At 45.0% G+C, this 46402-nt stretch carries 41 protein-coding genes and 1 pseudogene; 18 read left to right on the plus strand and 24 right to left on the minus strand.

All coding sequences use genetic code 11. From position 1 onward, the window contains the following. Window positions 1-29 precede the first annotated feature (29 nt). From QZ331_RS09335 to QZ331_RS09355, 5 genes are all read right to left on the minus strand, one after another. Window positions 30-809, minus strand: coding sequence for a hypothetical protein (locus QZ331_RS09335; RefSeq protein WP_294629638.1), 780 nt, complete (start codon window positions 807-809; stop codon window positions 30-32). After that, complete coding sequence (locus QZ331_RS09340; protein ID WP_294629639.1) at window positions 810-1097, minus strand: hypothetical protein; 288 nt, start codon at window positions 1095-1097, stop codon at window positions 810-812. It lies immediately after the preceding gene. Between the two features lie 275 nt (window positions 1098-1372). Further along, the gene (locus tag QZ331_RS09345; RefSeq protein ID WP_294629640.1) at window positions 1373-1642 is read right to left on the minus strand and encodes a DUF5043 domain-containing protein; all 270 of its coding nucleotides are present in this window, start codon (window positions 1640-1642) and stop codon (window positions 1373-1375) included. Window positions 1643-1644: 2 nt separating this feature from the next. Further along, the gene (locus tag QZ331_RS09350; protein WP_294629641.1) at window positions 1645-2229 is read right to left on the minus strand and encodes a hypothetical protein; all 585 of its coding nucleotides are present in this window, start codon (window positions 2227-2229) and stop codon (window positions 1645-1647) included. Between the two features lie 352 nt (window positions 2230-2581). After that, window positions 2582-3064: a hypothetical protein gene (locus QZ331_RS09355; protein ID WP_294629642.1), complete on the minus strand. Its 483-nt coding sequence runs from the start codon at window positions 3062-3064 to the stop codon at window positions 2582-2584. Window positions 3065-3458: 394 nt separating this feature from the next. Here QZ331_RS09355 and QZ331_RS09360 point away from each other — a divergent pair, with 394 nt between their 5' ends. Then, entirely contained in the window at window positions 3459-4592 is a 1134-nt protein-coding gene (locus QZ331_RS09360; protein WP_294629643.1) for an O-antigen ligase family protein, read from the plus strand. A gap of 24 nt (window positions 4593-4616) precedes the next feature. Then, the gene (locus QZ331_RS09365) at window positions 4617-5042 is read left to right on the plus strand and encodes a hypothetical protein (RefSeq protein ID WP_294629644.1); all 426 of its coding nucleotides are present in this window, start codon (window positions 4617-4619) and stop codon (window positions 5040-5042) included. Between the two features lie 10 nt (window positions 5043-5052). On the opposite strand, the gene QZ331_RS09370 is transcribed toward QZ331_RS09365, so the two are convergent. The 3 genes from QZ331_RS09370 to QZ331_RS09380 form a co-directional block, all read right to left on the minus strand. Continuing rightward, complete coding sequence (locus QZ331_RS09370; protein WP_294629645.1) at window positions 5053-5229, minus strand: hypothetical protein; 177 nt, start codon at window positions 5227-5229, stop codon at window positions 5053-5055. Continuing rightward, window positions 5226-7517: an NADP-dependent malic enzyme gene (locus QZ331_RS09375; protein WP_294629646.1), complete on the minus strand. Its 2292-nt coding sequence runs from the start codon at window positions 7515-7517 to the stop codon at window positions 5226-5228. The genes QZ331_RS09370 and QZ331_RS09375 overlap by 4 nt, the downstream gene beginning before the upstream one ends. Window positions 7518-7939: 422 nt before the next feature. After that, the gene (locus tag QZ331_RS09380) at window positions 7940-9220 is read right to left on the minus strand and encodes an O-acetylhomoserine aminocarboxypropyltransferase/cysteine synthase (protein WP_294629647.1); all 1281 of its coding nucleotides are present in this window, start codon (window positions 9218-9220) and stop codon (window positions 7940-7942) included. A 131-nt stretch (window positions 9221-9351) separates the two neighbouring features. Between QZ331_RS09380 and QZ331_RS09385 the strand changes: the two genes are divergently transcribed. Beyond that, window positions 9352-10392: an N-acetylmuramoyl-L-alanine amidase gene (locus QZ331_RS09385; protein WP_294629648.1), complete on the plus strand. Its 1041-nt coding sequence runs from the start codon at window positions 9352-9354 to the stop codon at window positions 10390-10392. A gap of 142 nt (window positions 10393-10534) precedes the next feature. Here the strand turns inward: QZ331_RS09385 and QZ331_RS09390 are convergent, their stop codons facing one another. The 3 genes from QZ331_RS09390 to QZ331_RS09400 form a co-directional block, all read right to left on the minus strand. Next, entirely contained in the window at window positions 10535-12151 is a 1617-nt protein-coding gene (locus QZ331_RS09390) for a RagB/SusD family nutrient uptake outer membrane protein (RefSeq protein WP_294629649.1), read from the minus strand. A 21-nt stretch (window positions 12152-12172) separates the two neighbouring features. Next, the gene (locus tag QZ331_RS09395) at window positions 12173-15217 is read right to left on the minus strand and encodes a TonB-dependent receptor (protein WP_365976142.1); all 3045 of its coding nucleotides are present in this window, start codon (window positions 15215-15217) and stop codon (window positions 12173-12175) included. 78 nt (window positions 15218-15295) lie between these two features. Then, the gene (locus tag QZ331_RS09400) at window positions 15296-16072 is read right to left on the minus strand and encodes a glycoside hydrolase family 16 protein (protein WP_294629651.1); all 777 of its coding nucleotides are present in this window, start codon (window positions 16070-16072) and stop codon (window positions 15296-15298) included. A 240-nt stretch (window positions 16073-16312) separates the two neighbouring features. Here QZ331_RS09400 and QZ331_RS09405 point away from each other — a divergent pair, with 240 nt between their 5' ends. Further along, a complete protein-coding gene (locus QZ331_RS09405; protein WP_294629652.1) occupies window positions 16313-19141 on the plus strand; it encodes a two-component regulator propeller domain-containing protein in 2829 nt (942 codons plus the stop codon). Window positions 19142-19508: 367 nt separating this feature from the next. Beyond that, a complete protein-coding gene (locus QZ331_RS09410) occupies window positions 19509-20543 on the plus strand; it encodes a YeiH family protein (protein WP_294629653.1) in 1035 nt (344 codons plus the stop codon). 358 nt (window positions 20544-20901) lie between these two features. Here QZ331_RS09410 and QZ331_RS09415 read toward each other — a convergent pair whose 3' ends face one another. Next, window positions 20902-21681 carry an SDR family NAD(P)-dependent oxidoreductase gene (locus QZ331_RS09415; RefSeq protein WP_294629654.1) on the minus strand — a complete coding sequence of 260 codons (780 nt, stop codon included), beginning with the start codon at window positions 21679-21681 and terminating at the stop codon, window positions 20902-20904. 804 nt (window positions 21682-22485) lie between these two features. Between QZ331_RS09415 and QZ331_RS09420 the strand changes: the two genes are divergently transcribed. The 7 genes and pseudogenes from QZ331_RS09420 (at window position 22486) to QZ331_RS09450 (ending at window position 30544) form a co-directional block, all read left to right on the plus strand. Continuing rightward, window positions 22486-23337, plus strand: a complete 852-nt coding sequence (locus QZ331_RS09420; protein WP_294629655.1) for an urea transporter — start codon at window positions 22486-22488, stop codon at window positions 23335-23337. Window positions 23338-23347: 10 nt separating this feature from the next. Beyond that, window positions 23348-23983 (plus strand): annotated as a pseudogene (locus tag QZ331_RS09425) (TIGR02757 family protein); the annotation flags it as partial. A 588-nt stretch (window positions 23984-24571) separates the two neighbouring features. Next, window positions 24572-24784: a helix-turn-helix transcriptional regulator gene (locus QZ331_RS09430; RefSeq protein ID WP_294629657.1), complete on the plus strand. Its 213-nt coding sequence runs from the start codon at window positions 24572-24574 to the stop codon at window positions 24782-24784. Window positions 24785-24786: 2 nt separating this feature from the next. Further along, window positions 24787-27207, plus strand: coding sequence for an N-6 DNA methylase (locus tag QZ331_RS09435; protein WP_294629658.1), 2421 nt, complete (start codon window positions 24787-24789; stop codon window positions 27205-27207). Window positions 27208-27221: 14 nt separating this feature from the next. Further along, a complete protein-coding gene (locus QZ331_RS09440) occupies window positions 27222-28379 on the plus strand; it encodes a DUF262 domain-containing protein (protein WP_294629659.1) in 1158 nt (385 codons plus the stop codon). Next, window positions 28379-28984 carry a hypothetical protein gene (locus tag QZ331_RS09445; protein ID WP_294629660.1) on the plus strand — a complete coding sequence of 202 codons (606 nt, stop codon included), beginning with the start codon at window positions 28379-28381 and terminating at the stop codon, window positions 28982-28984. The genes QZ331_RS09440 and QZ331_RS09445 overlap by 1 nt, the downstream gene beginning before the upstream one ends. 42 nt (window positions 28985-29026) lie before the next feature. After that, on the plus strand, window positions 29027-30544 hold the full coding sequence (locus QZ331_RS09450; RefSeq protein WP_294629661.1) for an ATP-binding protein: 1518 nt from the start codon (window positions 29027-29029) through the stop codon (window positions 30542-30544). Window positions 30545-30781: 237 nt separating this feature from the next. Here the strand turns inward: QZ331_RS09450 and QZ331_RS09455 are convergent, their stop codons facing one another. Genes QZ331_RS09455 through QZ331_RS09475 form a run of 5 tightly spaced genes read right to left on the minus strand, consistent with a single transcriptional unit; the run spans window position 30782 to window position 36085 of the window. Continuing rightward, window positions 30782-32098 carry a sigma-54 dependent transcriptional regulator gene (locus tag QZ331_RS09455; RefSeq protein ID WP_294629662.1) on the minus strand — a complete coding sequence of 439 codons (1317 nt, stop codon included), beginning with the start codon at window positions 32096-32098 and terminating at the stop codon, window positions 30782-30784. After that, window positions 32091-34400, minus strand: coding sequence for an ATP-binding protein (locus QZ331_RS09460; RefSeq protein ID WP_294629663.1), 2310 nt, complete (start codon window positions 34398-34400; stop codon window positions 32091-32093). The genes QZ331_RS09455 and QZ331_RS09460 overlap by 8 nt, the downstream gene beginning before the upstream one ends. A 43-nt stretch (window positions 34401-34443) precedes the next feature. Further along, complete coding sequence (locus QZ331_RS09465; protein WP_104368565.1) at window positions 34444-34830, minus strand: VOC family protein; 387 nt, start codon at window positions 34828-34830, stop codon at window positions 34444-34446. Between the two features lie 2 nt (window positions 34831-34832). Next, window positions 34833-35504 (minus strand): DUF1349 domain-containing protein, encoded by a 672-nt coding sequence (locus QZ331_RS09470; RefSeq protein WP_294629664.1) that lies wholly within the window; start codon window positions 35502-35504, stop codon window positions 34833-34835. A 23-nt stretch (window positions 35505-35527) separates the two neighbouring features. Next, on the minus strand, window positions 35528-36085 hold the full coding sequence (locus QZ331_RS09475; protein WP_294629665.1) for a sugar O-acetyltransferase: 558 nt from the start codon (window positions 36083-36085) through the stop codon (window positions 35528-35530). Between the two features lie 86 nt (window positions 36086-36171). Between QZ331_RS09475 and QZ331_RS09480 the strand changes: the two genes are divergently transcribed. Then, window positions 36172-36375 carry a hypothetical protein gene (locus tag QZ331_RS09480; RefSeq protein WP_294629666.1) on the plus strand — a complete coding sequence of 68 codons (204 nt, stop codon included), beginning with the start codon at window positions 36172-36174 and terminating at the stop codon, window positions 36373-36375. Beyond that, on the plus strand, window positions 36363-36929 hold the full coding sequence (locus QZ331_RS09485; RefSeq protein ID WP_294629667.1) for a LuxR C-terminal-related transcriptional regulator: 567 nt from the start codon (window positions 36363-36365) through the stop codon (window positions 36927-36929). The genes QZ331_RS09480 and QZ331_RS09485 overlap by 13 nt, the downstream gene beginning before the upstream one ends. A gap of 184 nt (window positions 36930-37113) precedes the next feature. Here the strand turns inward: QZ331_RS09485 and mobA are convergent, their stop codons facing one another. After that, a complete protein-coding gene (gene mobA, locus QZ331_RS09490; protein WP_294629668.1) occupies window positions 37114-37536 on the minus strand; it encodes a conjugal transfer protein MobA in 423 nt (140 codons plus the stop codon). A 796-nt stretch (window positions 37537-38332) separates the two neighbouring features. Between mobA and QZ331_RS09495 the strand changes: the two genes are divergently transcribed. Both QZ331_RS09495 and QZ331_RS09500 read left to right on the plus strand, forming a co-directional pair. After that, window positions 38333-38644, plus strand: a complete 312-nt coding sequence (locus tag QZ331_RS09495; RefSeq protein ID WP_294629669.1) for a helix-turn-helix domain-containing protein — start codon at window positions 38333-38335, stop codon at window positions 38642-38644. 47 nt (window positions 38645-38691) lie between these two features. Beyond that, window positions 38692-38997: a helix-turn-helix domain-containing protein gene (locus QZ331_RS09500; protein WP_294629671.1), complete on the plus strand. Its 306-nt coding sequence runs from the start codon at window positions 38692-38694 to the stop codon at window positions 38995-38997. Window positions 38998-39147: 150 nt separating this feature from the next. Here QZ331_RS09500 and QZ331_RS09505 read toward each other — a convergent pair whose 3' ends face one another. From QZ331_RS09505 to QZ331_RS09515, 3 genes are read right to left on the minus strand one after another with little or no spacing between them, the layout of a single operon-like run. Continuing rightward, the gene (locus tag QZ331_RS09505; protein WP_294629673.1) at window positions 39148-39372 is read right to left on the minus strand and encodes a hypothetical protein; all 225 of its coding nucleotides are present in this window, start codon (window positions 39370-39372) and stop codon (window positions 39148-39150) included. Continuing rightward, window positions 39341-39715, minus strand: coding sequence for a hypothetical protein (locus QZ331_RS09510; protein ID WP_294629675.1), 375 nt, complete (start codon window positions 39713-39715; stop codon window positions 39341-39343). The genes QZ331_RS09505 and QZ331_RS09510 overlap by 32 nt, the downstream gene beginning before the upstream one ends. A 2-nt stretch (window positions 39716-39717) precedes the next feature. Then, on the minus strand, window positions 39718-40953 hold the full coding sequence (locus tag QZ331_RS09515; protein WP_294629677.1) for a site-specific integrase: 1236 nt from the start codon (window positions 40951-40953) through the stop codon (window positions 39718-39720). 557 nt (window positions 40954-41510) lie between these two features. Here QZ331_RS09515 and QZ331_RS09520 point away from each other — a divergent pair. Continuing rightward, window positions 41511-42947, plus strand: coding sequence for a phage integrase SAM-like domain-containing protein (locus tag QZ331_RS09520; protein ID WP_294629678.1), 1437 nt, complete (start codon window positions 41511-41513; stop codon window positions 42945-42947). Between the two features lie 520 nt (window positions 42948-43467). Here the strand turns inward: QZ331_RS09520 and QZ331_RS09525 are convergent. Both QZ331_RS09525 and QZ331_RS09530 read right to left on the minus strand, forming a co-directional pair. After that, window positions 43468-44004, minus strand: coding sequence for a hypothetical protein (locus QZ331_RS09525; protein ID WP_167761870.1), 537 nt, complete (start codon window positions 44002-44004; stop codon window positions 43468-43470). Then, a complete protein-coding gene (locus tag QZ331_RS09530) occupies window positions 43997-44716 on the minus strand; it encodes a DUF3800 domain-containing protein (RefSeq protein WP_294629680.1) in 720 nt (239 codons plus the stop codon). The genes QZ331_RS09525 and QZ331_RS09530 overlap by 8 nt, the downstream gene beginning before the upstream one ends. Before the next feature lie 229 nt (window positions 44717-44945). On the opposite strand from QZ331_RS09530, the gene QZ331_RS09535 reads away from it, so the two are divergent. Beyond that, on the plus strand, window positions 44946-45701 hold the full coding sequence (locus tag QZ331_RS09535) for a helix-turn-helix transcriptional regulator (RefSeq protein WP_294629683.1): 756 nt from the start codon (window positions 44946-44948) through the stop codon (window positions 45699-45701). Here the strand turns inward: QZ331_RS09535 and QZ331_RS09540 are convergent. Beyond that, a complete protein-coding gene (locus QZ331_RS09540; protein ID WP_294629684.1) occupies window positions 45693-46226 on the minus strand; it encodes a hypothetical protein in 534 nt (177 codons plus the stop codon). The two genes, QZ331_RS09535 and QZ331_RS09540, sit on opposite strands and share 9 nt — an antisense overlap. Between the last annotated feature and the right edge of the window lie 176 nt (window positions 46227-46402).

Below are 46402 nucleotides of genomic sequence, written 5' to 3' on the forward strand. Positions count from 1 at the left end.
ACCGTCCGATTGGACAGATAAAATATTCACTAATTTAATTCAACCAACAGGTTTTCTTTTCTATGTTCCAGCGGGTATTTGCGGTATAAGGTAAGTTCGGTAGTCTGACTTCCTTTGTCGATTCTTTGTTTGTCGCCGTTGCTTTTGAGGACAAACGGGGCGGCGACGGGCACGGGCAGTCCGTTTTCGTAGTAGACGGGGAGATATAAGCAGTTGGTTCCCAGTCGGGCGAAGGTGCACGTACCTTTGTGGATGTCGGCTTGTGCCACGGGTTTCCATTGCTGTTCGTTGAATACACATAAGTAGCCGTAGCGGACGTTGCCGGGAAAATCCTTCTCCGTGACGGTGGCGGTGTTGACGTATTCGTCGGTGACGTCTTTCAGGAAAGCGTCGCGGAAAAACGGAGGGATGAATTCTCCTTGTTTGGGGGTGATGTCTTTTTGTCGGGAATAAGTTTGCCGATACACTTTGGGGATTTCTCTTTTGAACTCTTCGATGGCTTCCCTGCTGTGGAAACGGGCGTCGATGGGTTGTGCCCAGGCGTGGTTGCCGTCGCAGTTTCCCCAGGCCGGCAGCATATCGAGGGCGGCGGGAATGCCTGCCATCCGATAGAGGAGCAGGTATTCGCAGAAAGTGTCGAATGCGATATCTTTCAGCCAGGGGCAGGTGTCGCTTTGCCGGAAGACGGATTCGATATAGGCAATCAGTTGCTTGGCGGTCAATGTTTCTATGTCCTCCGTCAACGGGGTGTTTTCGCTGAAGAGGTCGACGTGCTGCAAATGTATCTGTTCGGCTATTTTCCATTCCATTCAATCGGCTCGAGTGGAATTTTGTTGCAGTGAGTCGAAGTGCGCGGCTACTTTTGGGTTGGCTAAGGCGGTGTGTCCGGGCATATTTTCTATCAGAAATCGGGCCGCTTTGTATTTGAGCGAGTCTTCGGGCAAACGGCTGAAGTGGGTTAGCACTTCTTCCAGTTCGGTGTGGTTCTTGCCGGCTTGCTCCAGTGAGGTTTCCAATGGTGAGGGGCGGCAGGAGTGGAGAAATGAAAAGCCGACAAGGATGCTTAACACCGGTAGGGTGGGGCGGATGTTTCTCATACGGTATTATATTGAACGGTTATTTCCCAAATAAAAGAAAAAATCGTGATAATTCCAAATGTTTATCGGGAAAAAAACGGGTGTTGCGCTTGCTTATATCGGGACTCTGTTGCGTTGCTGAATGTTTGTTGTCCGTAGCCTAATCGGATTCTCTTTTCTTTCTGCTGTTTTTTCGTTCCACTATAGTGGAACGAACGGAACACTGTAGTTATCCTTGCGTTCCACTATAGTGTTCCGCAAGGGAAACTGTAGTGGAACGCAATCAGCATCCCTGATTAATTATCTCTCGACAGGCAATGGTTCCACATCCGTATCAGAAAATTCATTTTGAATGGCGGTTCTTCTCCTGTGTCTTTAAATACCCATTTGGTATGAGTCAGTTTATTTTCTTTATTGTATAGTAGAACTAATTTGGAAGGAGGTACATCGCACTGATAAGCATATCCGTTTTCCTGGAATACTTTGGTGGTATCATAATAATAGGTTTGCGCAGAAAGATATGATGCACAAAATAAAATGTTAAAAAGAGTCATAATTGTTTTCATATTCAACAGTCTTTTGTTAGTATTCTTAAATTTGAAAAATTGATTAAACCAGTTCTGGTCTCATCATATTTATAATTATGATAACCAGGGGTTATTTCAAAAATTGAAACAGTAATTAGAAAGTGAGAATTAAATGCATTTATGTCTGCATTAGAATGTAGGTGACCTTTTTCATTAATGTATTGTTTTAAATTTTTTATAGTTGCCATTCGTTGGTCGTTTGAATAATATTTTTCCCATTTGTTATTTTTATATTCTGGAAGTTTTTGTAAATACAAATATTGCGCATAATGAGCTTCAATTTCTTGATTTATTAACGAATTTAAAAATGTCGATTTATTTTCTTGATAGGCTTGATAAGTATGCCACATTTCATGAAAAAGTTCATTGCTTTCTGCTGTTAATCTTAATTCAACGGCAGAAGTTCCGTTAAATGTAAATGAAGCATAATTTTTATTCGTAAATTGTATAATAATAGTTTTTCCTTTAAGCGCATTTTTTAATCCATTATAAAGAGCTTTTTCCATGCAGTCTGCTGTAATTTTATCCAGCATTCTTTCAATAACTCCCCAGTTTTTGTCTGTCATATTAGAATTGCGAAATATAGCTTTTGCCTTAGGTGCTATCGGTTGAGGAAGCTCGCCTCCTTGATTTCCTCCTCCACCGCAAACCCACGGTCCTGGACAGTGTTGGCTTACACATAGGTCGCATCTATGATTATCTTCTACACATACGCATGGGTATTGACCACAACTGCTGCACCGACGTCCGTCGCAGTATGGGCAATTGGGAAACGAAGTGTCGTATTGCTTGTAACAATACGGGCAGGTAGTGTAAACGGGAATCCATCCTATACCACCTCCACCGGTGCTTCCGCCTCCTCCGTCGCCCGGTGTTACCGTAAAGTCGCAGTTATTGGGACATCTTCCCAACTTCACATCATAATATTCTCCGCATAGTAAACAATATGCTTTGTTGCCCGGACAGTCGAAACCCTTCGAATTCTTTATTTCCTACGAATCGATACATTTTCTCCTGCTTCTGACGGGTTCCGTATTTAGAGAGGTCGGCAAGTGTCGTGATTACATAATAATGTATTTCACCGTTTTCTTTGTCCTGCGTGAACATCAGCAGGTTGTTTGCTAAAAACACTTGCTTTTTGTTTCCCGACTGTACGTAGGCTGCAAAGTGCATCCCTTTTCCTTGCAGGGGCACTTCGGCATATATTTTTTTCTGTCCTTCCCATAGTCTTGCCGCGTCCCATCGGGGTACGATGTCGATAGCTCCTTTGGCAGCATTTGTGCTTGCTGCGCAACAGCAGCTTTGAGACGCTTCGTTACCAACCCGCGTATGAGGGTGGTACGCTAAATTAGAGTGTACTTGCTTGAGAGTGGTGGCATTCTCCTCAAAGCATTGTTTCATTGCTTTCACTGTTTTGTTTTCGAGCTTTGCCGAAACGGGCGAATAGTCCGCATTGAGTAGCGGTTCGTCTATACACCTTATATATAATAAGGTGACTGCAACTGTCAAAATGCAGCAAATGTACCAACGGATATTTCTCATAGGTATTATATTGAAGGGTTATTTCCCAAATAAAAGAAAAAACTATGAAAAAACAAATATTTTTCAGGAAAAACGGCGATTTGACTTCAGATTTTAATTTTTCTTTTAAAAATGGTCGGATTTTCTTACATTTGTGAATAGTAATGCAAAAAAGAACGTTCAAAATGAGAATAGCGGCGAATGTGATACTTGCTTTGTATCTTCTGTTTCTTCCTTTGCTGGCGATGCTTCTTCCTGATTACGAGGTGATAGCGTGGTCGGTCTTTCTGTTGGTGGGAAGCCTGTGCGCGTTCTTGTCGGGGTGGGGTGGAAGGTCGGTGCGGTCACGGTTACAGACCTTTTCGTTCTTCTGGCACTCCTTTGGGCGTGTGCTTCGGTTGTTTTTCTGCGGCATGGCAAGGTGGATGCGCTTTATCCGTATGGCTGGGTAGCCATGTTGTTGCTGTATGGAGTCTGTAGCAGGATGAACCGTGCGGGAATTTTGGGGCTGTATATGGCTTTGGTGCTCTCCGGAACGGTGCAGGCAGTGTGGGCGTTGCTTCAAAAGAATGGTTTCTATACGGATGTTGCCGCAGAGTTTGTGGTTACGGGAAGTTTTGGCAATCCCGGACCGTTGGGCGGATACTTGGCAGTGGCTTTTGCTGCCGCTTTGGGCTGTCTGCGCGAGGTAAACAACCGGGCAAGCAAAGCATGGCTGCTTACGGTGCTTTTGCCGATAAGCGCGGCGCTTGTGGTTACAGATTCGAGGGCGGCGTGGCTGTCGGCGTTGGCGGCTGCCGTCTTTGCGGCATGGAGTGTGCTGCCGGATGCGTTGCGTTGTCGGAAATGGTATGTGTGGTTTGCTGTTTCGGCAGTCGTTGCCGGAATACTTTTCGGGTGCTATCATTATAAAAAGACGTCGGCCGATGTACGTTTGCTGGTATGGATGGCAGGCGTGGAGATGGTAGCCGATGCACCGTGGTGCGGACATGGAGTGGGCAGCTTTCCGATGCAGTATATGGATTACCAGGGAGAGTGGCTGGCGCAGCATCCCGGTTCGCGTTTTCACGCATTGGCCGACAACAATATGCAGGCATTCTGTGAACCTTTGTCTCTGCTGTGCGAGCAGGGCGTTGTGGGAGGGGTACTTGCGGCAGTACTTGTGACGATGGCTTTGTCAGGTACTCGTTTCAGACATTACTCTCCGGTATTGCTTGCTCTCGGCATCTTTTCCTGTTTCTCCTATCCTACCGATGTGTTTGCATTGAAAATGCTTTTCCCGATGCTGATAGGCACGCTCTCTTGCCGGCGTGTACTTTTCACTTTTACGCCGGACAGGAGGTTGTCGGCAGTCGTTTGTTGTTTGCTTCTGCTATGTTCCGGAGGGGCGGGCAGGGCGGTTGTGTAACGCTATCAGACTGCTTTCCGGCACTTGACGGAGGGTGTGGAGGTGGGAGAGGGGTGCCCGCTTCCCTATCATCAGAGGTATATGTCGCGTTATGCGAAGTACCTGCTCGAACGGGGCGAGGAAGAGAAGTTTTGCCGGATAGTAGGTTCCGGCAGTTTTCCGTTTGTCACTTCCGTTGTGTATTGCGACTTGGGGATGGCCTATCAAGGTTGCGGCGATAAGCGAAAGGCGGAAGAGGTTCTGCTGCGTGCCTACAGGATGGTTCCGCCGAAGATATTGCCCCGTTTCTGCCTGTTCAGGCTTTATCGCGGATGGGGGCGCGACGCTGAGGCCGAAAGAATGGCCGAAGAGATTCTCTCCTTGAATGTGAAACGGAAAGGCACTGTCTATCTGGAAGCCCGAACGGCGGCTTCCATGTTTCTGAAAGAAAGGCGGGAAGCTCGTCCGTAGGGGGAGATGGTTATCTGTTCTTCCTGAGCGACTTGTAGACTGGAATAAACACTAATGCTGCCGAAAGGATAAGCATTACGATTGTCATTCCGTCTATCCGTTCGGCTGTTGTAAGCACCAAATAGCAAAGCGCCAGCCAAAGCAGGCTGACGCAGACTATTTGCGATGGGGATAACGGTCTTTTCATTTGCTCTCTTTTTTCTTCTTGTCTACGATGGCGTCAATCACGGCTACGGCGGTGATGTTCACGATGTCGCGTACAGAACTTTCAAAGTCGGTGAAATGAATCGGCTTGTTCAGTCCCATCTGGATGGGGCCGATAAATTCCGTGTCGGGGTCCATTGCCTGCAACAGTTTGTATCCTGCGTTGGCAGAGCTCAGGTTCGGGAAAATCAGTGTATTCACATCTTTTCCTTTCAGACGGGTGAACGGATACTTGGCGTCGCGCAGCTCGCGGTTCATGGCGAAGTTCACTTGCATTTCGCCGTCAATGGCCAGTTCGGGATACTCCTCCTGCATATGGGCCACTGCTTCGTGCACTTTGACGGGGCTTCCCGTGGTGTCGGCGCCGAAGTTCGAGTAAGACAACATGGCCATTGCCGGAGTGTGGTTGAAGAAACGCACAGTCTTGTCAGACAGTTTGGCGATGTCAATCAGTGTTTCGGTGTCCGGATGACGGTTAATCAGCGTGTCTGCCAAGAAGTAAGTACCTTTCTTGGAGTTCAGAATGTGCATGGTTCCGAAGTGCTTGTATCCCGGTTGGATGCCGATTACCTCTTTGGCCACTTTGATGGTGTTGCTGTATCTTGTATAAAGTCCGGTGATAAAGGCGTCGGCGTCTCCCGTCTCCACCATCATCATGCCGAAGTAGTTGCGTTCGAACATCTTGTCGTTGGCCTCTTCGTAAGTGAAGCCTTCGCGTGCACGTTTTTCGGCAAGGATGCGGGCGTAGCGTTCGCGGCGTTCCGATTCGTCGGGGTGGCGGAGGTTGACGATTTCAATGCCTTCGAGGCTGAGATCGAGCTCTTCTGCCAGTTTGCCGATGGCTTCGTCGTTTCCTAACAGGATGGGGTGGCAGATACCTTCGGCTTTAGCCTCAACGGCGGCTTTCAGCATATTGGGGTGGATGCCTTCGGCAAATACGACGCGTTGCGGGTTGCGGCGTGCGGTGTCGTAGAGCTGGCGCGTCAGCTTGGATTCATATCCCATGAGTTCGCGCAGGTGCACACAGTAAGCGTCCCAGTCGGTGATTACCGTGCGGGCCACTCCGCTTTCGATAGCGGCTTTTGCCACGGCACACGAAACTTCGGTGATAAGGCGCGGGTCTACCGGTTTCGGGATGAAGTATTCCGGGCCGAACGACAGGTTGTTCACATGATAGGCGGCGTTCACAACATCGGGCACAGGCTGTTTTGCCAAGTTGGCGATGGCGTGTACGGCGGCGATTTTCATTTCTTCGTTGATGGCTTTGGCGTGAGTGTCCAGTGCACCGCGGAAGATGTAGGGGAAGCCGATGACGTTGTTAATCTGGTTCGGGTAGTCCGAGCGTCCGGTTGCCATCAGCACGTCGGGACGTGCTGCCATAGCATTCTCGTAGGAGATTTCCGGTGTCGGGTTTGCCAGTGCGAATACGATAGGCATCGGAGCCATGTTGCGCACCATGTCTTGAGTCAGCACGTTGCCTTTCGACAGTCCGAGGAATACGTCTGCACCTTTGATGGCTTCCTCCAATGTGTGTACGTCCGTACGGTCGGTGGCGAAATATCTTTTCTGTTCGTTCAGGTCGGTACGTGTTTTGCTGATGACGCCTTTGCTGTCCAGCATGACGATGTTTTCGAGGCGTGCCCCCAACGATACATATAACTTGGTGCAGGATACGGCGGATGCGCCTGCACCGTTGACAACGATTTTCACTTCTTCGATTTTCTTTCCCGCCACTTGGAGGGCGTTCACCAGTCCGGCGCTGGAGATGATGGCCGTTCCGTGCTGGTCGTCGTGCATCACCGGGATGTCCAGTTCCTCTTTCAGCCGGCGTTCGATTTCAAAGCATTCGGGCGCTTTGATGTCTTCGAGGTTGATACCGCCGAAGGTAGGCGCGATGGCTTTCACGGCAGCGATGAATTTCTCCGGGTCTTTCTCGTTCACTTCGATGTCGAACACGTCGATGCCTGCATAGATTTTGAAGAGCAGTCCCTTGCCTTCCATGACGGGCTTGCCGCTCAATGCGCCTATGTCGCCCAATCCGAGCACGGCAGTACCGTTGGAGATAACGGCAACGAGGTTGCCTTTGGCAGTGTATTTGTATGCATCCTGCGGGTTCTTTTCTATTTCGAGACAAGGCTCTGCCACACCAGGAGAGTAGGCAAGTGCCAGGTCTGTTTGTGTACTGTATGGTTTGGTAGGAACTACCTCAATCTTACCGGGTTTGCCCTGCGAGTGGTAGAGCAAGGCGGCTTCTTTGGTTATTTTAGCCATGATATTTTCAGTTTTGTTTATTAGTAAGTTGTCAAATGACTGCAAATGTAGTAATAAAAGTTTGAAAGTGTAGCGATTTGTGTGGTGTTTCTGTTGATTTTATAGCAAAATGATTAAATGAAGCAGGATGATATAATGAACATAGAACCTTCGGAAGAGAATTTCGGATACGTTGGAACAGGGAGAGTAAGTAGAAGAAAGAGGAGAAACATCTGTAAGAGTTGTCTCGATTGAGTACTTGAGTTGGGAAAGTAATGTACAGGAAACCTGCGGAAGATGTATAACATTGGTGTGAATGATGTACGATGCTAAAACCACAGATTACTCGAATTAGCACGGATTATTTAAGCTGATTATTAAGTGTTCAAATAAGAATCTGTGAAAATCCGGGTAATCTGTGGTGAAAATCGGTTATTGTGTCCTTATGCGTTCAAGGCCTGTTCGATATCTGCGATAATGTCATCTGCATTTTCGATACCTACCGATAGACGGATCAGGTCGGGACGTACGCCGGCTTCCATAAGCTGTTCGTCCGACAACTGGCGGTGCGTATGGCTTGCCGGATGAAGCACACAACTGCGCGCATCGGCTACGTGGGTGACGATAGCTACAAACTCCAGCGAATCCATGAACTTGATGGATACGTCGCGTCCACCTTTCAGACCGAAGGAGATAACCCCGCAGGAGCCGTTCGGCATATATTTCTGTACCAAAGCGTAGTATTTGTTGTCGGGCAGTCCGCAGTAGTTCACCCAGGCCACCTTCTCGTTCTTCGACAGATATTCGGCTACTTTCTGTGCGTTGCCGCAGTGCTGGGGCATACGCAGGTGAAGCGTTTCAAGTCCTAAGTTCAGCAGGAAGGCGTTTTGCGGACTTTGGGTGCTGCCGAGGTCGCGCATGAGCTGGGCAGTGGCTTTAGTGATATAAGCACCTTTGCCGAATGCTTTCGTATAGGTGAGTCCGTGGTACGACTCGTCCGGTGTGCAGAGTCCGGGGAATTTGTCGGCGTGAGCCTCCCAGTCGAAGTTGCCACTGTCTACGATGCAGCCGCCTACGCTGGTGGCGTGTCCGTCCATATATTTGGTGGTGGAGTGTACGATGATGTCTGCTCCCCATTCAAACGGGCGGCAGTTTATCGGGGTCGGGAAGGTGTTGTCCACAATCAGGGGAACGCCGTGGCTGTGGGCGATGCGGGCAAACTTTTCGATGTCCAACACTTCGAGCGTAGGGTTGGAGATGGTTTCACCGAACAGGGCTTTCGTGTTGGGACGGAAGGCTGCGGAGATTTCCTCTTCGCTGCCGTCGGGATTGACGAAGGTAACGTCGACGCCGAGCTTCTTCATGGTCACGGCAAACAGGTTGAAAGTACCGCCATAGATGGAGGAAGAGCAAACGAAATGGTCGCCTGCCTGGCAGATGTTGAAGATAGCATAGAAATTGGCTGCCTGCCCGCTGGATGTCAGCATGGCGGCTATACCGCCTTCGAGGGCAGCTATCTTGGCGGCAACGGCGTCGTTCGTCGGGTTTTGCAGACGGGTATAGAAGTAACCGCTGTCTTCCAAATCGAAAAGACGCGCCATCTGTTCGCTGGTTTCGTATTTGAAGGTAGTACTTTGATAGATGGGCACCACGCGGGGTTCGCCTTTCTTCGGCGTCCAGCCTGCTTGCACGCACAGGGTTTCGGGCTTGAATTGTTTTGCCATAATGATATCGGTTTTTATGTTTTATTGCCAAAAATAGTTTTAACGAAGCAAAAGTAAGGAAAATAATTGTATTTTTGTAACTGCTAAAGAGTGAAATGAGATTTTAGAATAAGGAGATAGTTAGTGCAGATATGAAAAGTAGACTCTGTATTCTTTTGTTTTTAGTTTTTCTTTTTTCGGGCGCGGCTCTTCGGGCGCAGCAGAAGGCCACCCCGAAGACAGGCGAGGGGATATCCTCTTTCCTGTTGAGGCACAACCGCTCTCCGAAGAAGTACTATGATGATTTTGTCGAACTTAATAAGAAGAATTTAGGAAAGAACAACGTACTGAAGGTAGGCGTGACTTATGTGATTCCGCCGGTGAAAAAGCTGTCGGGAACTTCCGCAGTGAAAGGTTCCGGAAAGCCCCCCGCCAAAGCACCGAAAGTAGGGACTGTACTTAAAGAACCTCTGTTCGGGAAGGCGCTGGCTGATGTCAAAGTAACCTCCAACCGCCTAGCAGGCGCCTGTTTCTACGTGGTCAGTGGGCACGGAGGTCCTGACCCCGGCGCTATCGGGCGGGCAGGGAAGCATGAACTTCACGAAGACGAATATGCGTATGATATTGCTTTGCGGCTGGCGCGCAACTTGATGCAGGAGGGTGCAAAGGTATATATGATTATCCAGGACGGCAGAGACGGTATTCGCGATGCTTCCTACCTGTCGAACAGCAAGCGGGAGACTTGTATGGGCAACCCCATTCCGTTGAATCAGATACAGCGCCTTCATCAACGGTGTACGAAGATAAACGCCCTTTATCAGAAAGACCGCAAGCAGTACTCCTACTGCCGGGCAATCTTTATCCACATCGACAGCCGTGGGAAGGGCAAGCAGACGGATGTCTTTTTCTATCATTCGGGCAAGAAGGCGGAAAGCAGGCGCTTGGCGAATAACATGAAGAATACTTTTGAATCGAAATATGGAAAACACCAGCCCAACCGGGGATTCAACGGGACAGTGAGCGGACGCAACCTGTATGTGCTTTCGCATACAACCCCTACTTCCGTGTTTGTGGAGCTGGGCAATATACAAAATACCTTCGACCAGCGCCGTCTGGTGATAAATTCCAATCGTCAGGCGTTGGCAAATTGGCTGTTGGAGGGATTCTTGAAAGATTATAAGGAGAAAAAATAGAGAAAGTTTTTTTCGTATGCATCCTCTGTCCGCCGCAGGGCTTCCGTTAGGAACGGGAGGATAGAAGAATAAAGAACGAGCAAGCCTTTGCTTTATCCGGCGATGGGCTTGCTCGTTGCTTATATGTTATAATCGGGGGTGCTTACTTCCATTCGCTGTGCTGTTCCAACATCGGGTTGGTGTCTATTTCGCTTTGCGGGATGGGCCAGACCAAATCTTGTGCACCACGCAGATTGCCTCGAGTGACAGCACCGAATCCGTAGAACGACTTGTCTCTCTGCATACGTTTCTGAGCGTTTTCAAAATCGTTCCAACGGTAAAGGTCGGCAAAACGCAAATCTTCGAAGGCAAGTTCCACCCGGCGTTCGTGGCGTACGACGGCACGCAGTTCTTCCTGGTTCAGATTGCTTCCTTCCGCTTCTTCCACGGCAGGCATACTCACGCGGGCACGCACTTCGTTGATGTATCGGGTTATTTCTGTTTGTGAGTAACCGCCTTTTTCAATCATGGCTTCCGCAAGCGACAATAACACCTCCGCATAACGGATGACGTAGAAGTCGAGACTGCCGTCATATTCGTTTGCCGTATTTTCCGGTGTGTACCATTTGCGAATACAGCAAGTGGAGCTGGCGGGCAGGCTTGTGTACAACTTGCCGTTCCATTCCATTCCCGGGAGCATCAATGTTCCCTTCATGCGAGGGTCGCGGTTTTCGTAACGTCCCATATCGGGGTTATCTTTGGTGTGTGCTCCCTGTTCGAGATTGCCTTTAAATAAGGGCGACTTGTCAATGGGCAGTCCGTCCGTGCAATAGAAATCGTCGCACAAGTTCATGGAAGCCTCAATGGCATTCATTGGCCCCGACCAGCAGATTCCGAAGGTATTGCCTTCGTTCAGTCCCGGACCTTTGTAGTGTACGCTCAGTAACACTTCTTCGGCTGTCTCGTTGGCTTCTTTGAACAAGTCTGCAAAGTTGGCGGCAGGGTCACTTCCGTCGCCCGATTTGAAAAGTTGCACTTTGCCGATTACATTCTGGTAGGCGGTTATCGCCTCATCCCATTGTTGGTTGAACAGGGCTATTCGTCCCATGATGGCATAAGCCGCTTCTTGTGTGAGACGTCCTGTCTGTGCCTTTCCTATGGCCGGAATCTTCGGAACCCATGTCTTCAAATCTTCCAACAGGGAAGAGATAATTTGGCTACGTTCCGTCTTGGGCGCTTCGGCTTCTGCTAAAGTAAGCGGCTTGGTGAGGTAAGGTACGTCACGGAATACGGAAGTCAGGTTACAATACATCAGCGCACGCAGGGCGATGGCTTCTGCTTTGTATACTTCTGTCTTTTCCTGTTCCATCGGGATGCGGTCTACGTTTTCGATGAGCATATTGCATCGCTTGATAACCTCGTAGTTGGCTTTCCAGTACATGGAGAAGCATTCGTCGGTGGTAGCCGAAGTACATTCCGAGATACTGCTTCCCAGCATCCAGTTGCCCCAGGAGTGGTCGCCGTTGTCGGTACAGGTTTCACGGCTTAGGAACCCGAAGTTCCAGGCATCAAGGTGGTCGTCATATAAGTTCCGGCTTTGCATAGCGTCGTAGCAGGCGGTGAGTGCCATCAATGCGTCCGCTTCGGTCTGCCAATAGGTGGTTGACGACGGCTGGTTCGGGGAATCTGTCTGTAGGAAACTATCCGAACAGGCACCGGTAGAGAGAAGCAGTCCGGATAATAATAAAATTCTGCATATGTTTTTTGTATTCTTAATCATAATATGTGTCCTCCTTGTAAGTTAGAATTGAATGTTTAATCCGAATGAATAAGTGCGCATATTGGGATGTACGTCGTTTCTTGTATCGCCCGATGACTTTTCCGGATCCCAGTTTTTCAACGGTGTAAACGTCAAGAGGTTGCTTCCGGCAAAGTAAACGCGGATGCTGCTGAGGCCGGCTTTGGCAAGTCCAGGCTGGCGGAAGGTATAACCGAATTCGAGGTTCTTCAAGCGCAGGTAATCCGATTTTTCGAGCCAGAAGGAAGAATAAGAATCGTTCATCGCACTGCCCAATGCAGGCATCGGAGCGTTGATGTTGTCGGCGGAATAACGGTTCACCCAACGGTCGGTAAGGTTACCGCGAATATCGGTAGAAGTTTCCCAATTGTAACGGTAGATACCTCCTATTCCTTGCCAGAAAGTGGACAGGTCGAAGTTTTTCCACGATGCGCCTAAGTTGAAGCTATAAGAATATTTCGGGAACGGGTTACCTATGATGTCGCGGTCTTCGGGAGTGATGTTGCCGTCGTCGTTGAGGTCGGCATACATGATGTCGCCTAATTTGGGAACCACGCCGTTCTGCTTGATGACTTCACCCTTCGAGTTGGTGCGTTGCAGGTCGGCTTCGGTGCGGTAGATACCTATTGCCTTGTATCCGAAATAAGCATTGATGGGATTGTCTAAGCGGTTGATGGTATTATTGTTGTTGATGGTCTCTTCCAAGCCGCCCATTTCAAGAATTGTGTTTTTTACGTGCGACAGATTGAAGCCGGCGTTCCAGGCCCAGTCGCCTTTGCTGTCCGAGTAGTTCACGGTCCATTCCCAACCACGGTTGCGTACTGCACCCACATTCTGGTAAGGAGCCAAGAGCGAACCTAAGAAGATACCCGGCATGGAGAGTTTCATCAGAATGTCGGAAGTCTTTTTGTCGAACCATTCAAAAGTGGTCTGTATCCTGTTGTTGAAGAATCCGAGGTCAATGGCGACGTTGACCGAACGGGTCGTTTCCCATTTGATGTTTTCATTCGGGACGGAGGTCTGCACCATACCCGCCTGTTTGTCTGCCGTTTGGTCGAAGAAGTAATTGCCGCTTGCTCCCAATGTAGCAGCGTAGGCGTAGTTACCGATTTCCTGGTTACCCAGTTTACCCCACGACAAGCGTACCTTTCCGAGCGAGAAGTTTCTGAAGTCGCTCATAAAACCTTCGTTCGAGAATACCCATCCTCCGGATACCGAAGGGAAAGTGGCGTAACGGTTGGCTTTGGGCATACGCGAAGAACCGTCGTGACGGATGTTGAATTCAAATAGATAGCGGTCGTCATAACTATAGTTGACACGGCCGAAGAAAGACTGGAGCTTATACTCTTCTGAATTTCCTCCGGCACCCGGATTGATGGTACCTCCATCAAGCTCGTAAATGTTTTCGGTGGGGAAGCCCTGCTTGGAAGCTGTTGTCTTGTAGAAGCGTGAGCCGATAACCGAGTGTCCTAACAATACGCCGATAGTATGTTTGTCGAACTGTTTGTTGTAGGTCAGCAAATTTTCGTTTGTCCAGGTTGCGTTGCGATACCATTCGTCTTTTTCCTGATTGATTTCGCCTGCCGCCTTGACAATGTTTCCTTCCGCATCGTAGCGCGCCGGGGATTTGGGGCTGTAATTTTTGGTCGCATTCAGGTCGAATACGTAAGCCAGGCTGGTCTGGAACTTCAGTCCGTCCCATATGTCGATGCCGGCGAAGGCCTTTCCGTTAAATCGCCAATATTCGTTGCTGCGGTGTCCCAAAGACATCAGTTCTACGGGGTTCTTTACCATTTCAGCACTCATTGACGAACCGTCTACATAGCCGTAATGTCCATTGGAATACATCATCGGTACGGTAGGTCGGGTAAACCAGGATACGAAACGCATGATACCGCCTTCGCCGGAGGGTGCGACGGCAGGAGCCGTTATGTTGTTTTTATTTCCGGACAGGTTCAACCCGAATGTGAAGCGTTTGTAACGGGTGTCTAGGTTTGAACGGAACGAGAAACGCTCTACGCCTGTTTTTACCATGATACCGTCTTGGTTGGAGTAAGCCACCGAGGTCATGAAATGTGTGTTTTCGCTACCTCCCGATACCGACAAGTGATGCTGGTGCATATTGGCGTTGCGCAATACGGCGTCCAGCCAGTTGGTGTTTGCATAGTGGTCGGGGTCGGAACCGTCTTGCAGTTTTTGCAAAGCCTCCGGCGAGAAAGTGCCGGGAGTTACTTCGTTTTTCATCAAAGCCCAGTTGTAACCGTCTACATAGTCGGGGACGATGCCCGGAGTCTGCAAAGTGTAGCTGCCTGAGTAGGAGACCTTCACTTTGCTGGAAGACTGTCCGCGTTTGGTGGTAATTAGGATAACACCGTTGGCGGCACGTACACCGTAGATAGCCGCAGAGGCTGCGTCTTTCAGTACGGAGATATTGTCAATATCGGCCGAAGGAATTTCGGATATCTGTGAAAGGCTACCCTCCACGCCGTCAATCAGTACCATTGGATTGTTGTTGCCGAAAGTACCGATACCACGGATTCTTATTTCCGGATTGTCATTGCCGGCCTGTGCACCGTTTTGAGTCAGCACCAATCCCGGCAGGCGGCCTTGCAGTAAAGTAGCTGTGTTGGCAACCGGAACGTCCTGAATATCTTTGGCGGATATGGAAGCTACAGACCCCGTCAGGTTCACTTTTTTCTGAGTGGCATAGCCTACTACAACCACTTCATCGAGTTTCTTGGAGTCTTCCTCAAGGGTGACCTTAAAATCGTTTTTGTTTCCTATGGGGAGAACTACATCCTTATATCCTAAAAAACTGACCACTAACGATTGTGAGGACGTTGCCCTCAACTGAAAAGCACCGTCCATATCGGTGATGGTTCCTTGCGTTGTACCTTGAATCACTACACTGGCACCTATGATAGGTTCGCCTGCTGCGTCGTACACTTTACCTGTCACTGTGCGTTCTTGTGCATATGCCGTAAAAGATAACAGCATGAGGACGCCCGCTAAAAATGTGCGGAATAAATTTTGTTTTTGTCCATTCATAATTTTAAATTTAACTGAGTTAATAGGTTCTTTATTACTTACTGTTGATGTTCCCATAACTAAAAAATATTAGTGCGGTTATTTCCATTGATAGTGGCGTACCCAGTCCACTTCCATCTCTACGGGCAATTCGGTTGCATCTACCTCGCCTACCCACGCTCCTCCCAATTGCATATCAATGAGCAGGTATTGGGGGATGTTGAAGGGAAATTGTCCCTCTTGTTCGGTTTCGATGCGGGGATAGACGAAATTGCGTTTCCCGTTGACGTGGAATACTAGGCTGTCCGGCCAGAAGTCCACTCCATAAACGTTGAAGTCTTCGGGATTGATGGATATGGTACTTCCGTGCTTGGGGTTGTTTTCTATTCCCAATGTATAGGTATAGTGGGAGTGGACAGTTTGATAGGCGATGCTATCGTGGTTGAGGCGCTCCATGATGTCTACCTCGCCGCCCATAGGCCAAGAATACTTGTCGGTTTCGTAAGGCAATGTCCATATGGCGGGCCAAGCTCCTTTTGCCCCGTGCAGGCGGGCACGTACTTCAATGCGTCCTCCGTGGAAAGCGTGTTTGCCTTTTGTCCACAATCCTCCGGTTAGGAATCTGGCGGTATCCGCCTTTGTGTCGTCATTGACTATGCCTTTTAAGATAAGAAGCCCGTCACGCATTTCATAGCAACGGTCATCGGACGATTGAGTGTTTTGCCAGTCCGGTTTGCCGCGGGGGATGCGGCTCCAAATGGTGGTGTCAGGTTCCTTGCCGTCGAAGTCGTCTTCCCACACTAATTCCCACTTGGGAGTATGAGTACAAGCCAGTATACTGCATACCGAGAAAAATAAAAGTATAACCTTCTTCATACGCTTTAATGTTGATTTACATAAATTGGTTTAAAAAAATAACGCTGCAAACGTATTTTATTTTCTTGTCACAAGGGTCAAAAATCGTATAAATCGAGTCAAATCTTGTCTAATAAGGCTTATTGACAACATTTTCTTAAAAAAAATCACCTGTTTTTTGAAGAAGTCTTGCTGAAAAAAACGAAGTTCGGATGTCAGTGGAAAAGAAAAAAAAGTATATTTGCAGAAAATGAAAATACAATGTGTCGCGCCTTAATCATACTATTACTGCTATTGGCAGAGCTGAATCTGTTTGCTATCGGGCATACTGTCAACTATTCGTTCACCCAGCTTTCCATCGAACAAGGACTTTCTCAAGCCACCGCCCAGTCGGTATTGCTTGACCATAAAGGAACTTTGTGGATAGGTACCAAAAGCGGATTGAACAGTTATACACAGGAAGGGATAAAAACTTATCTGCACCATTCGGGCGATTCGCTTTCTTTGCCCGGCAACTGTATCTATCACCTGGCAGAAGACTCTTTGGGAAATTTCTGGATAGCGACTTCCAAAGGGCTGGCGCTTTACGACGATGAACACGACCGCTTCCGTACTGTCAACTCCTGTATCTTTTATTCCTCGGTCGAAGTGGGAGGGGGAATGTGGTTTGGCGGCGAGAATGCAATTTATTGTTACGACTATGCAAGCAAGGAACTCAAGCTGGTGGATGTCGGAAAGAAAGGAGACAAAAATGTTAATCCGGTAGATTATAGGGTACAGAAATTGATTTATCTGGAAAAGGACAGGATTCTCATAGGTACCCGAAAGAAAGGCATCTATCTGTATGACTGTCGTACACGTCAATTTCTTCCTTTCATCTCAAGCAATCAAAACCTGCTGACGTCGCTCTACGTAACGGCCGACCGGCATATTTATGCTTCTTTCTATGGAGACGGCTTTCATTGCTACGACCATAACGGAAAAATGCTGAGGCACTATACCAAAGAAAACTCCGGACTAAAAAACAATTACGTACTTGATATTATCGAACACAACGGCAAACTGTGGCTGGCAACCGACGGCGGTGGAATCTGCCTGTTTACTCCTTCCACTTTGCAGTTTTCTCAATTACAGCATATCGTGGGCGATTACTCTTCCCTACCGGTCAACTCCATTACCTTATTATATAAGGATAGAAAAGAGAATTTGTGGGCAGGAAGCGTGCGCGGAGGCATCTTCGGTATCAAGGAAACGTATATAAAGACCTATAAGGACGCAATTTTGAACGATACGCATGGACTTAGCGAAAAATCCATCGTCAGCCTTTATGAACAAAAGGACGGAAAGGTGTGGATTGGGACTGACGGGGGAGGTATCAACCTGTATGACCCTTCTACCGACAAGTTCATTCATTATCCTTCCACCTACGGCGACAAGGTTGTTTCCATTGCCGAAGTGTCGGATACCGAGCTGATGGTGTCTCTATATACAAAAGGCATTTTTCTGTTCAACAAGAAAACGCAGCAATACCGCCCCTTCATCATTGTTGACGAAGAGACCAATAAGAAAGAATGTTTTTACGGTTATCTTCCTTTGGCAAATCAGGTGGCCGACGATAAGATATATATCATCAGCCGCGAGGCTTATGTGTATCACACGAATACGCACACATTCTCGAAGATGCATACAGACCGTGCGTATGATTTCTCGAACGATGCGCTTTGTCTCTCTTACTCCAATGATGAATTTTCTCTGTTGAAGTGTGCCAACCGGGCTTTTTGCGTAGAGCAGCGGAGCGACAGCATACGGCTGCTGTTTGAGTTGGAAAAAGACGAGGAGATTACCTCCATGTCCTACGACAACAACCGAATGATATGGACCAGTACCAACAAAGGACTTGGATTCTTCGATTTGGAGAGCCGGAAATATCACCGCATCCATACTAAATTATTTAATAGTATCTCCTTTCTGATTGCCGACCGAAAGGGGCGTTTGTGGATTTGTGCTCACAATCACCTCTATTCGTATGTCATTAAGGAAAACAGATTCACACTTTGGAATGCTTCCGACGGTTTTCCGTCCAACGAAATTCTGTTTGCCTACCAGAAGCAGTCTGCTAAAGATTATATTTACTTGGGCGGTTCCGAAGGGTTGGTCAAAATAAACGCGGACATTCCCTCTGCCGAGACACAGAGCCCGGAAATATACCTGTCCGAAATCCTGTTGAACGGCAGTCCGGCACTGAAAAGGGTAAAGGAGAATACGTTGGAGATTCCGTGGAATTACAGTTCGCTTTCAGTGCATTTCCGGTTGAGTAATAGAGATGTGTTTCAGAAATATCTGTTGCAATATACCATCGAAGGCAGAGGGAAGCAGTTGATTGAAACCTATGAGCCTGTGTTGAACTTGTCTTCTCTGTCGGCTGGCAGTTATGCGATATGGGTATCGTGTAATACGAAAGACGGGAATCAGACTCCGGCGGAGCAACTGATAACCATTGTCGTAACTCCCCCCTGGTATAAGACTGACTGGTTTGCCGGTATCGCCGCTATGTTGCTTATTGTGGCGACGGCAAGCATTGTTTACGTTAATTTCCGTCGGAAAGAACGTCATCTGAAAGGCAATGTAAACCATTTCCTGCAAGCCGTCTTGAACGATGTGCTCCGAAGCAGAAGCGAAAAACACCCGGCCGAAGAGGTGAACGACGGACATCCGGTGGAGGAAACGGAGCAGCAACTTACCAAACAAAACAGCAAGGAAGACGAGGAATTCATCAATAAGCTCAATACGCTTATCAATGAGAATATGGCAGGCGGCGAACTTTCCATCAAGTTCCTTACCGACAGGATGGCTATGAGCAGAGCTTCTTTATATAATAAGGTGAAGTTGTTGACCGGGATGGGAGTGAACGACTACATCAACCGGTTGCGTATAGAGAAGTCGGTTTATCTGCTTACCAATACCAATATGAATATCAACGAAATATCCTACGAGGTAGGTTTCTCCTATCCCCGCTATTTCAGCACCTCGTTTAAGCAGGTGAAAGGGGTGACGCCTACACGGTTTAAGGAGGAGAACAGGAAAGGGTAATTGCTGCTTTTTGTTAAAATCCCGTTTTTATCTCATTTCTCCGGATTTTGCGTGAACAAAAGTCCGGGCAGTTCGTTATTGATTATGCAAATTGCCTGATAAAGCTGCTTATGGGTATGTGAATATAGATAAGCCAAGCAAAATATGCCTCCTCGGCATAACAGGAAGATTGCATAGTAGTTTTGTCGTGTTTTATTTTGTGTTTGTGTTGTGACGGTGCTGCGATGTGAATCGGAGTGCCGTTTTTTTCGTTACATTCTGTTATAACCGGAGATTATCGGCTATAATAAAATACTGTGAACCAATTTCATTGGAAATGGTTTTCTTTGTAGAGTATCATTTCAGTATCACTAAAACAGAGTAATTTATGTTCAACGAAAAAAGAAGCAGTATGTTGCACGGTGTCTTGCTGATAGCCCTGTTCTCTTGTGCGGCGTTTTATATCGGTGAGATGTCTTTCGTGAAAAGCCTTTCTTTCAGTCCGATGATTGTAGGTATTGTTTTGGGTATGCTTTATGCAAACAGTTTGCGGAATCATCTTCCGGAGACTTGGGTGCCGGGCATACAGTTCTGCGCAAAGAAGATTCTGCGTGTCGGTATCATTCTGTATGGTTTCAGGTTGACTTTTCAAGACGTGCTGGCCATCGGGTTACCTGCCGTACTGATTGATGGCCTTATTGTGGTGACGACGGTTTGCGGCGGTATCTATCTCGGCAAATTGCTGAAAATGGACAGAGGCATTGCGTTGCTCACTTCCATCGGGAGCGGTATCTGCGGAGCTGCCGCTATTCTCGGTGCCGAATCGACTATCAAGGCAAAGCCTTACAAGACGGCAGTGTCCGTCTCTACCGTGGTCATCTTCGGGACGATTTCCATGTTTTTATATCCTTTCCTTTACCGGAATGGAATCGGTGCACTCACTCCCGACCAAATGGGAATCTATACAGGTGCTACTCTCCACGAGGTGGCTCACGTGGTGGGAGCGGGCGACGCAATGGGAAACGGTATATCAGACTCGGCAATTATCGTGAAGATGATTCGGGTGATGATGCTTGTTCCGGTACTGCTGACAACCACTTACATGGTGGCAAGAGCGCGGAAGCGACAGGTACGGGACGGACGGAAATTTCAGAAGATTGCCATTCCGTGGTTTGCAATCGGTTTTATGGGAGCGATTGCTTTCAATTCTCTGGATTTGTTACCGGCGCAGTTGGTTGCGGGTATCAACACATTCGATACTTTCCTGCTGACGATGGCGATGACTGCACTTGGAACGGAGACGAGTATCGACAAGTTCAGAAAAGCGGGGGCAAAACCTTTTATCCTGGCACTTCTTCTTTTTATTTGGCTGGTAGTGGGCGGCTATTTCTTGGTGAAGTATCTCACTCCTTATCTGATGTAAAAGGATTCACCACAGAGTAGGACAGAGTCTCACGGAGTTTTTCTTTCTATAAGGAAATTGTAACTGGTTGATAACGTTGGTGATAAGAGAAAAAATATCTCCTGTTTTTCCTTTCTAAATGTGCTGATTTACAGCGTATATATCTCCTGTTTTCACCGCATATATCTCCTGTCTCCAGCATCTATATATCCAATGTCCAGCATCTATATGTCCTGCACGCAGCATCTATATGTGCTGTAACACGTTGAATATGAGACTGAAAATCCGCCCTATGGCAGATGGCGGGAAGATAAGGATAATCGTAGAATACAAAAACTCCGTGAGACTCTGTGCTACTCTGTGGTGAATACGTGGTTCATTACGATAAGTCCACCGTCGGATTATGTGCAGTCAGTCCGCCGTCTACGACAATCGTTTGTCCGGTGATGTAACGTGCATCATTCGACGCCAAGAATGCAATCGTTGCTGCCACGTCTTCCGGCTCACCCAAGTAAGGAGTGGCACATTGCCCCAAAAAGATGTTGCGTACATCTTCGTTCAGATTATTCACGGCGGCAGGAGTGAGTACCAGTCCGGGCGCTACGGCGTTGCAACGGATATTCTTTTTGCCCAGTTGGGTGGCGATATATTTCGTCAGATTGATGACGCCTGCCTTGCTGGCTCCGTATAGCGTTCCGTTGGCGTCGGCTGTTATGCCGCCGATGGAGGCAACGTTTACGATATTTCCTCCGCCGTTTGCCACCATGATGGGAATCACCTGCTGCGAAAGATACATGGTGCAGCAGAGATTCAGATGAAACACCTCGTCGAAGTAGTCGATATCCAGTTTCTCGATACCTAAGTCACGTTTCAGGTTCGTTCCGCCCACGTTGTTTATCAGTATGTCTATCTGTCCATACTCTTTCATTGTAAAATCCACCAGTTCTTTACAACTTTGCAGTTCGGTGGCGGAGAAATAAATGGGACGTACATCGGCTCCCGCCTGAATAAGTTCGGCGGCAAGTTGTTCGGCTTTCTCCTTCGAATGGTCGGCAATGACTACTTTGCCGCCTTCGGAAACAATGCGGCGTGTGGTTGCTTCGCCAATGCCGCCGGCAGCACCGGTGATGATGACTACCTTATTTTCAAATCTATTCATATTGGATGATAATTTTAATGGTTACCTTCTGTCTGAAACAAACAACCGGGCGATTTGTTGCGTAGCATATACGTTCTTTAATAGAATTCGATAATCGGTTTGAAACTTTTGCATAACTCTTCGCTTTACTCTTCCATATATTTAAGAAAACTGTTAAATGTTAACGCCCTCCGGATAATATGTTAATTGGATTCCGATTCTATTAAACCATGTTATAAGATTCGCCGCTTTGCTCGAAAAATTTGGAGATAACCGGAAAGTCCGTATCTTTGCAATGTGTTTTTCATAGTATTAGATTTAAGGTTAACAAAAAAGATTGGCTGTCTGGGATAGATAGCCTTTTTTTATGCCCTGACTTTGGGGCGGCAGTTCCTTCTGCCGGGTGGACATCAAGTTGTGTCTGATAAACGGTAATTGTGAAGGAATATGTTAAATGTTAACGCGAGAACTCTAAAGTGTTAATGCTATTCCGAGAATATTAAACCGTGTTATATTATTGTCTGTTTGGAGGTTGAAATTTGCTATTTATGTGGAAGTTAGTACCTTTGTAATGTGTTTTTTTCATAAGTATTAGATTTAAGGTTAACAAAAGATTGGTTGCTCGTGATGAGTAGCCATTTTTTGTTTTTATACCTTTATGATTGCTTATTCATAAAATATCCTTCCTTCTTCCTTGTGCTTTTCAGTCCTTTTTTAACTTATCCGACAGCTATTTTCCATGCATCGTTTATTTATATCAATAAAATATGCATACTTTTGCATACGCAATAATAGTTGAACAATCAGTAAAGAAGGAAGAAGACCATGAATCAAATTTTGCTTGTGTTGGGGCGAGGGATAGGGCAGGTAATGTTTCAGAACAATGCATTTTCGGGGGCGTTGATGTTGGTGGGAATTTTGTTGAATTCGTGGCAGATGGCTCTATTGGCTGTTGCCGGCAATCTGATTGCTACGTTCACAGCTTACCTTTCTGGTTATAGTCGCGAAGATATCAATAACGGGTTGTACGGGTTCAACGGTACGTTAGTCGGAATAGCGGTTGGTGTTTTCATGCCCGTTGGGTTCTTATCCCTATGCCTGCTGGCTGTCGGTTCTTGTCTGTCCACTTGGATTGCCCGCCTTTTCAGTTTGCAGAAATACCTTTCCGGATTTACGGCTCCTTTTATTCTGACTGTATGGATACTATTGGCTGTTTGCAAATTTGTTTTTCCTTCCTTGCTGCTACTTTCCGAAGTCACTTCCGGCGGGCAGAGTCTCGCTTGTCTCAAGGCGTTTTGCCTGAATATCGGTCAGGTAATGTTTCAGGGAGCTACCCCCTTGTCGGGGCTGTTCTTTTTAGCGGGGATATTCGTCAATTCACGCGTGGACGGCTTTTATGCAATCTTGGGAGCTTTGTTGCCGATTCCTGTGGCTATATGGTCCGGTGTCGGTTTATCTGCTATCAATGCAGGATTGATGGGTTATAATGGCGTATTGTGCGCTATCGCCTTAGGCGACAAAACCAGCAAAGGAGAAGTGTATGCAGTATTTTCCGTCCTCTTGTCCGTATTGCTTCAAATGGCTGGCATGAAATTAGGACTCACCACATTGACTGCCCCGTTTGTTCTTTCCGTATGGCTGACACTGGTATCGCAAAGATTGTGGAATAGAAAATAAACTTTTCAGTATGACCGAAGATGTAAAGAATAAACTTCTGATATGTGCGGAGATTTATCATTGCGCAGACTTTATAGCAACCGACCCCGTACAGTTTCCTCATCGTTACACACTGAAACAGGATATTGAAATCAGTGGCTTGCTCACCGCCATAATGAGTTTCGGCAACCGCAAACAGATATTGAAGAAAGCAGACGAGTTGCACAAACTGATGGGAACATCGCCTTATCAGTATGTGTTGTCCCGTCGGTGGGAGGCTGACTTCCCTTCGGGAGTAACCCGCAGCTTTTACCGTATGTTGTCGTATGCTGATTTTTATGGGTATTTCCAACGGCTATATACTGCCTATACCCGGTTTGAAAGTCTTGAAGAGGCTCTGAATATTTACTCCGGGATACCTATGGAAAAGTTATGTTCCTTCCTTGAGGTATCCGCCAAGAGTCCCCAGAAGAAGCTCAATATGTTTTTACGTTGGATGGTCCGTCGGGACTCGGCAGTTGATTTCGGAATTTGGGAGAGTTTTGAGCGCAAGGAACTGATTGTGCCTTTGGATACGCACGTATGTCGGGTAGCCCGTCATTTCAAGTTGACAGATACGGAAACCTTTTCTTTGAAAAATGCCCGTCAGATAACGGCTGCATTGGCCGAAGTCTTTCCGGATGACCCTTGTTTGGGCGATTTTGCACTGTTCGGATTGGGGGTGAATGGAGAGATTTAATTAGAGAGAAGTAAACTTGTTTGGTGGAGATTCACGCTCCACCTTTCTTGCTCCACCGATTGGAATACCGGAAACGGTAATCCCACTAATTTTGCCTATTCTTGGAAAAAATCCCGAATTTCTTTGAAATTCAGGGATTTACATCGTTTTTCTTTCTTTAAAAGTGGTGCCACCAGGAATCGTGATTAATCTTCAAGTGGTTGAATATCATTGCTTTTTGAAAGATACTAAACAATAATCTCCTCCGATTGCTCCACTATTGACTTGCTGTGTTCTGCGCAAGATTACGTGAAGGTTTCCAAGTGCAAAGGTAGAAAATAAGTTTGATAAATCATCATGCTTCTAGACTTTTATTATTGCTTGTTATTCCAAATCTATTGATATGGTTTATATGGCAACAAGTTACTTCCTGTAATTTTATCCACTTTTCTGAAATTCAATGTAGTATTTTCAGATAATATCGTTAAATTTGCATAGTAAATCAAAGTGTTGTAATTAACAAGCAAATTAAGACATATGGAATCACAAAAAATAAATAGGTTAAAAGTTGTATTAGTTGAGAATGGAAAGACTGGAAAATGGTTAGCGGAACAGGTTGGTAAGAACGAAGCAACCGTTTCACGATGGTGTTCCAACAAGATGCAACCCTCTCTTGATATGCTTGTGAAAATTGCAGAACTTTTGAATCTAGACCCTCGTCAACTTATTAATGGCGGTAATAACGATTGATTATGGCAAATGAACGTATAACAGAAGATATAGTAAGAAGTCACTTCAAAGACGATGCTCTCTTTACTTCTATAAAATGGGAGGAGCAACGTTCTTCAAGTAAACGTATACAGGATTTGCTTAAAGGTGAATCTAAAGGGAATGGAAAAGGAAACGGTTATCCCGAATTTATCCTTTCTTTCCCAACTAATAGTAGTTATATTATTGTTATAGAATGTAAAGCAAAGGTCTCTGACCATTGCAGTGCCACTCTTAATGAACCTGTTAAATACGCAGTCGATGGGGCATTGCATTATGCCAAAGCCTTATCTGCTGATTTTAATGTTATCGCGATTGCTGTAAGTGGTCAAAATGATACAGAATTAAAGGTAAATCATTTTTACTGGAAAAAGGAGGCTGATAATTTCTCACCTATTAGTGACTCCAAACTTCTTGCTATTGATGATTACATTCAAGTTTTTGACGACCAATTCTTTATCAGTGATTTTTATACTAGGGACATTGCTTATAAAGCTCAATATCTCAATGAAGAATTTAACAATTACACTATTCCCGAATATAAGCGATGCACGATAATAAGTGCAATGCTTTTAGCTTTAATCAGTCAGAAATTCCAAAATGAGTATGAATCAGAGGAAACTACAGTATTATTAGGACAATCGCTTCTTGCTGCAATTGATTTTGTATTCGATGCAGAAGCAGATATGGTTCGTAACAAAACTGTTCTTATGAGAGAGTTTGAATCGATTCTAAACGAACCGATTTTTACACAAGCCCTCATCAAGAATAAAATATCGAAGAAGGAAGATTATTCTTTGAGTGTCCTTAAAGAATTTATTACTTATCTGCGAAAATATGTATATCCACTGATTAGTCATTCTAATATTGGCTACGATGTTCTTGGGCGCTTTTATATAGAATTTATACGATATGCTGCAAGTGAACAGAAGTCAGGTCTTGTCCTTACTCCAGCACATATCACAGAATTGTTTTGTGACCTCGGAGATCTTAGTGTTCATGATATTGTTTATGACCCCTGCTGTGGTACTGGTGGATTTCTTGTTGCTGCAATGCAACGAATGTTCAAACTAGCTGGTAATAATATAAAATTACGCGAACACATAAGAAAACATCAGCTTTGTGGATGTGAACTTCGTTCTGATATTTTTTCTTATGCATGTTCAAGTATGCGATTTAGAGGAGATGGTAAGTCAAATATCTATAATGGCAGTTGTTTCAACTATGCTAGAAGTATTTCTGAAAATCATAAGCCCACTATTTCTTTTTTAAATCCGCCTTATGATGTTGGGACCGCAGGACAGTTGGAGTTTATAGAACATTCTTTGTCTACTCTCAACCCACAGACTAATGGTCGTGTTGTAGCTATTGTGCAAATGAGTTGTGCAACAAAAAACGAAAGTGAACTTATTGTTGTCAAAGAGCGGCTTTTAGCTAAGCATCATCTTAAGGCTGTCATATCAATGCCTGATGACTTGTTTTATCCGGTTGGAGTTGTAACCTGCATTATGGTTTTTGAGGCTAACAAACCTAATATTGGTCGTAAAACTTGGTTTGGATATTTTAAAAATGATGGATTTTTGAAACGAAAACATATAGGTCGAATTGATTTAAAACATAAGTATGCAGGACTCAAAGAACGTCTATTGTCTGCCTATAGAAATTTTGATGAAATCCCAGGTCTTTCTGTTAGAAAAGAAGTTGTAGGAACTGATGAATGGTGTGCAGAAGCGTATATGGAAACAGACTATTCTACATTAAATGTTGAAAACTTTGACTCCAAGATTCGGTTATTTTGCGCTCATAAAATTACATATCAACTTCCAATACCTAATTGTGACTTGTCACCTGTTGTTAATGATGACAAATTGTCCATCGATACATCAAAATGGAGATACTTCCGATATGATGAGATATTTCATATTAAGAAGGGATTTTATAATAAAAAACCTGATAATGTACCAAATGGAAACATTCCATTTATTGGGGCAACTGATACAAATAATGGCATTACGTCTTTATGTGATGAAGAAATTATTGAATCAACATCGAAAACAGGCGATGAAAAAAATGCTCCTATATCACATAAGATTTTTAACCCCAATAGTATAACTGTATCGAATAATGGGTCTATAGGATTTGCATTCTATCAACCAATTCCATATACATGTACTCATGATGTAAATCCACTTTATCTGAAAAATCATAAATTAACACCATTTATTGCAATGTTTTTATGTACTGTGATTGAATTAGATAAATACAGATGGACATATGGAAGGAAATGGCGTCCTGCTCGGATGCCTAGTTCTCGAATTAAACTTCCTGTAACCAAAAGTAATACTCCCGATTGGGAATACATGGAAAACTTTATAAAAACAAGACCATATAGTAAATTATTATAATGCCACTATCCAAAATGAATAATATAGGAAATAATTTTTTTGTACAAAATGATACAGAATCTGAGGACACTCAATTTGCAGAAAATCAGCGAATAGTTGAAACCGATGTTGATATTGAGCAGAGTCCAACATCTGAAGAAAAACGCGAATTATTAAAGAAGACCAAAATAGTAAAACAGACATGGTCTATTCAGGAGATTTACCAAAAAATAAAGACTCAACGATTGAAACTATCGCCAGATTATCAACGAAATGAAATTTGGCAAAATGATAAGAATACTGCATTCATAGAATCTCTTTACATGGGGATTATAGTGCCTCCAATTTATGTTGTTGAAATACCAGGTGCGGATATATTAGAAGATAGTACATATGAAGTCGTTGATGGCAAGCAGCGTTTAACTGCGATTAATAAGTTCTTAACAAACCAATATCAACTGACAAAAAAAGCATTAGAATACTATAAAGATTGGTTTGGGGGGAAATTATATTCGGATATTAGAGATGAATACCCTGACATGACTTCTGAAATGCTTTCTTCTGTATTAGACATCTATGTCATCACAGCAAATTCACCAGAATTTACTAAATATGATATTTTTTCAAGGCTAAATAAAGGGGCAGAAAAACTTAAAGTGAATGAAATTAGAAAAGCAATTTATCGTTCTGAGTTATTGCTTATAATTGATAAATTCGTATCTTCATACACTCTTTCTGAAAATAAAGAGCAGAAGGAGGAATATGAGAGCGTTTTTACACCTAATGACATAAAAAGGTACGATGATTATGGTAGATTTTATTCAAGTATTGCTTTCTGTATTCAATCAGATTTGAATGAAAGCATAGTGCGAAATTATAATTCTCGACCTAGGGATATGATAAATTATGTTCTACAAAAAGCTCAGGATAAGTCTATTAGCCTTTTAGAAGAACAGGTAATGCATATCCTAAATTTAACATTTCAATTAAAAAAGAAATATCTTAAAATCGATGGCATTGATTACATCATTAATTCGTGTATTCCGTTTTATAAACAAGAAGATCTTTTAATGTCTAAAATGGAAAACATCATTAGTGATGAAGTGATATCTAAATCTCTAGAGAAATCTCCAGCTACCACCAGCAATGTAAATTTAAGACTATCACGAGTAAAAACGATTTTATCTGAATAATGGATGTGAAAGAGCATATTATACTGCAATACAAATCGGTTTTAATGGTTCAGTTTATTTCCAATTTTGCTAAATTGGAGAAAATCATTATTAGATCATTTCAAGACTTCATTTCAATTACCGAACATCGCCATAAAAGTAAACTATATTTTATGTATGGATGTACCGTAGGAAATGAAATTTTTTATGATATTGATCGTGAATGTTTATCGCTAAATTCAGTTCGAAAATATGATGATAACGAAATGTTTAAATCATTAAAACTGAATAAAGTTATTAAGTTTGATAAAAAGGAACATGTTGTAAGCCCACTTAATATTAATATTGCATCAGTTCAAAAAACAAGTTTGGAATTCCCTTTCCATGATTGTATATTGAAGTTTATATCTATGCGTAACAAGCTAGCTCATGAATTAGATAAAATCAATTTTAAAGATTCCGATATAATTGAAACTCTTTCCATTGAAACAATAAAGAAATTCATGTACGAATGGTCTGAAGATTGGGATTTTAATAGATTTGATAACGATTGTATTTTATTATATAGTAATCTGATATATCTTTTCGTTGTTTTGGATACAATAAATAAAAATCTTTCAGAATAATGACTCAATAAACAAAGTTGATTTCTATATAAAGATAATTTTATGACAATTGACGATATAAAGAAACTGATAGCTTCTGATGAGTCACGGACTTTGGAGTTGAAGAAGACTACTGGTGAACTAAAAGATGGAATGCACTCAGCGTGTGCATTCCTTAATACAGAAGGTGGTTGGTTGATTTTTGGTGTTGCTCCCAAGTCGTTAAAGATAATTGGACAGGAGGTAACAGATAAGACACAGCAGGAAATAGCTCAGGCTTTGGCTGGGTTGGAACCTGCTGTAGATGTGCGAGTAGCGTATGTTGATGTACCGGAATATCCGAGAAACAAAGTTATAGCCATGCACTTTGATGGTTGGGTATGGGGCGAGCGTCCGCATACATTCCACGGTTGCCCCTATTACAAAGTTGAGAGCACCACGAAAGTGATGCCACAAGATATGTATGACGAGCGTATCCGTGCGCATCAACCTCAGTTGTATGCGTGGGAAAGGTTGGCTGCTGACGGTGTAGTATTGGCAGACCTTGATGAAGACCTGATTCGTAATTGCATCCGTCGAGGTATTGATGGCGGGCGCATTCCGGAATCTGCATTGTATGAGCCGATAGGAGATATTTTATCAAAATGGAAGTTGCTTAAGAATGGCGTGCCGACAAATGGGGCGGTCTTGCTCTTTTCTAATAACATAGACGAATATCCGCAGTTCACGTTAAGAATGGCACGGTTTGTAGGTACGAATAAAAATATGTTCCGTGATAATCAACGTGCCGAAGGTAACCTCTTTCAACTTTTAGATGCTGGAGTATCATTTTGTTTCAAGCATCTATCTCTTAGCGGTAGAATCACCAATCATAGTTTGGAACGGGAGGAACATCTTGAAGTGCCTTATCATGCGTTGCGCGAGGCTCTTATCAATGCCCTTTGCCACCGTCATTGGGAGAGGCATAATCTGACTATCAGTCTTGCAATTTATGATGATCGTATAGAGATTGCAAGTCCAGGCATATTTCCACCTCAGATAACACCTGAAAACATAAAAGATCCTCACGAGTCATTCCCTCATAACTTGAAAGTGGCGGAAGCACTTTATCGAATGACTTATCTGGAAAACTGGGGTAGCGGTGCAAGGCGTATCATGGATGCTTGCCAAGCGCAAGGTGTGGAAACTCCCACATGGTCTTCGGATGGAGGTTTCGTTACTATCACATTCAAACGACCTGATTTCAAATCCGATATCATAGAGAATGATAAAGAGGACAAAAAGATAACAGAGGAGGGCAAATACCCCCTAAGCACCCCTCAAGTACCCCCTAAGCACCCCTCAAGTACCCCTCAAGTGGAATTCCTCATTCAAAAAATGGAAGATTCTTACATGACAATGAGGAATATGGCGGATGTATGCGATATTAAAGACCTAAAGTATTTTCGTGAGAGATATATTACCCCAGCATTGCAAGAAGGATTGATTGAACGGCTTTATCCAAATCAACCGAAGCACCCCAAACAACAATACCGACTAACAGAAGTGGCTAAGGAATGGCTAACGAATAATGTCAAATAGAATCATTACAGTCGTAACGTAATATAACCGCATCGGAATGGCAACCTCATTTCGATGCGAAATTTTATAGTCAGTATTTTGGGGGTCTATGTCTATCGGATTTTTAAGACATTTACTGAATTTCTCTCTTTTAAGCTAAAATTTCCAATATATGCTGTTGATCCTTTTCATCAATACCGAATAACTTGTAAAATTGAGCATTCATAATAGCCTATATCCAATGATTATCAGTTATGATTACCTGAATTTATACTTCAATCCATATTCTTCCAGTTTGTTGTACAGCGTCGTACGTCCTATCCCGAGCAGTTCGGCGGCAACCTTGCGGTTCCCGTTCGCCTGCTTCAACGCGCGTAAGACACGCTCCTTGTCTTCCGCATCGCTGCGCAGGGCGAAGCTGACAGGTGAGGTCGCCCTCGTCACGGCAAGTTCCAGATGCTCTTTCGTGACAAGACCCGTCTGTGCCTGCAACACCGCGCCCATGATTTTCTGACGAAGCTCGCGGACATTGCCCGGCCACGCATGGGTCAGCAATGTCTTGCGGGCTTCCCCGTCAAAACCGATGACATCGCATTCCAGTTCCCGGTTCGCAATTTCACGGAAGAACTCTGCCAAAGGCATGATGTCCTCCTGACAGTCGCGCAACGGCGGGACGGTTATCTCGAAGTCGTGCAGACGGTACAACAAGTCCTGCCGGAAACGCTTTTCATTGACCGCCGTCTCCAGATCCTCGTTGGTGGCGGCGATGATGCGGACATTGAAACTACGGTCAGACTTGTCGCCAACAGGACGGTATCTCCGTTCCTGTATGGCGCGGAGTAGCATCTGCTGGGTTTCCGGTGCGAGGTTGCCCACCTCGTCCAAGAACAGCGTGCCGCCTTCCGCCTCATGAAAATAACCTTTCTTTGTGCTGTCCGCACCCGTAAACGCCCCTCTGACGTGTCCGAAGAATGCCGAAGGCGCAAGTTCTTTGGTGAGCGAACCGCAATCCACAGCCACAAACGGCTTGCCGGAGCGTTTGCTCTTTTCGTGCAGATGGTGGGCGATATGCTCCTTGCCCGTGCCGTTCTCTCCGAAGATCAGTACACTCATATCGGTGGGCGCTACCAGCCTTATCCGGTGCATAATTTTCCGGAAGGCGGAACCGTCACGGGCAAAGACGGGCATACGGCTCCGTCCAACACTGCGTTCTTTCAATATGTTCCGTAGCAGAGGGACGAGTTTGTCCTCCACAAGCTGCTTGGGTATGTAGTCCAGCGAGCCGAGTTTCATGCTTTCCACCGCCGTATGCACTTCGGCATAGTCGGTCATGATGACAAAGGGCTGCATCCTGCCCTCCTTGCGCATCCAGCGCAAAAGGTCGATACCGTTGCCGTCGGGCAGGCGCAGGTCGGAAACCACGATGTCCCCGTCTGCGGCTTGTTGCAGATATTTCTTCGCGGTCGAGAGGTGGAAAGCCTGCACGGTGCGGAATCCCTCGCGTGCCAGCAGGTTGCAGACAAACTCGCAATACACGATGTTGTCCTCCACCACGATGATTTTTGTCTTATCCATTTTCGTATTTTCTCCTTTCTTCTTTTGCCAGCCGGATTATCTCCGAACCCTTATCCAGTACAGCTTTTACAGCATTGCCAATTGTTTTATCGTCAGGCGTGCCATCGCTATGAAGCAGTTTATAAAGTTCCCTTAACGGCTGGTCGGCACGGAGTATCTCCCACGAGCTGCGCAGGTGGTGTGTAAGTGCGTCCAGTTCCTGAAGGTCTTTCTTTAGACCCGTTTCCCTGATTGCCTGCATTTCCTTTTCGGTTTCCGTTATCAGTTTCTCCAACATGACGGCTTCATTGCCGTAGGACAGCAGGGAGGTGAAATCCGGCTTTTCATTCCGGTTGCCTTTCATGGCGCATTTGTCTGAAACCTCCATCAGTTCCGATATGGAGAACGGTTTGAGCAGGCAACCGGAGAAACCACGTTCCATAAGTTCCTCCTTGCTGCAACTGCCCGAAGCGGTTGTCACGACTACCGGGATAGTCTTTGAATTGCCAACGTTGGAGGTACGTAGCAGCTCCAACAGCTCGAAGCCGTTAATTTCCGGCATGTTCAGATCCGTCAGAAGCAGGCTGTATTCCTTTTTTCGTATCAGTTCCATCAGTTCCGCAGCATCGGTGCAGGTGTCGCAGTGTGTCCCTTCCTGTGCATACATTTCTTTCAGCATCAGGAGCAATACCTCGTCATTGTCGATGGCTATCACATCGTGGAATCTATGGTTATGATAAATCCGTGTTTGATTTATTTGTTCCGGCAGTTCTTCGGCTGTCTGCATGGGTATTTCCACCGTAAAACGGCTACCTTTGCCTTTCTCGCTCTCCAGCCGTATCGTGCCGCCGAGCATTGACACGATACGCTGAACGATGGAAAGTCCCAGTCCGAAGCCGTCTTTTGCGGCGGCGTTTGCCAGACGCTCAAACGCACCGAACACGCGTTGCTGTTCCTCGTTGGTCATTCCCGTACCCGTATCTTCGACGATAAGTTTCAGGACACCGTTGTCGTAGTCCGTTGTCAGAGAAACGCCACCGTTGTCCGTGAACTTGATGGCGTTGGACAGCAGGTTGTTGCCGATTTGCAGGATACGTTCCTTATCGGTCAAGACAACCGTATCCGTTTGATTGGTTATGGTAAGAGCCAGCCCCTTGTTCATGGCGATGGGCGTAAACTCCGTTTCAAGAATGTGCGTGATTGCTGAAATCCGGCAAGGGGAGAAATTAGGCTGCTCCTTGCCGTTATCCAGACGGAAAAAGTCAAGCAGGGTATTGAGCATTTCGCGCATACGGTCGGAAGATTCTTGGATATTACAGATATAACGCCTAATTCGTTCTATGTCATTCTCTTTTTCCACCAGTCTGGCATAACCCATTATTGCCGTCAGCGGTGTGCGTAACTCATGGGTGATAGTATGTACCGCTTTCTTGCGAGAGGCTAGCAGTGCCTCGTTTCGCTTTGCCACTTGTTGCAGTCGCCCGATTAAATCTGCGGTTTCTTGTTTGTATCGCTTGATGCGGTTGGCATTTCGATGGATGATGATATAAGAAATGACCAATATCAGTATAACGAACCCTGTCAAGCCCCCAATCTGAATGAACGACCGTTCCCGCATGAAGGCTATTTCCGCTTCTCGTTTCTGTAAGTCAGCTTGAACTTTTCCATCTATTTGAATAATCAGTCCTTGCAGTTGCCTATTCAGTTCTGCGTTTCGTACAGCAAGGCTATCTGCGTATTCAGACAAACGACGGTTTTGATCCTGTTGTTCGGTTATCATATTTCGGTTAAAGGAACGGAGCATCGTGGTGGTTATGGTAGGTTTTGCTTCCTCTTTTTTACCAAAGATGCCCAAGAATCCTTTCCGTTTCGGTTTCTTGGGCTGTTCCTGTACGCTTTTCTGCACGATTACAGGTAGTTGACGAGCAATTTTCTCATTAAGTACTTGCTGTTCATCAAGTAGTTTAACTATACCGCGCATCTGCCGTTCTTTGTCTTCAAGAAGATAGCTCACGCTGTCGATACGCTCTTCCGGATAGATAGATTTGAAACGGAATAACATGCTATCTACTGCCATACGTTGGGTATGGTAATGTTCCAACTCTTCATCATCCCATTCCAATATTGTTTCACCCAATAGGGAAAACTCTATTAGTTGAATATGCACATCGTTTATCTCTTTCCGTAACTCGTCAATCTGTCGGTTGTCTGATTCCAAATTTTCTATTTCCTGCCATTCATGATGCCAAGTATAAACGATGCAACCTATTAACAATATAATCAGCCAATAACCAGATGCAACTATTTGTTGAATATGTTTCATTATATGTTTTTGACTGATATATTGAAACAACCCTTTACAACATTTACGCTGTTATTTCCACATAGTTTCCCTCAGGGTCCGCTACGGCACTCTCATAGTATCCGTCACCCGTCGTTCTCGGTTCGCTCAATATGGTATAGCCGTCTGCTCTCAACCGTTCGGTGAGTGTGTCTACCGTTTGAGCGTTTCCTACTGCAATGGCAAAATGCGCCAGCCCTTTCAGGTTGCCCCTGCTTGCCGGATTTTGCATATCAGGGATGTGCATGAGTTCAATGCGGGTTTTATCCTCTCCAAAAGACAGAAAATAAGATGTGTAGTTTTTGTATGGGTTTGTATATTTGCTGCCGCACTTCAAGTTGAAATATCTGGTGTAAAATGCTCTTAGGGTCTCGAGGTCGTCCGTCCAGATTGCGATATGTTCTATTCTCATGGTCATTTCTTGTTTTCAGTTGTTTCCGTATTGTTTTCCTTCAGCCACTGCACTCTGCGCAAATCGGGCAGATGCTTAATGGAGAAATTCTCAAACTTGGCTGTGAAGCCGTTTCCGTCAGGACAAGCCCCCATTATTCCCACCATGACCGGACGATTGTCTTGCAGCCAGGCGTTGCGCATCATCGTGTACTCCTTGTCATCAAAAGAATAGAAAATTTCCACGGCATCGAGCCGGCGCACCGCCTTTATCCATACGAACGGCACGGGTTTGTCCAGAGGTATGATGCTCCAGTCGCTCGTGTGATGCGTCACGACGGTGCTGAGGTTGTATTTGCCGTCCACGAACTCAATCCCTGTCTTGATGTAATTCTCGTGGTCGACGCGAAGCATCAGTCCCGATTGGTCGAAACGTGTCTTGTAGTCGCCGGATATTTTTACCTTGGCTTCAAACTCCCCACCACGCAGGGTATACAGGAACGGGGCGTCGTCGACGGTAAATCCATAATGGGATATGCGCCAGTAGTCGGTTTGGGGAGTGACATTCATCGAAAGAGAGTTGCCCTTGATTTCCCATTGTTCAGGTTCGTTGAACCACTGCATCTTTTCCAATGACTGCGCCATGCAGGCAAATGAAGCGGAAATCATCAATCCGCTTAACAATAACTTTTTCATTTCCATGTGTTTTATGTAAAATATTATATTTTCCGTATCACCCGGCAAGGATTTCCGACTGCCAACGAACCTTCCGGAATATCTTTGTTCACCACGCTTCCTGCACCGATAACACAGTTGTTGCCGATTGTAACACCGGGCAGCACACAGACATGCGCACCTATCCACACGTTATCGCCTATGGTAATCGGCCGAGCATATTCCAATCCCCGGTTTCTCTGCTCTACATCGAAAGGGTGGCCGGCAGTGTAAAATCCGCAGTTGGGGGCAATGAACACATTGTCGCCGAACTTGACTTTTGCCTCATCCAAGACAACGCAATTCACGTTTGCATAAAAATTCCCGCCAATCTCTATGTTATAGCCGTAATCACAAAAAAACGGTTGCTCTATCAGAAAACCACGTCCCGCCTTTCCAAACAACTTGATTATAATATCGTTCCTGCGTTTGGTTTCTGACGGCAGCAGATGATTATATTCATGGCACAGCAGCTTACATGCTTGCCTTTCGGCTATCAATTCCACATCGTTGTTGGCATCGTACAATTCGCCTTGACGGCATTTTTCTTTCTCACTTATCATAAATAACCATTTATTTCAATTACCTTTGCAAAGGTAAGTCATTGCTATATACAGCGCAATGATTATAAATAATCATTTTATTCCCAATGATGGATAGTAAAGGCGTATTGGACAAGGAGTTTTCAGCACAGGATTTTGCGGAAGAGCAGCCGTATGCGGAGATGCTGGACAGATATAAGGATATGGCGTGCAACTATGCACGTATGGAGAATGCTATTGCCGTATTGAGTGATTTGCGCACCAATGCCAGTTACATCTTTACGGCAAGTTCTCACGAATGCTTAAAATAGACAAATACGGTAAAGAAGGTAAGGTGCCTTCCATTTGGGAAGAAGAAATCTTCAGACTTATCCATCCTGACGATTTGGCAAGCAAACACTTACAAGAACTTTGTTTTTTCCATTTTGTCAAATGCCAGCCGAAAAAGGAACGTGCCGATTATTATTTGACGAGCAAGCTCCGTATGACAAGTAGCACGTATGGTTATATACCTGTATTGCATCGGATGTTTTACGTTTATGTTCCCACCAACGATACTTTGTGGCTGGCTCTATGCCTTTATAGTCCTTTATTGTTTGATATTCCCGCGAAATGTCTGATAATCAATTCCGTCAATGGTCAGATGATGGAATTGGATAAACAGAATAGCACAAGAATATTGTCCGTCAGAGAAAAACAGGTTCTGAACCTTATCGATAAAGGTTTATTGAGCAAAGAAATAGCCGCCACGCTCCACATCAGCATAAATACGGTCAGCCGGCATAGACAGGAGATTTTAGGGAAGTTGCAGGTGAAAAATTCTATTGAAGCCTGTCGGATAGCAAAGGATTTGAAGTTGATTTAATTGCATAATTAATAGTGGAATATAATTCCACTACCTTTATTTGCATTTAATTCTTTCGGTCGGTTTTCATCCTTAAACTGAAATCCCGAACGTCCTATGATGACATGGTCGGCAATAAAGTTATCTAACAGACTTCGCTCATATACCTGGCTGCGTATCTGTGGGGGCTTGATGTGTTATGGAATTATTCCTTCTGTTGTTCCCTCTTGGCATACATCTCCCTTGAAAGTTCCACAATCTCCCGGCTCAACTTTACGAGGTCGATGGTATGTTTCTCCAACTTGTAGAGCAACGCCATTGCCTTCTTCTCCGAAAAGTGGATGCGCAATTCCTTCACGACTTGGTTGTAATTGGTTCCTATGCCGCGGAACTGGGCATGAAAGTCGGACAGTCTGGTACAGTATTCCAACATTACCTTGTCCACTTTATGCACCCTGAACTTCTGCCCGAAGAAATGCGCCTTGAGAAAGACGGCTTTCGCATACACGTTCGATTCCTCGTACATCGTCAGGAACCTGTTCCATTCCACATCGTCGAAGCGCACCATCACGCAGTGCGTCTTTGGGTTCAATTTGGGATTTCTCCCGTACTTGCTCTTCTTTTTCATTCTTCTTATTCTTTTAATTTTATGGCTTGTCCATTGTTTAATCTTTGATTAAGGAACCCCGAAATTATCTGACTGCGGAGGATTATTCTGCCCACGGCAGTGCTGGGATTTTCAGTTACTCGGAAGCATTCGGGTAACTGAAAATATACCTTGCTGTGTCTTTGAGGACACAAGAATCCTCAGCTTGTCGGATTGGAAGAATACTTTTCAAACTCCGGATTGCTCCATCTGCGGTACCCTTACCGTTTGGGTGCAAAGTTACGCTCTTAATACAGTATTGGACAGAGGTTTGAATCGGACAATGGCTGCCTATCAGCGCAATATACTGCCACTTGTCGAAATGCAGGTTCAATCATTTTCTTATTCAAGTGGACAATAATTCAAAAAATGAAAAACCGGAATACATGAAAAACGAGAAATTCAAACACTTATCAAAAGGATTTATCGAATACCTGCCAAAACGAGTATTGAAGAAAATAAAACAATGGTTGTCCAACAATTTGGTGATACTTTGATTTAATGATTTCATGACGTAATGTTGTCACTCTCCAAACAACCAAAACTTTGTTTCACCACACAACCATATAGAGCACTATTAAATAAGCGGATTATGAAATAGCCAGCCTTTCCGTTTGGACGGCATTCATACGAAAAGAACCGTTTCTGTATAATCTCCCCGGACAATGGCTACCGTATCGGCGCAACACGCTGCCACTTTTGGGAAATCCATTGCAAGGCAGTAGATTATATATTCCTTTGTGGCAAAAGAAAACAGTAACAATAAAAAGTTATGTATATGGAAATCGTATCTATTGAAAGAAAGACCTTTGAGGCGATGGTCGCCAAGTTCGACCGTTTCGTCAGTCGCATGGATGCCATCTGTCGGCGGCACGGAGAGAAGACAATGGGCGAGTGGATGGACAATCAGGACGTTTGCCGGATGCTCAACATCAGCCCACGCACATTGCAGACGCTTCGGGACAATGGAACGCTGGCTTACTCTCAGATAAACCACAAGACCTACTACCGTCCTGATGACGTACAGCGCATTGTTTCTGTTGTGGAGGACAGGCGCAAGGGAGCAAAGTTCAAGGGCAGGACGATTTAATCACCTGCATATAGTAAACAAAGTAATTACACTAAATCCAAAGTAACATGAATGAACTGATTAACAAAGACAGCGAGTGGATAATCCACTTCATGGGCAGTCTCGACCGTCTTTTGGACAACTTTGAGCATCTGACCGCCAATTACCGCCCGACACTGAACGGTGAGCGTTTCTTCACCGACAAGGAGGTGTCGGCACGGCTGAAAGTGAGCCGCCGGACACTTCAGGACTACCGGAACGAAGGGCGCATAGCCTATATCCAGTTAGGCGGTAAAATCCTCTACCGTGAATCCGACATCGAAAGGATGCTTGCTGACGGCTACCGCTCCGCCTATCGGCTGACAGGCACATGATTTTCTTGAAAGAGCGCAGTTTGCCGTCTGCCCAGTGATTGCGTCAGCAACGGACTTTCGGCAAAAATAGAAAGAAACGGCTTATAGACAGAGCGTCAAAATCCCGATTCGTCTGTAAGCTGTTCCTCTCTTCTTTCTTCTGATTCCCCGTCAGTCGCTTGTTTCCGTTGCCGGATGCTCTTCAAGCGTATGGCAGGCAATGGCAAGGTTTACGAGCTGAATACGCTCCGCAGGAGGAAGATTCTGCCCGAAACGGCTCTGCCGCCCGACCTTGCCGCTGCCATCAAGCCATACGCTACCTTTGCATCCGTGCATCGGGAACGAGTGGCTGACGGAATGAACCTCAACTATACCATCGGTTGTCGCTTCTGCCACAGGAAACAAACAACGTAATCGGTGTTTCTTTCAGGGTTGAACTAATTTTACTGATTATAAACCGTCTGAACAAGACACTCTCTTTACTGCATATCCTGAATGCAACGGCTATAATCACTTCAATGTTATAGACATCGTAACTGATGCCATCCGGTTGCTTGAGATACTTCATTGTGTCAAGTTCGTTCAGTTCCTTGTTCTTGTAAATGGTATGAATCGCCTTGCGGACATCGCATGAGAACACCCCGAATAGGTCGGCTATCTCGAATTGTGTCATCCATATGGGTGCTGTCGGCATAATGACTACACCCGTTTCACTGATTGTTATTATTCCTCTATTCATATCTATCGCATTACTTTAGACATCACGTTCTTTACATTATTCATATCGCGCAAAATGGAGGAATCCAACACACGTGCATAGTGCTGCGTCATTTTTATATTGGAGTGACCGAGCATTTTTGCCACATTCTCTATGCTCACACCGTTAGCAAGGCAGACTGAGGTCGCATACGAGTGGCGAGCTACGTGTGTGGTCAAGGTCTTGTTTATCAGACATAAGTCTGCGATTTCTTTCAGATAGCTGTTCATTTTCTGATTGCAGGGAACTGGCAGCAGCCTGTTTTTCTTTTGGCAAGCCGGATGTTCCGCATATTTACGGAGAGTCTCCAATGGAATATCAAGCAAAGGAATGTTACACATGTTCTTCGTCTTTTGGCGAGGCTTGCGAATCCATAGGTTGCCATTGGAGTCTTCTACGATATGTTCCGGTGCCAGTTGTTGCACGTCTATGAAGGTTAACCCAGTGAAAGCTGCAAAGATAAAGACATCACGGACAATGGTGATACGCTCTAACGGAAATTCCTTGTGATAGATAGTGAGTAGTTCATCCATTGTCAAGAACTCACGGATAACCTCTTTCTCATGAAACTTGATGCCGATGAACGGGTCTTTGGTAATCCATTCGTTGGCAAGCGCAAGATTGGTTATCTTCTTTAGGCACTTCATGTAGCGGATAACCGTATTCTGCTGGCACTCCTTTTCCGTTTTGAGATAGAATTCAAAAGCACGTACCAGTTCTCCATTGACTTCCGACAAAGGCAAATCCTCCTTGTCGTATTTCAGTTTGATAAGTTCAGCAAGGTAACGCTTGCAACTCTCATAACGGCGGACGGTAATCAGGGCATAGTCCTTTCCGACAAGTTCACGGCATTGGTCGTTATGTTCTTGGATAGTTTGAATAAGTGTACGGACAACTTCCGGTGCTTGGTCTTGTCCGAAGAACTTTTTCTGCAACAGGCGGGCGGTGATGAACTGCCCTTGTTCTTCCAGTTCATTGAAAGTCTGGTGGAGTTTGATTCTTGCATCCTCGATATAAGCATTCAAGTCGCAGGATTTGCGGCTCTTGCCTTTAGCGCACTCCTTCGCCTGATTCCACAAGGCTGGTTCGATGCTCTTGCGGATATTGTTTTCCACTCGCACACCGTTCACGGTGATACGCATACATACGGAGGCTTCCCCGTTTTTCAGCAACTTGGCTTTCTTGATAAAGAAAAGCACATTGAATGAGTCTCTTTTCATGTTCCTACAGTTTTTCGTTGTACAAAAGTAGGAAACCATGCACGCTTTCTTGATACGCAAAATGTTGCAAATCAGAGAGAAGTAATCTTATTCGGTGGAGATTTGCGCTCCACCTCTTTTGCTCCACCTTTTGGAACACCAGCAACTGTAATATTCTGCCATTTTTTGCGTCCTCTCGGAAAACAAAAAATCCCGATTTCGTTTGGAAATCAGGATTTTACTGTCTTTTGCTTTTCTTCTAAGTGGTGCCACCAGCACCATTTTTAGTGAATTGAAATAAATCGTGGCGAATGGCGTTAAATGCTATAATACTATATATCAACGGAATTAAACTGAACTGAATTTATTTTCAGGTGTTAATATTCAAGAATTATAGGTAACTTTATAGGTAACTTTTGAGAAGTTACCTATCTTTGCAGTCGGGAATCGAACTTTTGAAAATCCCGACAACAGATAAAAAAGTTACCTATACCTATCAGTCGGGAATCGAACCTTGGACTTCCTCCCGACTGACAAAAAAAGTTACCTATTGAATTACCTATAAAGTTAAACGTATTATGGCAAAGACTCTCTCCAGATTCTATCTCCTCAAAAAGGACGAGAACAAGGATAAAGCAACCCTTTTCGTAAGGGTACAAGACCCCATACGCAAAATTGATGTTCAGTTTACCACGCGGCTCCGAGTATCGGTGCCGGAGTGGAAAGTGGCTATGTCGAGCGAGGACGCATTGGCACGGCATCGCAAGGAGTATCCGAAACTGCATGATAAGCTCGGTCGCATCGAGGTTATGCTCAAGCGCGAAATGGAGGCTCCTGAATTTGACCGCGAAAAGGTAAAGCATGAGATAATGGCTATCGCTGACCCGGAAAAATCCGAGATAGTGCGCCGCCAACAGGAGGCTGAAATTGTTGTTAAGAAAAAAGAAGAACGCCAACAACAGGAAGAAGCGGAGAAAGCTCGCATTGCCGCAGAATCCGAGCGGGCAAACATCTGGAATTTCCTTGACCGGTTTGTCGAGGAAATAAAATCAGGCAAACGTCTCAATGGCAACAACCGATATACTGCCGGGAGTTGCAAGGCTTGGAGCAGTTTTAGAAAACTGTTCAAAGGATTTGATCCACGCCACAAACTGACATGGGCAGATGTTGACCGCTCGTTGGTGACGAAGTTTCTTGACCACCTTCAGAAACTCGACTACATGGGCAGTTCGGTCAACAAGTATCTTGTATCTTTCCGCGCTATGGTGGGCTACGCATACGAAGACGGACTGCATAACAATGACCGTGCGTTGAGTTGTTTCTCCAAACGTAAGGTTGAGGAAAGCGACAAGGCTGTCGAAATCTATCTTACCGAAACGGAGCTACAGGCATTAGCCGAGATGGAACTGACAGGGCTTAAAGACCAAGTGCGTGATATTTTCCTCGTTGGTTGCTATACTTGTCAGCGCGTCAGCGACTACAATAACATTCAGCCGGAGGACTTCACTACAACCGCAAAAGGAACTCCGATCATCCGTCTTGTCCAGCAAAAGACGCGCAACGAGGTGAAGATTCCCATAATGAATCCCAACCTTGAAGCGATCTGCAAGAAATACGAATATCACTTGCCATCGGTGGTTGACCAGATTCTCAACCGCTACATCAAAGAGATACTGAAAGACCTGTCCGAAACGGTGCCTACACTTGCAGTCAAGGTGCCGACAAAGCTCACGATGAAGCAGAAGGAAAAGGAGAAAGCCGGAGAAATGACGGTAGAACGCAACGACAAAGGAGAAGTGATGATGCCCCGCTATGATTGCGTCACCACCCATACCGCCCGGCGCAGTGGCATTACCAATATGTATCTCTCCCACAAATTTACCATAGTCCAGATGATGCACGTCAGCGGACACAAGACTCAAAAGACCTTTATGGACTACATCAAACTCTCATCAGATGAAATCGCCGATGAGATAGACGCAATCGTCAACGGAGCAAAAGAAGAAGTGTTCTGACCGACTTCGTTATATATGGCTAAAACTCCAACGGACTGTTGGAGTTTTTATGTCGCCTGATATTTTCTTTTGCTCAGTCGTATATGTAGGTTTAGTTTATCGGGCATATATAAAGCCCGAACTAAACCAATCCGACTTATAACATCCATCACGGTGCCAAATGTGCATAAATAGTATGCGATTTGGCACTCTCGTGGAATTTCGTTATCTACGATTATCATGCCCCTCCATTCCATCAAACTTCCAAATGTGCCATAAAATCTTAGATTTGGAAGCGTGACGTAAGAGTTCTATAATCACACTACTCCTAAGGTGCATCGCAGAATATGGCGCGGCTATCTGAATGAGCAGAAATACTGCGACAGCTCGTCGCAGTTATTGGATGACGATATAATTTTGAACTTTCTTAGCCTATTGGCTGTTTTGATTTTGTAGAGTTAGAAAAAATCGCTAACTTTGCACCGTCATCGATCGAAGAACGAAAGACTTGGTTGGCCGCATTACCGTAAATGCGGTTTTTTTATGCCTTGTTCTGAAGCTTACGCATATAGTATGCGTGATTGGACTGGTCAACGCAGAAGCCGGTAATTAAAGCAAAATTGGGATTTATATATTCCACGACAACCATATAGCCTTTTGCGCGATACCAAAAGTATTCGCGTTCCCGACCGGAATTTTCAATATATCTGAACCGCGTGATACGTTTGTCGGAGGCGTTCTCTAAAATGGGCTTTATCCAATGGACGCGCACTGCTCGCTCTGAGCGAAACTCTCTCACCGTTTTTGCTGTTTTACGCCTATCCTCTTTGGCATCCCGCGTTATAACATGGACGAACTTCTCAAGCAGTCCGTCAAACCAATCGGGCAACCCATCCTTATGTGAGCGATTGTATGGATAAGGCTTTATTATCAATTCGGCACCATCAAGATTTACCTTCTGGATTAAGACATCATCCTTGAATCTCTCATGCAGCTCTAATATCTTGTCCTTGTCATCAACCGACAATTCGCAATCAAAATATGGCTGCAACATTCCGAGTATATCGTTATCAGCCATTTCTTTTCTTCGGTTGAAAATCGTAAATCGCGAACTTGTCATCTCCCGGCTCAGTCCCTTCATCAAGATGGTAACCCGACAATTCTTCGATAAGTCTTACAATGTGGGATTTTGCCTCGCTTCCATTCAGACCTCTTGCCCTGTATGTGATAGCCCCGATTATAATATCAGCAAGCTGGATAAACTGCGATTCATGTGAACGGATATTCTGCAACGACTGTATTTTATCGTTCGTCCCTATCATGTTTGTCAGTTCACTGTGTATTGAGGCAAGTTTGATTTTACCGTTATTGTCTTTAAGGTCAAGGAAAATTCGGTAAGAATTGGCACTGTCGGAATTATGCCGGATAGAAAACCGGATAAGGCGTTCAATGACTGAATAATAGAACCGGTTATACTCATCACGCTCCAAAGAATGAGCCTGAATATTCGACTTGTTCTTGATAAGCACACTGCGGAATACCATTGATGACTCAAAAAACAAACGCAGAATCTCGTCATACATGGCAAGATGCGTGCGGCTTACAGTATTCCATTTCAATTCATGGAGGATGCCATATTTGCGTTTTATGCGTTTAAGTTCGACCTTATAAGCATCAAGGTCTGCATCAGGCACAATTATTGCCCCAATGCACATAATATCGCTGTTATCAAATTGCAGATAACAACTCTCATCGCAAAATATTGAATATGCCTTTTGCAGTTGCTCCATACTGCAAAGTTACTACAAATCCGTGAGATATGAAAACCTTGTCCGTTCAAGAATATAACTCCGCTGGGATTTTTCTTTTCACCCTCCCACATATTAGTTAGGTTTAGTTTATCGGGCATATATAAAGCCCGAACCAAACCAAAATTATGGCTTAGGAAAGGATAAACAAGCGCATTTAATCGTTTAGTCGCCGATTTTTAGTAACTTTGTACTTGGAAGACAGTTTCAGATGAAAACGACAGATGATTTCTTCATACCGGATAATGAGGTCAAGCTCCCGGAGGAACTTGATTACAGCTGTGTGGATGAATACATCCGCTCGGCTGAGGCGTTTTCTCGCTCCACATATCAGAGCGTCTATATCATCGACTATTTCAAGCAGAATTTCCTGTATGTGTCGCCAAATCCGATGTTCCTATGCGGATTGACTCCTGAACAGATGATGAAACTGGGCTATCGCTTCTATCTGGAATATGTACCTGAGGATGAACAGCAGTTTTTGATTGATCTGAACGAGGCGGGATTTTCATTTCACAATACAATTCCGGTCGAAGAACGCAAGGACTGGTATATCTCATACGACTTTCACATATTGAACGGAGGCAGGAAGATTCTCGTTAATCACAAACTCACCCCTCTTGTATTGACTTCCGACGGTCGTATGTGGCTTGCGCTCTGCGTTGTATCGGCAGCTACCCACACATCGCCCGGTCATATTGAGATACACCGTGTAGGTACACCGGATTATTTTGAATACAACCGAAACACACGCCGATGGGATAAGCGGCAGATGCCGACCCTTACCGACGGGGAAAAGGCGGTGCTCACTTTGTCGATTCAGGGCTACACCATGTCGGAGATTGCCGACCGAATATGCCTGTCGCCCGACACCATCAAGAAATACCGCCAGCGCATATTTGAGAAACTTGATGTGCGCAATATCTCCGAAGCCATAGTTGCGGCTACAAATAACAAGCTACTCTAAATTCTTGCACAGATAGAAACGGGGGAAATGTTTTACCTCTCTCCCGACGGCGATGTTGGCTGCTATCCGTGCGCATATATGCGCTGCGGTTCTAAGAGCCGCACTGTTCGTTACGCCGTTTCTGATGTCGGATAATGAATCACGCAACCACTCGCAACCATTAATGTTCCAGAAAGCACAGTACCCTGCCATATATGTTGCCGCCCATTGCCGGAGGTCAGGTTTGCATAGCATATCCCTTTCATCATCGGGCATAACTACAATCGCACCTGCTCCATTTACAAAATCGAATGGCAGTATCAAAGGAATGTCTGTTACCTTTGACATACAGGAGCTATCTTCGTTGACATTCTCGGCAATAACATCGAAATTGCTTATCGCAGGCTGCTTATCAGAGGAAGATATTATTTGAATGGACTCAAAGCCCAACTGTTGAAGTTCGACCTTGATGCTGTCAATAAATTCATTCGCTCCTACAACTGCAATTCGGCAACCTGCGATACGGCGTCTTTCTTCGCTTGTCATATTCATTATTGATTTTACACTGCAAATTTAGGACTATCCCCTCTGCTGTGCCATACCCAAAAGTGTATGTTTTCATCTCCAAACTCATTTGTACACTTTTGGGTATGGCATGAATTTTTTAACGGCTGTAATTTTGCATCAGAAATCAAAAACAACACGAATATGAAAACGATACT

This window comes from uncultured Bacteroides sp. (genome assembly GCF_910586915.1).
Lineage (GTDB): Bacteria > Bacteroidota > Bacteroidia > Bacteroidales > Bacteroidaceae > Bacteroides.

Coding starts and splice junctions, on each gene's coding strand:
- QZ331_RS09335 (WP_294629638.1), bottom strand. CDS start 809: ATGGAATGGAAAATAGCCGAACAGATACATTTGCAGCACGTCGACCTC.
- QZ331_RS09340 (WP_294629639.1), bottom strand. CDS start 1,097: ATGAGAAACATCCGCCCCACCCTACCGGTGTTAAGCATCCTTGTCGGC.
- QZ331_RS09345 (WP_294629640.1), bottom strand. CDS start 1,642: ATGAAAACAATTATGACTCTTTTTAACATTTTATTTTGTGCATCATAT.
- QZ331_RS09350 (WP_294629641.1), bottom strand. CDS start 2,229: ATGACAGACAAAAACTGGGGAGTTATTGAAAGAATGCTGGATAAAATT.
- QZ331_RS09355 (WP_294629642.1), bottom strand. CDS start 3,064: ATGAAACAATGCTTTGAGGAGAATGCCACCACTCTCAAGCAAGTACAC.
- QZ331_RS09370 (WP_294629645.1), bottom strand. CDS start 5,229: ATGAAAAGACCGTTATCCCCATCGCAAATAGTCTGCGTCAGCCTGCTT.
- QZ331_RS09375 (WP_294629646.1), bottom strand. CDS start 7,517: ATGGCTAAAATAACCAAAGAAGCCGCCTTGCTCTACCACTCGCAGGGC.
- QZ331_RS09380 (WP_294629647.1), bottom strand. CDS start 9,220: ATGGCAAAACAATTCAAGCCCGAAACCCTGTGCGTGCAAGCAGGCTGG.
- QZ331_RS09385 (WP_294629648.1), top strand. CDS start 9,352: ATGAAAAGTAGACTCTGTATTCTTTTGTTTTTAGTTTTTCTTTTTTCG.
- QZ331_RS09390 (WP_294629649.1), bottom strand. CDS start 12,151: ATGATTAAGAATACAAAAAACATATGCAGAATTTTATTATTATCCGGA.
- QZ331_RS09395 (WP_365976142.1), bottom strand. CDS start 15,217: ATGAATGGACAAAAACAAAATTTATTCCGCACATTTTTAGCGGGCGTC.
- QZ331_RS09400 (WP_294629651.1), bottom strand. CDS start 16,072: ATGAAGAAGGTTATACTTTTATTTTTCTCGGTATGCAGTATACTGGCT.
- QZ331_RS09405 (WP_294629652.1), top strand. CDS start 16,313: ATGTGTCGCGCCTTAATCATACTATTACTGCTATTGGCAGAGCTGAAT.
- QZ331_RS09410 (WP_294629653.1), top strand. CDS start 19,509: ATGTTCAACGAAAAAAGAAGCAGTATGTTGCACGGTGTCTTGCTGATA.
- QZ331_RS09415 (WP_294629654.1), bottom strand. CDS start 21,681: ATGAATAGATTTGAAAATAAGGTAGTCATCATCACCGGTGCTGCCGGC.
- QZ331_RS09420 (WP_294629655.1), top strand. CDS start 22,486: ATGAATCAAATTTTGCTTGTGTTGGGGCGAGGGATAGGGCAGGTAATG.
- QZ331_RS09430 (WP_294629657.1), top strand. CDS start 24,572: ATGGAATCACAAAAAATAAATAGGTTAAAAGTTGTATTAGTTGAGAAT.
- QZ331_RS09435 (WP_294629658.1), top strand. CDS start 24,787: ATGGCAAATGAACGTATAACAGAAGATATAGTAAGAAGTCACTTCAAA.
- QZ331_RS09440 (WP_294629659.1), top strand. CDS start 27,222: ATGAATAATATAGGAAATAATTTTTTTGTACAAAATGATACAGAATCT.
- QZ331_RS09445 (WP_294629660.1), top strand. CDS start 28,379: ATGGATGTGAAAGAGCATATTATACTGCAATACAAATCGGTTTTAATG.
- QZ331_RS09450 (WP_294629661.1), top strand. CDS start 29,027: ATGACAATTGACGATATAAAGAAACTGATAGCTTCTGATGAGTCACGG.
- QZ331_RS09455 (WP_294629662.1), bottom strand. CDS start 32,098: ATGGATAAGACAAAAATCATCGTGGTGGAGGACAACATCGTGTATTGC.
- QZ331_RS09460 (WP_294629663.1), bottom strand. CDS start 34,400: ATGAAACATATTCAACAAATAGTTGCATCTGGTTATTGGCTGATTATA.
- QZ331_RS09465 (WP_104368565.1), bottom strand. CDS start 34,830: ATGAGAATAGAACATATCGCAATCTGGACGGACGACCTCGAGACCCTA.
- QZ331_RS09470 (WP_294629664.1), bottom strand. CDS start 35,504: ATGAAAAAGTTATTGTTAAGCGGATTGATGATTTCCGCTTCATTTGCC.
- QZ331_RS09475 (WP_294629665.1), bottom strand. CDS start 36,085: ATGATAAGTGAGAAAGAAAAATGCCGTCAAGGCGAATTGTACGATGCC.
- QZ331_RS09480 (WP_294629666.1), top strand. CDS start 36,172: ATGATGGATAGTAAAGGCGTATTGGACAAGGAGTTTTCAGCACAGGAT.
- QZ331_RS09485 (WP_294629667.1), top strand. CDS start 36,363: ATGCTTAAAATAGACAAATACGGTAAAGAAGGTAAGGTGCCTTCCATT.
- mobA (WP_294629668.1), bottom strand. CDS start 37,536: ATGAAAAAGAAGAGCAAGTACGGGAGAAATCCCAAATTGAACCCAAAG.
- QZ331_RS09495 (WP_294629669.1), top strand. CDS start 38,333: ATGGAAATCGTATCTATTGAAAGAAAGACCTTTGAGGCGATGGTCGCC.
- QZ331_RS09500 (WP_294629671.1), top strand. CDS start 38,692: ATGAATGAACTGATTAACAAAGACAGCGAGTGGATAATCCACTTCATG.
- QZ331_RS09510 (WP_294629675.1), bottom strand. CDS start 39,715: ATGAATAGAGGAATAATAACAATCAGTGAAACGGGTGTAGTCATTATG.
- QZ331_RS09515 (WP_294629677.1), bottom strand. CDS start 40,953: ATGAAAAGAGACTCATTCAATGTGCTTTTCTTTATCAAGAAAGCCAAG.
- QZ331_RS09520 (WP_294629678.1), top strand. CDS start 41,511: ATGGCAAAGACTCTCTCCAGATTCTATCTCCTCAAAAAGGACGAGAAC.
- QZ331_RS09525 (WP_167761870.1), bottom strand. CDS start 44,004: ATGGCTGATAACGATATACTCGGAATGTTGCAGCCATATTTTGATTGC.
- QZ331_RS09530 (WP_294629680.1), bottom strand. CDS start 44,716: ATGGAGCAACTGCAAAAGGCATATTCAATATTTTGCGATGAGAGTTGT.
- QZ331_RS09535 (WP_294629683.1), top strand. CDS start 44,946: ATGAAAACGACAGATGATTTCTTCATACCGGATAATGAGGTCAAGCTC.
- QZ331_RS09540 (WP_294629684.1), bottom strand. CDS start 46,226: ATGACAAGCGAAGAAAGACGCCGTATCGCAGGTTGCCGAATTGCAGTT.